The following is a 57,671-nucleotide window of genomic DNA, read 5'->3' on the forward strand; positions in this document are numbered from 1 at the left end:
TTTTAAAGGTTTTGCGTGGCTGTTTGGGTAAAAATAACCTAGTCTGTCAGACAGTAAAATTGCCCTTCAGGGTCGAATTTACCCTGCGCGCCATTTTGTTGATCCTGATCAACGCAAAGCTCACGCCTTGCTCTAGTCTAAAACACAATATCTAGTGTTTATTGTCTACAACTAACACCATATAGGCGATACGATGCGATTCAGTGCAAAAGACATTGTGTTTCAGGAAGTTCCCGGCGAAGTCGCGCTGGCCTATACCATCACCGGTTGCACCGTGGGTTGTAAGGGCTGTCATAGCGTCGACAGCTGGCCAGCTGATCGGGGTGAGCGATTAACCCGGCAGAGCTTCACGAATGAACTCGATCGCTACGCTGGACTCATCACTGCGGTGTTGTTCTTAGGCGGCGAGTGGCATCAGGACGCCTTAATAGAACTGTTAGATGTGGCAATTAGCAGGGGTCTCCGCACCTGCCTCTACACTGGATTAGACACCGTGCCTGCGCTTGTGCAACGGCGCCTAACTTATTTAAAAACCGGCCCGTGGCGGGCCGAACGTGGCGGCTTAGCAAGTGCCACAACGAATCAGAGGTTTTACGACCTGAGCTCGGGGAAAGTTCTCAATGCTTTATTCTGCCCCGACTTTATTGACTGTGAATTAGTGAACTAAAACAGAAGGACAACAACAATGCTGCGCTTACAACCTGAACAAATCGAGCACAAAATGAACTTCATCCAGGAGTATCTGCAAGCACAAAATGCGGCGGATGGATCGAAAATGGATGCTAATGCCAATGTCACGCAAAAGAACATTGCGACCCTGGAAGCTGAATTGATGAAAGACTTTTTTGTGCAAGTGAATCGCAAGCAAGTCAGTAGCAAAATTGCTGAGTTGTTTGATGAGCAACTCGCACAAGAGTACGTTCGACAAATTGAAGATCATGAGATCTACGTGCATGACGAAACCAGCTTGAAGCCCTACTGCGTGTCGGTGACCATGTATCCATTTTTACGAGACGGCCTCACTAAGTTGGGCGGCGAATCGCTGGCGCCCAAGCACCTGGAGAGCTTCTGTGGCTGTTTCGTGAATTTTGTTTTTGCTGTTAGCTCTCAGTTCGCCGGCGCTGTGGCGACCGTAGAGTTTTTAACCTACTTCGATTACTTTGCGCGCAAAGATTACGGTGATGATTACCTGAACACCCATCGCCATCAAATCCAAAATCATTTGCAACACGTGGTGTACGCGTTAAATCAACCGGCTGCTGCGCGTGGTTATCAGAGCGTATTCTGGAACATTTCCGTGTACGATAAATTTTATTTCGATAGCATGTTTGGTGAATTTGTTTTCCCTGACTTTAGTAAACCCGAGTGGGGATCGGTCAGCGCGTTACAGGACTTCTTCATGCACTGGTTCAATGAAGAGCGCAAAAAAACCATTCTCACCTTCCCGGTCGTCACTGTGGCCATGCTCACCGAGGACGGTAAGTGTAAAGATCAGGCATTTGCTGAGTCTATGGCAGGTGAACTTGCTGATGGCAACTCCTTTTTTGTCTATTTGTCAGACAATGCCGACTCGTTAGCCTCATGTTGTCGACTACGCAGCGAAATTAGCGACAACACCTTCTCCTACACCCTGGGTGCGGGAGGCGTTGCTACTGGCTCCATTAATGTCATTACCATCAACATGAACCGGCTGGTACAGGATGGCCGTGATCTGGCGACGGAAATCGAAAAAATTCAGAAATACCAGGTCGCTTACCGGCGTCTGATGGAAGAGTACAAAGCAGCTGGCTTGTTGACCGTGTATGACGCCGGCTTTATCTCACTGGATAAACAGTTTCTGACCATCGGCATCAACGGTATGGTTGAGGCGGCGGAATCACAGGGCATCGAGGCAAGCAATAATCCTGAATACATTGCCTTTGTCCGCGACCGGCTGAAAGTGATTTATGATGCAAATAAAGCCGCAAAAGCCGAATACGGCTGCATGTTCAACACAGAGTTTGTGCCGGCTGAAAACCTCGGCGTAAAAAATGCGAAATGGGATCGGGCAGACGGCTATTTCGTGCCACGGGATTGCTACAACTCCTACTTTTATGTTGTCGAAGATCAGCAATCGAATGCGCTGGATAAATTCGTCTTACATGGTGATGAGTTAATTCAGTACCTCGATGGTGGTTCGGCACTGCATTTAAACCTTGATGAAAAGCTTAACAAATCCGGCTACCTGGCATTGCTGAATACTGCAGCACAAACGGGCTGCAATTACTTTTGTATCAACGTAAAAATCACCATTTGTAATGCCTGTGAGCATATCGATAAGCGCACACTCAGCGCGTGCTCGTCCTGTGGTTCGGAAGATATTGATTACGGGACCCGGGTTATCGGATACCTGAAACGGGTTTCGGCCTTTAGTTCGGGGCGGCAACAAGAGCACAACCGCCGTTATTACGAACGCGCAGAATCGGGGCATGTTGAAGCCTCCGCACAGCGCGCCTGGCGTCAGGCCAGTTAAGCAAAAACTACTCCAAAAGAGGGAGCTCAGCTCCCTTTTTTGTTGTATGGGTAATACCGACCAAACACGTTATGATCCCAGGTTGAATCAACCCAACGAGATTGACGCTATGGTTATTGAAAGTTATTCCGACCTTATTCAAGCTGCACAACAGCAGGACGAACCGCAACGGTTACTGTTTGTATTGGCAAAAGCAGAACTCCCCGACGACGCGACGGAAAGCCAGAAATCGCGCTATGCTGAGCAACAGGGCGGCGCGCTGGATCCGGTCTTGTGTGTCGACAAGTTACCGCATGAAGTTGCGGATTTTTCGACTTTGCTGGCTGAATCAGAGCAAACCGGAGTGGATTGGGATATCGCATTTATCGCGAGCATGTCAGGACGTGCAGGTCAGGCGCCATCCAGTGACGAAGCTGATCAGCCGTTAACTTTGATGGTCAATAAAGTAAAAGCCGGCAGCATCGCCGACTTTGTCACGGTAAATAAACAAGGCGAACTGATTCAGCTGTTCGCCTGAGTAGTCTAGACCACTTTAGAGTAGCGAGGCGCAGTTGCCTCGCTATCCAGGTAGGCATCAAAGCAGGCACAAATACTGCGGACCCAGAGACGACCGCGCTCGGTTACCTGAATCACACCATCACTAATCACCACTAAACCATCTTCAATGAATGGCTGTAACTTGGCTTGTGCGGCCGCGAAATAGTGCCAGAAATCGTCGATCTGCCAGGTGTTACTAAAGCTTAGGCTGTCCAGCTCGAAATGGCAGATCAGCTGGGCAATCAGCGCTGCGCGCAGGCGATCATCTTCGCTCAGAACAAAGCCTTTAACGACCGGCAACTGTTCGGCTTCCAGCGCGCGATAGTAATCCGGTAGATCTTTACTGTTTTGCCACAGCACACCGTTGATTTGACTGATCGATGAAGCACCTAAACCCAGCATGCAATCCTGGCCTGCAGTGGTATAGCCCTGAAAGTTGCGCTGCAACCGGCCTTGTTGTTGAGCGATCGCCAGTTCATCGTCGACTTTGGCAAAATGGTCCATACCAATGAACTGATAACCTGCGGCACTGAAGCGGGTGATACCCAGTTGCAGCAGCTCCAGCTTTATCGGCGCTGAAGGCAACGAGCTATCCGGTATTTTACGCTGTCCGGCAAAACGCTGCGGCAGATGTGCGTAGCTAAATAATGAAACGCGATCAGGTGCCAGCTCAATGACCTGATCAATGGATGCGGCGAAACTGGTCGGTTGTTGATACGGCAGACCGTAGATCAAATCCAGGTTGATAGAACTAAAACCTAACTCCCGACTGAGTTGTACCTGATGCTTGATTAACTCCGTGTCCTGCACGCGGTTTATCGCAATCTGTACTTTCTCGTCGAAATCCTGGACACCGTAGCTGACACGATTAAAACCTAAGGTGCGTAAATGGCGAAGTTTTTCGTCACTGCAGCTGCGGGGATCGATTTCGATACTCAGTTCCGCGTCAGCGCTGATCAGGAAAAAGCGATTTAACAGCGTATGCAGGCGGGTCAGCTGGGTTTCGGTAAGGAATGTTGGTGTACCGCCGCCGAGGTGAATCTGGGTGATGACCCGATCACCAAGCATCTCGGAGTACATTGCCATTTCTTCGGCAAGCAGATCGAGGTAGCGATCGGCTTTGTGCTGATGACGGGTGATGACCTTGTTACAGCCGCAGTAGTAGCAAAGCTTGTGACAAAACGGCAGGTGTAAATACAAACTCAACTCACGCGGCGCATTGGCGAGCGTCTCGCGCACTTTTTCGTGCGGGAAGTTGGGCTGTAACGCCAGCGCAGTTGGGTACGATGTGTAACGTGGCCCGTTAATATTGTATTTGTCGATCAGTTCTTGATCCCAGGTTACCGCTGTCATTTTCTGCTCCAAAACCCGACTGCTTAGTGAGGGTTTGAATTTTACGTGATTTAGATCAGAAAATTGATACTCCTGAAGGGTTACTTATTTGATCCAGGTCAATGATTTTGCCGCGGCATTTTGCTTTTCGCTGGTCTGCGCGGTTGCTTCTGCGAATTTGGCTAACTGTTGATAGAGGTGACGGGGCAGCCGCTGCTCAAGCTCAATGGTATCCAGCAGATTTTTTACCTGTAAACCAAGTTCCGTATCACCGGTGAGTAACAGTTTGCGACGAAAAAATAAGGTATCGGGATCAACCTGTTGCGTACTCAACTGCAACAACGCAGACCAATCGACGCGCATGAATACAGCGGCGTGATCGCACTCAGGTGTGACTTTGAAGCGCATCCGCTGTGCTTCTGATTGGACCGAAATACAAAACTTCAGACCGAGATCCGTAACCTCGATGCGGACCCAGCGCTCAGCAAGAAAGTCGAAGGAACCAGCTTCAAGATCAGCTTTAAATATTTGTCCGAATAAACGCTCGATCACCCCGCATGCCAATGCCGGTGGTGCCAATGCCACCGCAGACTTTAACAACCTTGGTGTGAACTCTACTACTTTGGTGATAACCATTCATTGCCTCGTATTTGTGCCCCGTCAACGGTACCAGCCATTATAATACTCATTACTGATGTATGTTTACGGCAAGGATCAACAAAATGGAACTTCTCTGCCCCGCTGGCAGTATGCCGGCATTAAAAGCAGCTATCGAAAATGGCGCAGATGCTGTTTACGTAGGTTTTAAAGGCGAAACCAACGCGCGCCATTTCGCTGGTTTGAATCTTGATGCACAAAGCTTACGGGAAGCCGTGCGGCTGGTGCACAGCTACGGTAAAAAAATCCATGTCGCCATTAATACTTTTGCCCATGTAGGCACCTGGGATCATTGGCGGCAAGCAGTAGATGACGCCGCGGCCGCCGGTGTCGATGTACTTATTGTCGCTGATGTTGCTGTGCTGGCGTACGCCGCCGAACGTTATCCTAAATTAGAGTTGCATCTGAGTGTACAAGCGTCAGCAACAAATGCGGCGGCCATTGATTTTTATAAGCAATTCGGTGTTAAGCGCGTGGTCCTGCCACGTGTACTGTCTATGCAGCAAGTACGAGCTCTTGCCCGTACCACTGACGTTGATCTCGAAGTTTTTGCGTTTGGCAGCCTGTGCATTATGGCGGAAGGTCGCTGTTATTTAAGTTCTTATATGACCGGAGAGTCGCCAAATACTGCCGGTGCCTGTTCACCGGCCCAATTTGTACGTTGGGATGAGACCGGCGATGGTGGCCTGGAGTCGCGTCTTAACGGCATCCTGATTGATCGCTTTGCCCCTGATGAAACCGCTGGTTATCCCACCTTGTGCAAGGGCCGTTTCAAGGTCGGCGATGACACCTACCATGCGCTGGAGGAGCCAACCAGCTTAAATACGCTGGACTTACTACCGGAGCTTTATCGTGAAGGCATTGCCAGCCTGAAAATCGAAGGGCGGCAGCGCAGCCCCGCATACGTTGCGCAAATTACCCGGGTTTGGCGCCAGGCAATTGATCACATGATGACAGATCCCGAACACTTCGCTGTGCAAAGCGAGTGGAATGCGGTGTTGGCAAATCTTTCTGAAGGCAGCCAGACCACCCTTGGCGCCTACCACCGGAAATGGAAATAATTATGCAGTTTTCTTTTGGACCTATCCTTTATTTTTGGCCCCGCGCTCAGGTCGAGGCGTTCTATCGTGATGTCGCTGACTCAGATGTGGATTGTGTGTACCTGGGCGAGACCGTCTGCAGTAAGCGACGGGAGCTTAAGTTTGAAGATTACTTCCGCATTGCTCAGGAATTGCGCGAAGCGGGTAAGCAAGTGTGCTTATCGACCATGACCCTGTTGGAAGCGCCATCGGAGTTACGTGAATTACGCAAATACTGCGATAACGGCGATTTTATGGTGGAAGCCAACGATGTTGGCGCTATAAGTATGTTAACTGAGCATAAACTGCCTTTTGTCGGTGGTGCCGCACTACAAATTTATAATCAACATAGCTTACGCCGTTTTATTGGTATGGGGATGAAGCGCTGGGTAGTACCCGTTGAACTATCGCGGGACTGGCTGGCAGAACTCCTCGCCGAACCCATGATTGAAAGTGTTCGCGACTGCTTCGAAACGGAAGTACTGAGTTTTGGCCATTTACCTTTGGCCTGGTCCGGTCGTTGTTTTACTGCCCGTTCAGAAAATCGGCCAAAAGATCAGTGCGAGTTATGTTGCATCAAGTATCCGCAGGGGCGTACGGTAACCAGCCAGGACGGCACAGAAGTCTTTGTTCTTAACGGCATTCAAACGCAGTCAGGCGCCCGTTATAATTTGATCAATCAACTGCGGGGCATGCACGGTCTGGTGGATATGGTACGCTTAAGCCCAGAGCCACATGATAGTTTCACCTGGCTGCGACGGTTCCGCATGAATCAGGATGGTCAGCGCCCCTATCGGTTAGCGAAAAATGAAAGTAATGGTTACTGGCTTAAACTTGCTGGCATGACCATGGTAAATGAAAGGATGGAAGATGACTGCTAAAACTCCCGCACGCATTGGTATTCTGACGGTAAGTGACCGGGCCAGCGCAGGTATTTACGAGGACATCTCTGGCAAAGCCATTGAAAGTACTCTGGGTGAATACCTGAATTCGCCATGGCAGTCGGTGTACCGCCTGGTACCTGATGAACGGGATCAGATAGAGGCAGCCTTGATTGAGCTGGTCGACAAAGAACAGTGTTGTCTGGTGGTGACGACTGGCGGTACCGGACCAGCTAAACGCGATGTTACTCCTGAGGCCACTGAAGCCGTGTGCGATCGTATGATGCCGGGCTTCGGTGAATTAATGCGTATGGAGTCACTGAAGTATGTGCCGACCGCAATCTTATCGCGGCAAACGGCCGGTTTGCGCGGCAACAGCTTGATTATCAACCTGCCTGGCAAACCTAAGGCGATTCGACAATGTCTCGACGCCGTGTTTCCTGCCGTACCTTATTGCATTGACCTCATGGAAGGCCCCTTCCTCGAGTGCGACGAAACCGTCATCAAACCTTTCCGCCCCAAAAAGTAGCCCGTACTTCTAGTACGGGCCAAGCCTGAAAATTCCCAAATGTAAAAACCAATCAACCGAATCTTATCGACGGGCTACCGTCGTGTTTACCGTTGTCTGGTGGTTTAACCCGCACTAGAAGTGCGGGCTACAGTCGAGTACACCGTTGTCTGGTGGTTTAACCCGCACTAGAAGTGCGGGCTACCGGGTTCATCACTGTTAACAAGGGTTGGGTGCATTGCGGCGTGAGTAGAACCACCAGGTCATCAGCGTACACACTGCATAGAAGCCAATGAAAGCGTAGAGTGCACCCGATACACTGCCTGTCAGTGCGATTGAGGTTCCGTACGACTTCGGAATAAAGAAACCACCGTAAGCCGCAAATGCGGAGATAAAGCCAATCACTGCAGCAGATTCTTTATTACCTTCTTTAACCGCTACCTCGGTGTCGCCGTGTACACGTTTGCGTTGATTCAGGAAAATCACCGGAACCATGCGGAAGGTCGAGCCGTTGCCAATACCTGTGGCAATAAATAGCACCAGGAATGCGACAAAGAATCCGAAGAAGCTTCCAGCACTTTCGCCCAGTGGCAGGAAGTAGATAACGCCTAATACGCCGGCAATCATCAGCAGGAAGTTCCAGAATGTTACACGTGCGCCACCCAACTTATCAGCCAGTATTCCACCCACGGGGCGGGAGAGTGCACCGACTAATGGACCTAAGAATGCGTATTTGGTGGGGTCAACCTCAGGGAACAGCATGCCTGAAAGCAGCGGGAAACCCGCAGCAAAGCCGATAAAGCTGCCAAAGGTACCCAGATACAAGATACTCATGATCCAATTATGCGAGCGCTTGAAGATGACCGCCTGGTCACTGAATGACGCTTTTGCAGAAGAGATGTCATTCATGCCAAACCATGCGGCGATTGCTGCAATAGCAATGAACGGCACCCACAAGAAGGCAGCATTTTGCAGCCATATCTCGTTACCGGCCTGTGCACCTTGTTGCACGACTAACGGGTCGCCGCCGAAAGGACCAAAGACACTTGCGGCGATGACTAAGGGCGCAAGTAGCTGCATGCCCGAGACGCCGAGATTACCCAAACCGGCATTCATGCCAAGTGCCGCGCCTTTTTCCTTCTGTGGATAGAAGAAGCTGATATTGGCCATGGAGCTGGAGAAGTTGCCGCCACCGAAACCACACAACAAAGCGAGTATTAGCATGATTATATATGGCGTGTCGGTATTTTGTACGGCAAAGCCGATCCAGATACAGGGTATTAACAACGAGGCGGTCGAAATCGCCGTCCAGCGTCTGCCGCCAAATATTGGCACCATGAAGCTATAAAATATTCTTAAAGTAGCACCAGACAATGCCGGCAATGCAGCAAGCCAGAACAGTTGGTTCGAGGAGTAGGTGAAGCCGAGTTGTGGCATTTTCACCACTAAAATACTCCAGATGGTCCAGACAGCGAAAGCCAGGAACAGGTTGGGAATCGAGATCCACAAATTGCGGGTCGCAATCTTCTTACCTTTAGTTTCCCAGAACTCTTTGTCTTCCGGCCGCCAGTCATCGAGGGTGTAGTAATCTGGCGTAGAGAATTCAGGTAAATCCGTTTGCTCAATATCTCCGCGAATTTCGATACGTTCCGCGCGGCGAATCGAGAAGTGCATCCACAACAACGAAATGACAGTGATACCGAAGAGCAACATGAAGACGCTTTGCCAAACACCAATGACATCATTCAACATACCGAAGGTGAGTGGTAGCAAGAAGCCACCGAGGCCGCCGATCATACCGACCACACCACCCACTGCACCAACGCTGTTGGGATAGTAAACCGGGATGTGCTTGAACACCGCAGCTTTACCTAATGACATGAAGAAACCGAGAACAAAGGTTAACAACACGAAGGCAGCTAAGGTCACTTCAAACTGGAAGCGGATGTCACCGTGAACGCCTTCTACAATGTATTCAGTCGGCGGATAGCTCAACATAAATGTACAAATGGCAGATGCGATAAAGGTCCAGTACATGACCCGGCGGGCGCCGTATTTATCCGACATCCAGCCACCGAGAATACGGAAAAGTGACGCAGGAATAGTATAAAGGGCGGCAATGATGCCGGCTTCTTTAATACTAAGATCGTACACTTCCATCAGGTAGTGGGGTAGCCATAACGCGAGTGCCACAAAAGCGCCGAAGACGAAAAAGTAGTAGAAACTAAATCGCCACACGCGCAACTCGGCAAGCGGCGCCATTTGCTCCATAAAGGTTAACTTGGGTTGTTGCCGGCGCTGCTGCGTCAGGGGATCTTCTTTGGCCAGCAGAATAAACACGATACCCATAATACCTATCACGGTCGCGTAAACCTGCGCTGCACCTTGCCAACCCAGCGCAACCAATAAGAAAGGCGCACCAAAGTTAGTGACGGCAGAACCCACGTTACCCGCTCCAAAAATACCGAGCGCAGTACCCTGCTGTTTGCTCTCAAACCATGATGAGGTGTAGGTGACACCAACGATGAATGCACCGCCCGCTAAGCCCACGCCTAAGGCACCGACCAAAAGCATGGCGTAACTATTAGCAAAGGTTAACAGGTAAACGCAGAGTGCTGTGGTTAACATCAGCACACCAAACACCCAGCGACCACCAAGGCGGTCGGTCCAGATACCCAGGAATAAGCGACTAATCGAACCGGTCAGAATGGGCGTTGCCATCAGCAAGCCAAGCTGAGTATCCGTTAGCGAAAAGTCATCTTTAATCTGAATACCGATAATTGAAAAAATTGTCCACACTGCAAAGCACAGGGTGAACGCAAAAGTTGAGAGGCCGAGCGCGCGATAGCGATCGAATTTACTCACTTGTGATTGCGAGGTAGGCATAATCATGCTCCTTTGGCACGAGATTCATGTTCTGCCTTAAGTCTACTGAAATATTGCGCCACTCATAGCTGTCAAAGTGGCTTCCAAACAGTGGGTTACATGGCTGTTACCGCTTTTGGGATAGGCTCTGAGCTTCGCTCAAAACGAGTGGATCTGGCGCTGGCTACCTCCTAATCGGTAGTTGCGTTTTGGCTTAGGTGGGAACATTGTTTTAAAGAGGTATCTCCAGGAAATCTAGCTGGATTTTGGTCTTAGCTATGGTATAAACATAGATACAAAATGTATGTTTAAAAGGGTGCGCACATGCTGCAAATTACCGATCTCAAAGTAGAAGAAAAAATGTGGCCGCTACTGCGGCAGGCGTTTCGTCCAATGTTCTTATTAGGCGCCACCTTTAGTGCGGTAGCAATGATGTTATGGCTCTGGGTATTAAGTGGCACTGTGCAACTGCCGGTGTTTGCTGATGTGATGTTCTGGCATAGCCACGAAATGCTCTTTGGCTTTGTCGCTGCCATCATCGTCGGCTTTTTGCTGACAGCTGTACAAAACTGGACAGGCCTGCGGGCTACCCATGGTCGATCACTCGGTATACTAACAGCGGTATGGTTACTTGGTCGCATTAGCCTGCTATTTGGTGCCTACTTGCCGCCTATTGTTCCGATAACCCTTGATCTCCTGTTCCTTCCCCTGGCTGCCGTGTTACTGGCGATACCTTTAATTGCGGTGAAACAGCAGCGTAATCTGTTCTTTGTTCCGGTCCTGTTGCTGCTTACGTTATGTAACGCGTTGATGTATTACGGACGCATGACGGGCCGCTTTGATTTGCAGCAAGTTGGCAGTCAGAATGCGGTGATTTTAATCACACTCCTGATGGCTATCGTTGGCGGCCGTGTGCTACCTATGTTTACCGCCAATGGCACCATGACTGAGAAGGTGCAACCTATCGTCTGGCTTGACCGTTTGAGCTTAGGCAGTTTATGGCTTATTTTTGCTCTGCAAATCACCCAATTGAGTAGTTACCTGAACAGCACAATACTTGCGGTTTTATATGCTATTGCCGCGGTATTATTAGCGGTGCGGTGTGCGCGCTGGAAAATATGGATCACCCTACGGGTGCCCTTACTCTGGTCATTCCACGTCGCCTACTGGTTCCTTCCAATTGGGCTTGGCTTATTTGCCTGGCATCATGCCACCGGCGGAGTTAGCGTTAGTACCGCCACCCATGCGCTGACCGTAGGCGCCATGGGTAACATGATTTTAAGTATGCTGGCGCGGGTTTCCCTCGGCCACAGCGGACGGCCGCTGCAACCGAAGAAAATTATGTCGCTGGCGTTTTTGCTGGTGATTCTCGCAGCATTATTGCGCGTGTTCGCGGCTTGGTTCTGGCCTGAGGCGGCTTACCAGTGGTATCTGTATGCAGGCGCTGCCTGGGTGTTGGCGTACTTAATTTATGTGATCGTTTACCTGCCAATTCTTACTTTACCGCGGGCAGATGGCCGGCCGGGCTAAGGATTACAAAGCGTACACTGGGGATGGCGGCTGAGCTTAAATTTTTGCCAGTCGCCATGTAAACCGTCGTACAAGAGCACCTGTGCAGCGATGGGTTCACCGACCTGCGCTATCAGCTTTAGTGTCTCGACGGCCTGCATGGAGCCAATTACCCCAACCACCGGAGCAAGAATACCGGACTCCATACAGCTCAATTGCTGCTCACCGAAGAGCAGACTAAAACACTGATAGCAGGGTCCGTGGTGCTGGTTCAGAAACACACTGAGCTGGCCTTCATAGCGGATTGCCGCACCGGATACCAATGGCTTTTCAGCCTTCACACAGGCGGCATTAATCGCATTACGCGTCTCCAGGTTATCGCAACAATCAACCACGACATCGTGCTGCTGCACTAACGTCAGCAGTAATTCTGCATCAGCGCGCTGCGCTATGGTAATGATGTCTGTATCGGCATTTATGCTGCGCAAGCGCTGCTGGGCTGCATCAACCTTAGCGACACCGATGTCGTCATGTTGGTATAAAGTTTGCCGTGGCAGGTTGTGCCCGTCGACCACATCATCGTCCACCAAAGTCAGTTTACCTACGCCACTACCGACCAGATAGGGTGCCACCGCGCAGCCCAAACCGCCCATTCCGATCACCAGTACCTTACTGGCTAACAAACGTTCCTGACCGAGCAGATCAAAATTCGGCAGCATCACGTGCCGGCTGTAACGCAACAGTTGCGTACGTGTGAGTTCAGGAAGCGTCATCAGAGGGTGCCTCCTGCTTGTTGGTCACTATGACAGGTGGATGCTCCGGGCGGAGCGTCAGCCAGATTGCGACTATGAGCATGATGCCGATCACCGTCAGTTTGACGGCTAGCGGGGCGGGACTGAAACTAAGCATGATGGCGCTGCCTGTCATCATCACAATAGCGATAACTTTTGGTTGACGTTTCACCACGCCATAGCGGCGCCAGGCAATGATCTGGGGGCCATATTTCGGGTGCGCAAGCAGCTTGGCTTCGAGTACCGGCCAGCCCTTGCCGCCCGCCCATGCCGCGACCAGCAGGAAAGGCACGGTGGGCATTATCGGTAACAGCAGACCGATGAGGCCGAGCAGCAGCGCCAGAATCGCAACCGCCCGCCACAGCAGAATTCGCAGTATTACAGTCATCTGTGTCTCCTCGCGCGCTACTTCAATCCAAGCCGCTGCGCGAGCTTATGCAGGTTACTTGGGTCAACCTCCAGTATACGTGCCGCCTGCGTCCATTTATAGTCCGCTTGCGTTAAGGCGCGTTCAATTAACTGTGTCTGCAGTTGCTGCACTGCATCGCGCAGGTTCATGCTGGTGGTGGTGAGCGCTTCACTGTCGACCTTCAGGCTGGCCGCCGGGGCGTTTGGTAAGTCGAGCAATTCCGGCGCAATGCTGACAATATCGTTCCGCGCCGCACCCTGACTCAAGGCTTTGATAGCAGCGCGGCTAACGGTATGTTCGAGCTCCCGCACATTGCCCGGCCAATCGTACTGCACCAGCGCATGTTCAGCGGCCGAGTTTAAGCGCAAGGCCCTTAGTCCAAGGCGGGCACGATTCAGCTCAAGAAAATGGCCAACCAGTAAGGAGATATCTTCCCGTCGTTCCCGTAACGGTGGTATGGGTAACGGATAAACACTCAGGCGGTGATACAAGTCAGCACGGAAGTCACCGGTTTTAACCTGTTGCTTCAGATCTCGATTGGTTGCGGCGACGATCCGCACGTCGACTTTGTGGCATTTATCACTGCCAAGGCGCTGTATCTCACCGTTTTGCAGGGTACGTAACAACTTCGCCTGAATGGATGCCGGCAGTTCACCGACTTCGTCCAGAAACAGGGTGCCGCCGTCAGCACTATCAAACTTGCCGGCACGCTCGGTAGCCGCGCCCGAGAATGCGCCGCGCGTATGGCCAAAAAGTTCACTTTCCGCCAGAGACTCAGGAAGCGCGGCACAATTGACATAAACCAGAGGCTGTTTGCTGCGCGACGACCAACGGTGCAGTTGGCGTGCGAACAATTCTTTACCGACCCCGGTTTCGCCGAGTAACAATACCGGCAGGTCAGCACTGGCAACGACTTCTAGTTCCTGCAACACCTGCTGCAATGCGGCGCTATGCCCGATAATTTCCGATCCGGTGGTGGTCTGATGCTGCAACGGCGTCTCACCGTCGCGCCGATTGTTGCGTAGTGCTCGAATATTTTGTTCAAGCTGGCCCATGCGGATGGCGGCCTCAACCAGTAAGCTGGCGCGCTGCAACTCGCGCATAGCGTAGGCATCGAAGGTGCCCGGTTGCAATGCATCTAACGTGAGCGCACCCCAGCACTTACCTTCTACATATAAGGCAATCCCCATGCAGTCGTGCACCGCAAGACGTTCGTCCGGACAGTCCTCAATCAAACCATCGTAGGGATCGGGAAGCTGGCTGTCGGGTTCAAAGCGCACCGTATCCCGGGCCGTTAGGATCGCTGCAAGCCGAGGGTGTTGCTCAGTGATAAAGCGCCGACCTAAGGCTTCACGCACCAACCCGATGCTGGCAATGGGTCGCAGCACCTGCTGTTCTTGCTGCAGCAGCACCACAGCGCCACAGTTGAAGTGACGGCGCAAAGTGGCGACGAGTTTTTGCAGACGAACAACCGCCGGTAATTCAGTGACGAGGTCAGCGACCAGCGTCTCAAGTAGAGATGTATCTTGCATGGTTAAATCAACCCATTCAGGCGGGATGAACCCGTAAAAATATGGGTGTAATTTACCATCGGCAAACAAATTTCTATATAAATCAAAGTGGGTAGATCTGGCATTTAAATTGCACCGATCAAGAAGGTAACGAGAGAGAAATCAATTCATTTTTGCTTTGAGGATGTCGATATGCACCAACAACTGACCGACCAATGGCGCGATGCGCCAACCCAGGACCTAATCCAATTTGTGTTAACCAACTTTCATGAAAAGCACCGTCAGCAATTTCCTGAGCTCATCCAACTGGCGCGAAAAATTGAAAGTGTGCACAACGACCATCAGGAGTGCCCGGTAGGCCTGGCTGATTTACTTACCGAAATGAGCAATGAACTCGAAAGCCACATGATGAAAGAAGAGCAGATCCTGTTTCCCATGCTTGCCGGAGGCATTTATCCAAGCGGGCCTATCGCAGTTATGGAAGAAGAGCACGGTGAACATGACGTCATGCTTGCCAAGTTGGCGCAGCTGACGCGTGACGGCAAGGCTCCGCACGGTGCCTGTGGTAGTTGGATCATGCTGTACGAGGGAACACAGGAATTGATCCACGATCTGCAACAGCATATCGCGTTAGAAAACGAAGTTTTATTTCGCGAGCCACAAGCAGTACCGCAGCACGGTAAAGATTTCTGCTGCGGTTCCTGTCAGTAGCGTTAGATTAACCGGCCAGGGCGCGTAAGCGCTCTGGTGCAGTTATTGCTATGAGTTTATTTTGTACCGCAACCACGCCGTCATTCTGCAGTTGCGTCAAAATACGGCTGATGGTTTCCACTGACAAACCTAAGTAATTACCAATATCAGCACGGGTCATGCTCAAGCGAAATTCGCGGCTTGAAAGGCCACGTTGCTGGAAGCGAGATGACAATGTTACGAGAAAATTCGCCAGGCGCTGCTGCGCAGTATGATGGTTCAGAGTACCGAGCAACGTCTTGCTGGCAAAGAGTTCGCCGCTCATTACCCGAAGTAGCTGTTTGCGCAGCCCCGGCAATTCCGCCGACAATTGATCCAGTGATTGAATCGGAATCTCACACAGCATGGTGGTTTCCAGAGCTTGAGTGTAGCTCCGATGTTGGCCATCGATAAGACCATCGAAGCCAATTAAGTCTCCGGGTAAATGGAAGTCGATAATTTGCTCGCCGCCCTGGCTATCTAGTGTGTACGACTTCAACGAACCGGAGCGCACGGCATACAGATAGTTCAGCGGTTCGCCGCTATTGATCAGCAGGTCGCGTTTCTGTAGCGGGCGATGACGCTGAATAACGGTATCCAGCTTTTCCGTTTGCTCGGGACTTAGCTGGTAGGGCAGACATAAGGTCGCCATACTGCAATTTTGACAATGAATGTGTGAGGTCATTGTTTTCACCACTGATGCTTGATTTGCGTCAATAACGCTTGGTGTTTTGCAGTATACGTCAGATGCTAAAAAAGTGAACGCATCATGAAGGAGTAGTGCTGAGTTTACTATTTAGGGGTAGATGAAGCTGATTAAAGAAACTGGGGCGCAGAGTAAAAAAACTCTGACACCCCGATAGCAGATTTACTCGTCGGTTTTTTTCGGCTGTAAGTTGCTTACAACTTCTGAAGCATCGTAACTGTATCTGGCGTCAGGCTGCTCACCATGACCCATTTTAATGTCGAGGGTAACGGCGATATCACTATCGCTGCGACCGCCAACGTGGATCCCGGCAGTATAAGCACTACGTGGGTAATAGCGAGTTTCGCAACGGATGGCGTTACAGTAGGTAATCATATCGCCCGAGGTTGGGTAGGCAAAATCTGCATCACGGACAGTTTCTTTGTCTACTTCGGTTTCCCGGTGAGTGATGGTGAACCAGTCGTAGTCGTTCGCTAAGGTCACCTCTGCTGCGCGCAGCAAGGCGTAGTTATTGGCTGCGCCTTTATCCGTGCCGCGTGCTTTGAACTGCACTTGATATTGGGTATCAGTGATTTGCGTTTCAGTGTAGCCGTAACCACCATCTTCAGCAGCACGATAATCCGGTTTGCTCGAGCATGCAGCAAGCACCAGCGTAAAACTAACCATCATTAGTCGCATGTAGTTCATCATTTTCTCCTCCTTTAGAAGACACTTAGTAAGTGTAGTCGAGCTCTCAGTTTTTGCTTTCCGGCAAAGTGATAAGTTTCGGTAAACTAAGATTACTTTTGGCCGGCCCTTGCTTCGCTAAGCGGTAGTTCGATACAATGCGGGCCGTCTTAGGGGAGTAGTCGACTTTGCTGTCATCACAACGATGGTAAAGAGAATGCGTCAACATAATTGAACCCGCATTGGTTCATGGTGTATTCGTTCCGGGCCACCGGAACTGGCAAGACCTAAGGTAAAGAGCAACCGCTAAATGGCGGGGGTTGCTGTTTGCCTTAGTGAAATCGACCCGCCGGAGTTCACCATGGAAGCTTTTGTTACCTCTACCTTAACTGTCGCTCTGGCAGAGATTGGTGATAAGACTCAGTTACTGAGTTTATTGCTGGTGGCGCGCTACCGGCAAAAGTGGCCGATCATCATCGGTATTCTTGCCGCAACCCTTATCAATCACTTTATTTCCGCATGGTTCGGGCAGTGGTCTGCGTCCTGGATCCCTGCCGATTACGCAGGCATAGTTATTGGTGTTAGTTTCATTGCCATTGGTTTATGGGTTCTGGTGCCTGATAAGCTCGATGATGAAGATACCCGCTGCTCTTGTTATGGTGCTTTGTGCGCAACCTTTGTACTCTTTTTCCTCGCTGAAATAGGCGATAAAACTCAGGTTGCGACCATGGTTCTGGGTGCTCAGTACGCAAGCATCGTTTGGGTGACCCTCGGCACCACTTTAGGAATGCTTCTTGCCAACGTGCCGGTAGTGCTGCTGGGTGAGAAGCTAATGCGGCGGGTGCCGTTAAATCTGGTTCGTTACATCGCCGCCGCAGCTTTTATGATGCTGGGACTGGCAACGCTGTGGTGGAGCCTATGACAGAAGTTTTTGCAACAGAACGCTTAGTGCTGCGTGAGTTAGAAGATGCAGACGCAAACTTTATTCATCAACTCTACACCGGCAGTGACTTTCGTCGGGCGATTGGTGATCGCGGTATTAGCAGTCTGGCTGACGCCGCGGATTACCTGAAAAAGGTGCTGCAAAACAGTTACCGTGAGCATGGCTTTGGCTTGTGGCTAATGGAATTTGAGGGACAGGGGGTCGGTGTCTGTGGCTTGGTCAAGCGTGACTATTTACCTGTGCCCGACTTAGGGTTTGCGTTAGTACCGGAAGCTTATGGTCAGGGGTTTGCGCGCGAAGCAGCTGCTGCGTGTTTAAGTTACGCCCGGGCTGAGTTAGGTTTACCAGAGCTGCTGGCGATTGCCAGTATGGACAATGAGGCGAGCCATAAGCTGTTGCAGGCTGTAGGTTTCAAGCCGAATGGAATGATCATTGAACCGCGTAGCAAAGAGTCCCTTTGCTGTTTTCGCTGGACTGCTCGCTGGACTGAAGAGGGGGCTTAATGCCAACTAAATTGCATGGTTACGATTGGTTATTGTTTGACGCCGATGAGACATTATTTTCGTTCAATGCGTTAGCTGGCTTGCAGGAATTGTTTCGTGGCTATGGGGTTAGCTTTACTGATGCGGACTACAGCGACTATCAGGCTTTGAATAAACCGCTATGGCAAAAGTATCAGGCGGGAGAAATAGACGCCAGGACGTTACAACGCCGGCGTTTTGCCAGTTGGGCTGGCAAATTGCAGGTCAGCGCCGATGAACTGAACTCCGCGTTCTTAAGCGCTATGGCGGGCATTTGTCAGCCGCTGGAGGGCGCCCGGGAGCTGCTTGAACGCGCCCGCGAATCGACAAAAATTGGTATTATCACCAATGGCTTTACCGAACTTCAGGAAGCCCGGCTGGCACAAACCGGACTGGGTGAATTAGTTGACCTGGTGGTGATTTCCGAGCAATTCGGCGTAGCCAAACCTGACCCGGCGATCTTCACTCATGCACTCGAGCTGATGCAACAAAAAGACCGCGCTCGTGTGCTTATGACTGGCGACAACCCGCATTCAGATGTACTTGGTGCGCAGCTTAGCGGACTGCATTCCTGTTGGCTCAACGTCGAAGACGCAGCCTGTCCGTTACCGACGCCACCACATTACACGGTACGTTCGTTACCTGAGCTGGATCGCTTGTTAGCTGAGTCCATGTAATTTTTTAGCTTCTTTAACCAGCCAGCGGAATAATCGCAACTCACTGGGGATATAGAATAAATACTCAGGATGCCACTGCACACCCACTATCGGGTGATGCCCGGAACTTTCAATCGCTTGCGGTATTTCATCAAGATCATGGGCAACAATGCGTAAATTTTCGCCGACATCATGCACCGCCTGATGGTGCAGACTATTTACCCGCAGCTTGCGTTTTTTTACAATCTTCGCAAGGTCGCTATCACCACGCACGAAAACTTGTTTCGTGGGCAGTAGTCCAGCTCGATTGTAGGTCTTCTTGCGCAACTGCCGGATATCATCGTAGAGGTTCCCCTCATGCACGACGTTGATTAGCTGTGCACCGCGGCAAATACCGAGCATTGGAATATCATCGCGTAAGGCCTTGTTGATCCAGCGAATTTCCAGTTCGTCACGATCCGGGTCGTGTTTGACCTTTCCACTTAAAGTGCCGCCATAGTGTTCAGGCGAAATGTCGCTGCCACCGCCAATGACGATGCCATGTAGTGGCAGGCCAGAAGGACGGTGCCACACACTAATGCGTTCAACTTCAGCGCCACATAACCAAAGTGCGATGCGGGTGGTCCACCATGATGGAGACCATTTTTTTCCGGCGCCGGTTACGCCGATCCGAGGTTTTCTTTTAGCCATTCGTCTACGTGCTCAATCCATGGTTGTCGGGCAACACCGAGCATGGGTCTATCGGCGTCAAGGAAATCAGCTGCCAGCTCTGCAAGAGCTTTCGGCCGATTAGCTAAGCGTTCAACATTGCACCAGAGGTTCCACTCCCTGGCAAGGGTCCAGCTGGCCTCATTAATGCGACAGTTGGGTAACCGGTAATGCAAAGTCGGTCGCGCTTTGATTTTGTCGTCGGTTAGCTCTGCTTTGACCCGCTCACTGTCAAGGTGGCTAAAAAGTGGCAACATATCGAGTGCCCGGTTGCGCGTCGGGTTAGCTTTAAGGTAGTCATCAATAAGTTCGTTGATGGACACCGAATCGTACTTAAGCAAATTGCGCACATAAGCTTCCGGATAGAGGTCCACATAAGGGCTTAGCTTACGAGTAGGATTTACGTGATGCTGATCAACCAGCCACCACTGCAACAACGCATAAGCTTGCATATAGCGACAAATGGTTTCGCTATCGGTGTCAGGAAGTTCAGGGTTGATATGGGTGCCATAAGCCGCGATCATCGACTCGTCCGTGCCTTTAGCTCCTGCATCGCGTAACTCGTCAACCATACCCGTGAGAGCATCGAGCTCATCACAAGCAATCGGAGGGCAAACAACTTCCACCGGCACGACCAGTCCCGCCGCCTGACTTAATGACTCGAGCAAAGAATCCGTGTTGGCATGCTCGCCTTTTTCCGCGGCGAGTTTTTGTAGGAAGTTCCAGTCGATTTCGACTCTGAACTCGCCCAGAGGCCCTTCGACGCGCCATTGTGCGGAGCTCTTTGCGTAAGGCGAACCACCCAGCGCGCGAGCAACGGCTTCGGCACTGGTAGCTACATCGATTCCGGAAAATTCCAGCTCGAAGCCCACCCGGCGGATATCACCCTCTGCGGTTTTCAGCTTTTGTGGCTGTACAAACTTAACCATGATGCGTTTTCCTGCCTGCTAGCTACGGTGTAAGTATAATCGAGAGTAGCAAGCTGAAAAATTATTACAACTTTCCCGGAAAATAGTTAAGGTAGTTGTTGGCAACTGATAATTATAAAAAAAGGAGTTTAGGATGCGTAATACAGGATTAAAACTAGCCATGCTTTTGGCGATTTTTTCAGCATCATCTCAGGCACAGGTTGGTGGTACTGATGCTGAAGAAAATTACGATAAACGGGTAAAAATCGCGTTACAGGAAACCGATTTTAATTACGAAATCGATGAAGATGGCGATTTTAAACTGGTCATGGAATTTGATGATGCGCGGTCACAGGTGGTTTACGTAAGTACCCGAACCTACCGGCTTGAACATCTCGAAATCCGGGAAGTGTGGTCTATCGGGCATGTCAGTGATACGCAGTTGAGTGCAGAACTAGCGAATCAATTCCTAAGTGAAAGCTCAGACATGATTCTTGGTGGCTGGGAACAACAAACCTGGGGCGATCAGCAAGTGGTTATTTTCCGGGCTAAAATGTCAGCAAACGCCTCGGGCGAAACCTTAGCGTCGGCGATCGGCGCAGTTTCACAAACCGCCGATGATATCGAGAAGGAACTGGTAGGTACCGACGAGCTGTAAGCGTCGGTCACCTGCAAGCTCAGGCGCTGCTGTCCCGGCAAATATCATTCGGGTATTCCAGTTCAATGGTGGTATGGCTGAGTTGATAATCAGCCAGTGCAGCATCGATGCGTTCCTTCAGTTCGCAGCGTTCGTCGTCTGTGGGATTGCGGGCTAAGACTAAGTGGGCGGTGAGGACGTGAGATTCGCCATCCAGGGACCAGAAATGCAGGTGGTGGACACTGGCGATATTCGGCAGCTCCTGCAGAGACTCGGCCACCGCCTGATAGGTTTCCTGATCCGGTGAAGCTTGCACAAACAGCTTAAGTGTTGCCCACAGGTTGCGGAAAACATTCAGCAGAATGAACAGCGTAAAAGCAATCGAAAGAATAGGGTCGAGAATTGGCCAGTCGACAAACAACAGCACAATACCGACAATCAGCACGGCGACCCAGCCCAAAACGTCTTCCAGTAAATGCCAGTTGATGACCCGTTCGTTGAGGGTCTTGCCTTGCGACAACTTATAAGCAGCAAAACCGTTGACTGCAATACCCAGCACAGCCAGCGCAATCATGCCGTCGGCAACAGGCATTTGCGGCTCCCACAAGCGCGGAATCGCAGTCATTACGATCCAGACGGAACCAGCAATAAGCACCACAGCATTAAGGAATGCGCCAACCAGGTTGAGTCGTTTGTAGCCGTAGGTGAAGCTGTGATTGGCTTCTTTGTTACCAAGTTTATTCAATACCCAGGCCAATCCGAGCGACATACTGTCACCCAAATCGTGCACAGCATCAGCTAAAATAGCGGTACTGTTGGTGAGTATGCCGCCGATAAACTCAATAATAGTGAAAACGAAATTAAGTAAAAACGCCCAGCCTAAGCGTGATGAAGGCATATCTTTTGAATGATCGTGGCCATGGTGATGTCCCATCAAAGCTCCTTCGGTTGCGCGCTGATGATGTCAGCTTATTGGTTGGTGGACGTCAACGCTTCGGCACAGGCATGTGCGCTGGCCCAGGCCCACTGGAAATTATAGCCGCCTAACCAGCCGGTAACATCGACCACCTCACCGATAAAGTATAGGCCGCTCTGGTGCTTGCTGGCCATAGTTTTGGAGCTGAGCTGGTCAGTATCAACCCCGCCGAGGGTAACTTCGGCAGTGCGGTAACCTTCGGTGCCGTTGGGTTTGACCGGCCAGGCGTGAAGCTTAGTGGCGACGCTTTCAAGTAGTGCATTGCTGCAGTCTGCCAGGTTTTTGTCTGGCCATTGCTGTTGCTCAGCGAAGGTTTGCGCGAAGCGTTTCGGAAACCATTGCTGCAACACACTGCGCAGACCCAGCTTTGGCCGTTCAGCGCGCAGTCGTTGTAATTCGGCAAGGCTATCAAGCTGTGGCAGCAGGTCGACAGTGAAAGTTTCGCCCGGCAACCAATAGGATGAGATTTGCAGCATCGCCGGACCGCTGAGGCCACGATGGGTGAATAACATCGCCTCTTTGAAACTGGCGCGATCATTCTGCGCAGTTACATCAAGAGCCAGTCCGGAGAGCTCACTGTATGCCTCTTTGTCGCGCTCGTGCAGGGTGAAAGGGACTAGTCCGGCGCGCACCGGCAGTACAGTATGGCCGAATTGCTCCGCCAGCTGATAGCCCAGCGGCGTTGCCCCGAGTTTTGGCATGGATAATCCGCCACAGGCGACCACTAACTGTGGCGCAGAGTACTCACCCTGGGACGTACTTACTGTATAGCGCTGGTCCTGCCACACCACCTTGGTGATCTCTGTACGCAGTTGCACCCTGGCACCGTAAGCTGCACATTCATCAAGCAACATGCGCACAATGGCTTTGGCTGAGTCATCACAAAACAGTTGGCCGAGGGTTTTTTCGTGGTACGCAATGCCATGCTTTTCGACTAGCGCGATAAAATCCCATTGGGTGTAGCGACTGAGGGCTGACTTACAAAAGTGCGGATTTTCCGACAGGTAATTTTCCGGACTTGCGTACAAGTTGGTAAAATTACAGCGGCCACCGCCAGAGATTAAGATCTTTTTCCCTGCTTGCTTGGCATGGTCGAGCAATAACACCCGCAGACCCCGGGCAGCCGCTTGCCAGGCACAATGCAAACCGGCAGCGCCGGCACCAATCATAATCACATCGTAGTTAGTATTCATGCTGAGCTTTGGTCCGCAGTTTTGCTTAGATAAATATCGAAGCGGTGCTTCTTACTGACCACTTGCCCATCGGGCTTTGTATCAGCCAGATAAGCCGCATGTTGCGGACGCTTTACCACCACTCTGCGACGGGCTATTTGGCGCGCCGGAGCCAGCAGCTGATCAGCATCGGTATCGGCGCCGACCAACTGTTGAAACATCTGCATATCTTTTTTCACTGCCGCCTTTTGCTTACGGTCACTTTTGGGATACATGGGGTCGAGGTAAACCACGTCAAAACTCGCGGGTTGAGCGTCAGCTAAGCTGGCAAAGGGCGCTAAAAAAAACTGCTCGCGGTAGTCCGGTTGCTCTGCGTACAGCCGCTCGAGCGCATCAGCTAGCAGCGCATAGACTTTAGGCTGGCGCTCGAGCATAGCAACAGTCGCACCAAGGTTCACCAACACCCAGGCATCGCGCCCCAGCCCGGCAGTGGCATCGAGAATACTGCTGTCAGGATGCTTGGCCAGCCCACAGGCACGCGCAATAGCTTCATCTTTGGTGGTTGCTAACTGGGCACGGCGCGCTTGCTTGCCAGCGAGAAAATCAATGACCAGCGGCTTCATTTCCTCGTGCTCGTGCCAGACCAGGCCTAAACCTGAAGCTGTATTAAGCAGTGAAAATGACTCGACCGAAGTCACGGTGCGCGTTCCATATCAACATGAGGAATGCCGTCTTCAAGGTACTCGGCACCGATCTCACGAAATTCAAAACTGTGATAGAACGCACGCAGATACACCTGCGCACCGAGGCGGATCGGGGCATCGGGGTAATGCTCGTGACACCAGTCGATGGCGCGCCGCATAAGCTCACGGCCAAGGCCTTGCCGGCGCACGGTGCCGGCGCTGATCACCCGACCAATGCGTGCATAAGGGGTTTTGCTGCTGGCGCCAAACAAGCGTGCGTACGCAACCATGACGCCGGCCGCATCGAGAGCGTACAGATGAAAAGCCTGATCGTCGAGGCCGTCAGCGTCTAGGTAAGGACAGGTCTGTTCGACCACAAAAACGTCCTGCCGCAATTGCAGTAACTGATAGAGTTCTTTGGTAGTTAATTCGGCAAAGGATTTAACTACCCAGGTAAGTTGGTCGTTCATCGTGCAACCTTGCGTTTGGCTTGTGCTAATGAAATGACATTGGCCGCCCGGGGCTTTGCCGTATACAAGGCCAATAACTCAGCAACTTTGGTTCTGCCATCGGCTTTGGGGCTAATAAAGCGTGCCACCTGCAGGCTTTGTAAATCGGCATCGGCATACAGCAACCGGGTTAAATCGGTATCGTGATTACTAATCACTACCGGGATGCCACGTTTGTGCGCAGTATGAGCGGCACGGCGCGCCAGTTCATGCTGCTGATCCAGACTAAATCCGCTAGTGGCATAGGCGGTAAAATTTGCGGTCGCAGTCAATGGCGCGTAAGGCGGATCGCAATAGACCACGTCGCCTTTACGGGCGCGGCGGAAAACTTTCTCGAAACTCAGACAAGTAAACACCGCGCGCTGTGCCTTAGCGGCAAAAAATTCGATTTCCTGTTCCGGGAAATAGGGCTTACGGTAGCTGCCAAAAGGCACATTAAACTGTCCGGAGCGATTGTACCGGCAAAGCCCATTGTAGCCATGACGGTTGAGGTACAAAAACAGCAATGAGCGTTGGTAACTATCTACGGTGGCGTTAAATTCACGACGCAGGGCGTAGTAGGCGTCATCACTGTTGTTGCCTGCAGTAAATAATTTACGGGCATCATGAATAAATGTTTGCGGGCGGCGCTTGATGGTTTTAAACAGCGCAATTAAATCAGGATTGACGTCGTTAAGAACATAGCGTGGATAGTCGGTGTTGAGGAATACGGATCCCGCTCCGACAAAAGGTTCAACTAACTTATTACCCTCTGGCAGCAAGGCAGTGATGGGCTCAATCAGATTGTATTTACCGCCTGCCCATTTAAGAAAGGCACGATTTTTCTTAGTCACGACTGTTGGTCCACACTTAACGAGTTGTTTCGGTGACGGCGCGAATGGCTTGCCAAACGCCTGGCCAGTCGGTGACGGTGCGTAGTTCAGCGTGGCCAATACGAGTGGGCAAGATAAACCTTAACCGCCCTGCCTGTACTTTTTTATCACGTTGCATGCGCTGTTGCCACTTTGCTTCAGTTAGTTGCGGGGCGCGCACAGGCAGGCCAAAGGTTTGCAGCAGCGCGAGGATGCGCTGGTAGTCAGCGCTGGTTAACTCGTCATGTTGCAGCATATACTGCGCGGCCACCACGGTGCCTGCCGCCACAGCTTCACCGTGATGCCAGCTGGTGTAATATTCAGCCTCGATAGCGTGGCCAAAGGTATGGCCAAGGTTGAGCAGCGCCCGCTGGCCTTGTTCCCGCTCGTCCGCGGCAACAATCTCGGCCTTAATCTCGCACGAGCGGCAGATAGCGTAGGCCAGAGCTTCAGGTTCGCGGGCATTCAGCGCTGCGGCATTTTGTTCCAGCCAGGCAAAGAACTGCGCATCATAAATAATGCCGTATTTGACTACCTCGGCGAGGCCGCAGGCATAATCGCGGGTGGTGAGTGTGGTTAAGCAATCGGTGCTGATCACCACGGCACGCGGTTGGTAAAAGGCACCAATGAGATTTTTACCGCCGGGATGGTTAATAGCATTTTTTCCGCCCACTGACGAGTCGACCTGTGCGAGTAACGTTGTCGGCAACTGATAAAAATCGACCCCACGCTGAAAGGTAGCGGCAACAAAACCCGCTAAATCACCGACCACACCGCCGCCGAGAGCCAGAATTGCGCAATCACGATTAAAGCTTGCCGCGATTAATGCATCCATGATTTCGCCGTAGGATGAGATGCTTTTGGCATGCTCGCCATCGGCGATTTCGTGCACGATAACCGTCGCTGATTCAGGCAAAGCGGCTTGCAGAGGTTTTAAATAGTGAGCGGCGATAGTTGCATTGGTGATAATGCAAAGCTGTCCGGGCAAATCGGTGAGCAGTGTCGGCAAGCTTGTAAACAGCTGCCGACCAATATGAATAGGATAACTACGTTCAGCAAGTCCGACGTCGATGCGATGTATCAAAGTCTGAGAGTCGGCTTGCATGCGTTGCTCCGTAGCTGGGGCTATAACCCCACTTGTTCAATTATTTTGTCGACCACAAACTTAGCACTTTGCTCATCGGTGCGCACTACCACGTCAGCAATTTCCTCATACAAAGGATTGCGTTGTGAGGCGAGGTCTTCGAGCACGGCACGCGGGTCTTCAGCTTCAGCAATCAGGGGCCGACGCTTGTCACGCTGGGTGCGGGCAAGTTGCTTTTCAATGGGCGTTTGCAGGTAAACCACGATGCCACGAGCGGAAAGCCGGTTGCGACTCTCTTTACTGAGGATAGAACCACCGCCGGTTGCCAGAACAATACCGGTTGCTTCAGTCAGTTCTTCAATAACTTTTTCTTCGCGCGCGCGGAAACCTTCCTCACCTTCCAGTTCGAAGACCCACGCGATATCGGCACCAGTGCGGCGCTCGATTTCAGAATCAGAGTCGAAGAATTCAAGGTGAAGTTGCCGAGCCAGTTGTCGGCCAATCGTGCTTTTACCAGCCCCCATGGGGCCTACCAAGAAAATGTTACGTTTTTCAGCCATATCTTTGCTTTACATCACTCGTTTAATAGCTGTGACTCACGGAATCCGGAGTGTCTGTCTGACCTTCCTTTACCCAATCCAAAAGAGGCGGGATTATCGCAAGTCACAGCCATTTAAGCAAGGATTACGGCGTCGACATTACAATTCGTGGTGTCACAAAGATCAGCAGTTCACGCTTTTCGTGAATCTGACTATCGCTGCGGAACAGCACACCAACGTAAGGGATGTCGCCCAATAATGGTACCTTGGTAATATCGTTCAGGATTTGCTGCTGATAAATCCCCCCGAGAACGATGGTTTCGCCATTGCCAACTAATACTTGGGTACCAATTTCTTGGGTATCAATGGATACCGCAGGTCCTGTCGGTGTTGAAACTGTCTCACCACGAGTATTCTGGGTAATTACCAGATCCATAATGACTCGATTATCCGGGGTGATTTGCGGTGTCACCTCAAGACCTAAAACTGCTTTCTTAAACTGTACTGAAGTGGCACCTGATGAAGCACTCTCGACGTAAGGGATCTCGGTACCTTGTTCGATGTATGCTTTTTTCTGGTTTGCCGTTGTGATGCGTGGACTCGCAATGATCTCGCCCTTGTTCTCGCGTTCCAATGCGGACAGTCTAGATCAAGCAATCGGCCATCTGCTAGTTTTGCAACTTGGAAGCCAATAGTTGCGGCCGGATTGCTAACCGGGAGATTCACATTAAAGTCGCCTGATGTCTCAGTTCCCGAACCCCAAATATCCGGACCACTTGCATCAGGATTGGTAAAGCCCCAGACGATGCCGAGTTCATCACTAATATTATCACGTACAGTGACCATGCGTGCTTCGATGACTACCTGCTTAACAGCGACGTCAAGCACTTTAACCATATCTTCAACTTCTTCGATCTGCCGTGGCGTATCCCTCACTAGTAGAGTATTAGTGCGCTCATCGACAGTTACCGCGCCACGTTCAGACAGCAAGTCTGAACTTTCTGTACGTAATATGGCTGCAATATCAACAGCTTTAGCATAATTAATTTGAATGTATGTGCTCTCCAGTGGGGCTAACTGAGACAGGCGCTGTCTAGCTTCAAGTTCTTGAGCTTCACGTTCGGCAAGCTCATCAGCAGGGGCAACGATAAGAATGTTGCTGTCCATGCGGCTGGATAAGCCTTTAACCCGCAGGATGGTGTTCAGGGCGCGCTGCCATGGCACATTCTCCAGCCGTAACGTGATGTTACCGGTCACAGACTCACTGGCCACGAGGTTAAGGTCATTTTCATTTGCCAGGATCTGCAACAACTGGCGTACCGGAACATTCTGGAAGTTAAGCGATATAGGACGTTGTGAACCATCGTTCTCGACCACTTCAATTGGTTTGCTGAACTTCAGATTCAGCGAGCCATCGATTTGCTCGAGTTGGTGACGGAAGTCATCCTTACCGGTAATGGTCACAACTGCGTCATCACCATCACGGAAGGTTTCAATGTGTGCTATTGGAGTTGCAAACTGACTCACATCTAAAACGTAAAGCAAATCATCACTGATTTCGGTATCGTACAGCGTAAGTTCAAGACGGTTACCGCGTATCCGGGCTTCATGCTCAATATTTTCTTCGCTCAGCTGTAGACGCAGGAGTGCAATATCGTCTGGTAAGCGGGTGAAATCGATATCGGTGACGCTGGGCAGGTCAGGGTCAGGCGAAGATGCTGCTGTAACCACAGCAGGCTGTTCAGGTGCCGGACGGCGCTCAGGAGCGGGTTCAGTTGCGGCAACTGGTTCTGGCTCTGCGCTGACACTTTCAGGCTCAGTGGTGGTGATCGCGGCTGTTTGACCTGCATCACCTGGCTCGTCGGATTCAACAAAGACCAACACCATCACGTCTTCATAACGGCTCAGTAAGTGGTCTAATGGTTGTTTAGTGGTGACCCGTAACAGGGTATCTTCGCGTTGCTGCTCCAGACTAACGTCTTCTAACAGCGGGTGGTCTGCAAGCTGTTGTAAACCAGAAGCAAGTTCATTGTCGGTCCCCAGCAATAGGAATTCGTGAACCAGGGGGTTCTCACTACGTCGAACAACCGGTGCTTGCACCGCATTAGTGAAATGCACCTCAAGATTGAAGCGGTCATTCGCTAATGGAATTTGTTCGATACGTACTAGCTCGTTGGCACCAACCGCAGCTGGTAACAACATCATGAGCATCATGAAACGGATAACGTACGTCATAGATCAGAACTCCCTTGTGAACCCGGTAAGCGCAGTGCGGTGTTGCGTTGTTGCCAACAACCATCACCGGCTGGAACCCATTCAGATATCATAATGTAATTTGGAGTGATTTCGGTAACTTGCCCCAAATTAAGGCCTAAATAATCTCCCATCGAAACTCGATAGAGACGGCTTTGATTGGTACTAATTAGTGCTACTTGGCCTTCGGCATTGGTACGCATAGTGCCAACCAAAGTAAACTGGTCAAGACCCAACGATTCCAGTTCTTCACGCTCGCGATCGAGGTTGGGTTGCGGGCAACCTGGTGTGTTCGCGTTCTGCTCCGGTGCATTGAGTGGAGCCGGTTCAAACGGATTACGAAATGCGCGTCCAGTGTAGTCGATGCGCACTAATTCAGGCATTTTCGGAACCGGATCGGCACTAGGTACCGAGCTGGAGCGTACCTGTTCAGTGTAGGCGACTAAATCTTGATGGCCACCTTGGCTGCAAGCGCCAAGCAGTAGACTCGTTAAAGCAACTAAGGTCAAGCGCTTACTCATGGTTGCGCCCTCAAAGTTTGCTGGCGATAGGTTTCGGCAGTTACATTAAGACGCAATTCTTCGCTTAAATCTGAGCGTTGCAGAGTGAAATCCTTCACGCTGATAATTCGGTGCAGGCCCGCAATCTGACCAATAAAATCGCCAATTTGATGGTAGCCACCTTGTAAATCAAAACGCATCGGAAGTGCGGTATAAAACTCTCTTGGTTGTGCCGCTAACCACTCGATTCGGTCAAAATCCAGACCACTACGTGTGCCTACCAGAGTAATATCGTCGAGCAATCTGGCAGTCTCATCGTCGTCAGGAAGCATGTCTAATAAAACTTCGAGATCTTTATTCAGCTGAGTCAACTGCTCCTGATAGACTGGTAAGTTAACCGCAGTCTGATATTTCAATTCATAATCTTGTTTAAGCTGATTCTCTCTGGCTTGCTCTTTTTGATAGGCGCTCCACTCATCGGATAAGAGAAAGTGGTAGGCCAGGCCTAAACAAATAATCACCAACAATAGCAATGCACCGAACCTAAATGGCGCAGGCCAGAATGGCATTTCATTGATATCAAGTTCGCGCAAATTCATTAGCGACCTCCCTGATTGACGGAAGGGGTAGTACCCTCTTTTGCGAGGGAGACACTAAGGGAAAAAGCACTGTACCGGGTTGGACCATCGCCCCCCTCAGCATCGGTTGAAATTTCTCTTAATTCCGGATTGTTGAAGACGTCAGAGTCACTCATCTCACGTAAAAACTCAGAAACACGGTTGTTGGAAACACTACGACCTCTCAGGCTCAGTCGGTCACCGCGTTTTTCTAAACTCAAAATATGTACTCCGTCGGGAGTTCGCTCGGACAGTTCATTCAGCATTTGAATTGCTGTATTGCGATCACGGTGTAAGGACTGGATCAACTCCATGCGATTGACGATTAAATCTTTTTTCTTATTAATCTCCTGTATTTCAGCAATCTGCTGATCAAGGATGGCAATCTGTGCAGTTAAAAACTGGTTTCGTGCCTGTTGTTGTTGCTTATAGTCCTGGATAACACTATAGGCGATAAATACAATGCCAGCGGCAATCAGAAGCGCAATAAAGGCTTGGATGCCAAATTTTTGTTTCGCGCGTTGGCGCGCTATTTCGCGCCAGGGGAGCAGGTTTACGTGTGCCATGGGGTAAAGCTCCGTAACGCTAATCCCAATGCCTCAACAAAGCGTGGGCCATGAGATTGTAAGTGTTGATATTTACTCGGTAGCGGGAAGTGCTCGAATGGATTAAGGCTAATGACCGGGTACTCCACCTGTTCGCGGATGTTATCGACGATCATCGGTAGCATCGCGCCGCTGTTGATCAACAAAATACCAGCGAAATCTTTCTTGGTCGCATTGCTGCGGTAAATTTGCATGCCGCGGCTGATTTGCGCCCAGAGGTTGCCTAAGAAGTCCTGCAGGATGATCGGTGAAATATCGTCGGTTTCGCCGGCGCGTAATTTAGCAAATATTTGGCCATGGTCCACTTCGCCGTCGTTATCCAGCGCTTTAAAAAGTTGGGTGAGACCGCCACTCTGATAACGCGTGAACATCACTTCGCCATGCCCAATGACAATCGTCTGCACCGCCGCGCTACTAATATCGAGAACCATTAGCGGTAATTTGTTGTCATAGAGATCGGGATGCAAATGGGGCATCACATGATCGCAGGCGCGGAGTATAGCCTGGTTATCCACATCCATGATGCGGACTTTATAGCCGGCTTCTTCCAACGCTTGCACGCGGGTGTCGACGCTCACGGTGCGGGTCGCGGTTACAATGACACGTTGCTGGCCGGGCATGGTTGGATGCTCGCCAAGACTTTCGAAGTCATACCGGACTTCGGCGATGGGGAAAGGTATAAGAGCTTCAGCTTCAGTCTCGATTTTTTCAGCAATAGCTTCGTCGTCAAGATCGAGCGACATAGCCAGCTGCTTTGAAATCGCCTGATTGCCTGATACGGCGCCAACGACATCAATAGCTCGCGTGCCTAAGCTTTTTTTATTTTGCTTGAGCGCTTTGGAAAGCTTTTCTATGTCCGTAATTTCATCGTCGGTGATAAGATTCTTAGCTAATTGCGTCTCAGCAACACGCACAATTTCATAGGTGTCGCCTTGTGATACAATTTCCACAGCCTTAATCGCATCTGTTCCGATATCGATGCCTAGACCAGGTTTTTTACCTAGACCAAACAGCCCCATAATGTTCTCCCGATGGGATGTGTAAATGGCTTATAATTCATTGTTATGTAAGTTGCCATTCGCTGCGCACGACAGAAATGTAAGATCCACGCAAAGAGCATAGCAGTTTTTTAGTGTCGCGTAGGAATCTCTGCTTATCTTTCTATAATATGCAGTTAAAGATAGCAACAAAAACACTGTTTCTTTACAAGATAGCACTAGATCCAAAAAAGGATAAATTTTGTGAAAGTTTTAAAATGGATACTGTATGGCGCATTGATTGCTTTTGTTTTAGGCAGTCTCAGCGTTGGTGGTATGTACTTATACTACAAAGACGAGCTGCCAAGTGTTGCGGAACTTCGTGAAGTTCGCCTACAGACACCTATGCAAGTTTATTCCTCCGATGGTGAGATGATCGCGCAATTTGGCGAGATTCGCCGTATCCCGGTGCGTCTGGAAGATGTGCCGCAGACCATGATTGACGCCTTCCTGGCGACCGAAGACCAGCGTTTTTATGAGCACGTCGGCATTGACCCGATTGGCGTCGCCCGTGCTTTTTTCCAGCTGCTGGCGAGCGGTGAAATTCAAGGTGGCGGTAGTACAATCACCCAACAGCTTGCGCGGAACTTCTACTTAACCTTTGAGCAAACGTGGACGCGAAAAATAAAAGAAGCTTTTATCGCACTGCATATTGAGAATCAGCTGGAAAAAAATGAGATTCTTGAACTTTATCTAAATAAAATCACATTCGGCCACCGCGCGCATGGTGTTGGCGCGGCTGCGCAAGTCTATTACGGCAAAGACCTGGACCAACTGACTTTAGCTGAAATGGCGATGATTGCCGGTTTGCCAAAAGCCCCTTCGACGATGAATCCCATTTCCAACCCGGAACGTGCACGCGATCGGCGGGCGGTGGTGCTGGGTCGGATGCTAGCGGAGGATAAAATCACTGAAGCCGAGTATCAGTCGGCATTGGCGGCTCCCATCAAAACCCGTGTACATAGCGCCGAAGTAACCATGAATGCACCTTATCTGGCGGAAATGGTTCGCGCTGAAATGGTTGCCCGCTACGGCGAAGATATCGCCTACAACAGCGGGCTGAAAGTGTACACGACCGCGAGCGCGAAACAGCAGCGCGCAGCGCAGCGCGCGGTACAACACAATTTGCATGCTTATGATGAACGTCACGGCTATCGTGGCGTCGAAGCCCAGCTCTGGTCGGCGAAAGAAGATGAAGAACCATTACCAGTTGCTACTGTGGTTGAGCGATTAGATGAATTCCGGCCGATAGGCCTGACCCGTCCCGCAGCTGTGCTCGAGATCAACGAAGCCAGCCGGGCAGCGACCATTGTTTTCGCTGATGGTGAACAGGCGCAGCTGGCCTGGGCAAACGTGGCGTGGGCACGTCCCTTTATTAACCGTGAGCGTCAGGGACAAGCTCCTGAAACCATCAATGATGTGATTAGCCCGGGCGCAGTCATTCGGGTGCGCGCGACGGAAAGCGGTTGGCGACTGGCGCAAGTGCCTGAACCCAGTGCAGCGATTGTCGCGCTGCGCCCCGGTGATGGCGGTATTGCCGCGGCCGTTGGTGGTTATAGCTTTGCCAACAGCCAATACAACCGCGCGGTACAGGCTGAGCGACAGGTAGGTTCGAATATCAAACCTTTCATCTACTCTGCGGCATTGGCGAACGGTTTTACCCTGGCAACGCTGGTCAATGATGCACCGATTAACCAATGGAATCCGGGCAGCGGTATTGCCTGGCGACCACGCAATTCGCCGGACGTGTACGAAGGCCCTATCCGTGTGCGTCAAGCGCTGGCAAAATCGAAAAACGTTGTATCCGTGCGCCTACTGCGGGCGATGGGCGTCGAGACCGTGGTCAACTATTTAACTAATTTTGGTTTTGAGTACGACGAGCTGCCGCGCAACGAATCCCTGTCGCTGGGCTCGGCGTCAATGACACCACTGGAAGTCGCACGTGGTTATGCGGTATTTGCTAATGGTGGCTACCTCATCGAACCTTATTTTATTGAACGCATCGTTGATAATCAGGAACAAGTGATTTTCACAGCGCGGCCAAAAGTTGCCTGTGTAGAATGCCAGCCAGCAGAACGTGACGTGTTACCAGCACCGCAGGTAATCACCGAGCAAAACGCATTTCTGGTGACCCAGGCGATGAATTCTGCTGTCTGGGGTGGTGGTAGCTGGGCGCATAAAACCGGCTGGAATGGTACCGCATGGCGGATTCAGCGATCGGACGCTATTACTAAGCATGCCGGTCGTAACGTCGCAGGTAAAACGGGTACCACCAACGACGTGAAAGACACCTGGTTCTCTGGCTTTGTTAGTGGTTTGGTTACCACCGGCTGGGTCGGTTTTGATAATCTGGAAAACGCCCTTGGCAGCACCACCATGAACAGTAACCTCGATGCGGCCGAGCAACCGATTTCAGGTACTGAAGCGGGCGCAAAAACGGCGCTGCCGATGTGGATCGACTTTATGGAAACAGCGGTGGAAGATGTTGCAGCTGAACCTTTCGATGTACCGCCTGGATTGGTTTCGGCGCGGATTGATCTGGCGACGGGCAAGCTAAGCCGCGCCAGTGATTACACGACCCGCTTTGAGTACTTTATTCCGGGCACAGCACCGACGGAGTATGTTGATAACTCGTCGTCACCAACGGTGTTCGGTGACGACGATTCGATCTTCTAATCCACTCAGGATTTCTTGGCCAGGCGGCTGAGCAACTGATTTAAATCAGATTGCACGCCGCCTGCGGTGACTTCTTTACCAGCACCCGGGCCACTGATGACCAATGGCATCTCATGGTACCAGTCGGTGTAAATCACAAAAATATTCTCGCCCGGAATCAGATTGGCCAGCATATCGCCTTCGGGAATGTATTCAATCCCAACCCGGGCGCGTACGCGGTCGTCCTGCACCGCAAAACTCGCCAGTAAGCGCGGTACCTTGCCCGTCTGCTGGGCGTCCTGATAAAGATCCTGCATGCCGTCGTCGAGTTCCGGCAGACGCTGCATGAACTCATCTAACGGAATGTCTTCCAGGTGTTCGGGTAACAGACTTTCGACATCAATGTCCTGCCAGTCCAGCCGCAGGCCAATTTCGCGCGCCAGAATCAGTAGTTTACGGACAATATCCTGACAGGATAAATCTTCCCGCGGATCCGGTTCACTCAGACCACGTTCTTTCGCTTCGCGCACCAGGTCACTGAATTTGACGTCGGCATTGAAGTTCTCGAATAACCACGACATGGTGCCCGAGAAAATCCCGGAAATACTCTGAATGGTATCGCCGGAGTTACGCAAATCATTCAGTGCATAATTCAGTGGCAGGCCAGCGCCCACGGTGGTGTTGTAATACCATTCCCGCTGATATTCCTGCTGAATGGTACGAATTTCGCTGTACTGACTGTCAGTCGATGCGCCAGCGCGTTTGTTAGCACTGATGATGTGCATACCGTTGGCAAAAAAGCTCGGGTACAACTGCGCGACAGAAGTGGCATCGGTTAAATCCATCATGACCAGTTCATCATAAGGTGCGTTCGGCAGCTCTGGAATGAGTTGACTCATTTCATAGGGGCGCGCCAGTCGTTCAAAATTATCCTGCCAGTCAGTCAGGTCGAGGCCGTTGTAGTCGAGCCACATGCGGGTCGAGTTCAATACGCCGATGATGCGCACGTCCATTTGTTCGTTGATGCGCTCGCGTAAGCGGCGGTAAAGACTAAGCCAGGCACTACCGATATTTCCGCGGCCAACCACCAGCACACCGAGGCTGCGGCGGTGATTAAACAACTGACTATGGATACGGTTAAGTAGGCGGTTATCGAGTTTTTGCTCAAGAATCGCCACCACCGCGTTGTTATCCGGGGTGAGGGCCAGCCGCCGAAGCGCCTGCTCGCCTGCTTCCTGTTTGAACACCGAGTATTGTTCGGTTTCCTGTATTCGGTTGCCAACCAGAGCCAGCATGGCATAGCCGGTCAGCTTACTGGCGCTGTGCTTGGTGTCAGTCGCGGCTAACCATTGTTCCATGTAATCGAGGTGGTTCTGGTGGTAGGCATAATAAGCCTGATGCTGATCCACTTCGTTCCAGCTGGTTAGTGGTGTCAGTTCGAGGTCTTCGATGGCCTGAATCAGCTTGGCATCGCGCAGGTCGACCCGAAACAACACTACTTCGGAGAGCGCGGTCAGTACTTTGCCAGCAGGTTCAGTGTCTTCGTACTGACCAATGCGGGTTTGTTGATTCTCGACTTTCAGGCTGGAGCGCACAGCGATTACCATGCGTTCGCGGTTGACCGGCTGGAAGGTACGCGGATGCAAAACCGGGCTGCCAAGGCGGGCCAGCTCTTCTGCTTCACGCCAGTCCAGAATCGGTAAACTCACCACCCGCTCAACTTTGCGCGGATCCGCCGAGTAGACCCCGGCAACATCTTTCCAGATGGTGACCTGTTTGGAGTCGATTAAACTGCCGACTAAGGTTGCGGAGTAGTCACTGCCGTTACGGCCAAGTATCAGTGAACGACCTTCCGGATCTGCACAGATAAAGCCAGTTACAATGAAGCGGGTCCCAGCATGGGCAGCAATCCGGTTTAATAAACCAGCACGGGAAACTTCGACGCGGATCAGCGGTTCTGGTGCGTCGTCAGCGACGAGGAAAGTGCGGGCATCAATGTAATCGGCCTGGGTGCCTTGCTGCTTGAGAAGGGCAGCCAATAGTCGCGCCGACCAGAGTTCGCCGTAGGATAACAGCTCCGGACGATTCTCGATGGTTTCCTCGCCACTTAGCCAGTTCCACCAGCGACTGAAGTCTTTTTGCGAAGCAGCCAGCAGGCGTTGTTGATGCTCACCGCTCAACAATTCACTGATCAGACCCTGCTGATATTTTTCCAGCTGTTTCAGCAAGACTTCCGCCATGCCGTAGTCGCCGTCGGCATCGCCTTCTTGTTTGGCATCAATGATGGCAAGAATGCGGTTGGTGGTGTCCCCTGCGGCAGATACCACCACCAGATCACTGGCGCCGGCATATTCTGTGACAATGCGGGCAACACGGCGATAGCAATAAGCATCGGCGAGACTGCTGCCCCCAAACTTGTGAACCTGAACCTGCTCTGCAACGGTATGAATTTGTGCGTCCGAAACCTCAACCTTCATGATGCGTATGCGTTCTCCGGAAAGTGTCAAAAAAATCGATTATACGGTGGCGTTGCTTCGCAATAAAGCCATGTAAGTTAAGCTTAATGCAAATAAGCCGTATAGACAGCTAAGCGTATAAAGTTGACTGTACCGCAGACCATTGTACAATTCACCCCATTGTGTGGGGTTATTCAGCAGAAGGTGCAGTATGGAGTGGGACGGCGAGTATATTTATCCGTATGTGGAACATGGCAAGAAAAGCGAGCAGGTGAAGAAGATCACCGTGTCGATTCCTACCCGGGTACTGAAAGTGTTAACCGACGAGCGCACCCGTCGGCAAATTAAAAACCTCCGACATGCGACCAACAGTGAATTGTTGTGTGAGGCATTTTTGCATGCCTTCACCGGTCAGCCCCTGCCGACCGATGACGACTTACGTAAAGACAACCCGCACAAAATCCCGGCTGAAGTGCGCGCCGAACTCGAGCGCCGCGGCCTGCCCATTCCCGAGGATGAAGAGCTCAGCGACGACGAACTCGAGTAAAGCATTACCCGGGCGCTCTTAAAGCAGGTACTCCAGCGCGGTTTCGTCGCAGTTATGTTTGCGCGGACAAAGTTCGCAGTCTTTCATGACTTTCTCCGGCAGCTTATCTTTTACCGTCAGGCGAAAGTTGAGCCGGCCAAAGAATTCCGGCACCCGGGTCAGCACTATGGTCCGGCTGATGCCCAGTTCCCGCGCTTTCCACAGTAAAAATGCCACTAATTCCGCACCCAGTCCTTTGCCCTGCGCTTTAGGGAACAGGCCAAGGCTACGGATTTCCGCTAAGCCGGTGCTGTAGACATAAAGTGCCGCACAACCGACTACCTCATCGTCAATTTCAGCCACCGCAAAACTTTGGATTGCCTGTAAAATATCTGCTTTATCCCGCGGCAGGTTTTCACCCTGTTCGGCCCAGTAGGCAATGAGCTCGCAAATCTTGTCGGCATCGCTGAGCCGCGCCTGACGCACATGCTTACTTGCTGCTTCAGCCGCATGCAGCCAGTCGTTGGCATGTTTGATCCCCAGCCGCACCGCACTTGGCGCTGTGCCGCCGAGCGCGCTGCGCTGCTGCACGCCGTAATTAAGTTCAAGCACCGGGTAGACATCTTCACCGATGGTGTCGGAAAACTCATGAAACTCGGCTAACGATAACTTTTCCAGGGGCTGCGCCTGCTGTTGGGCATAAAGCACCACAGCACCAGTAATATGGTGGGCATCGCGAAAGGGAATGCCCTTGCTCACCAGATAATCCGCAAGTTCAGTGGCATTACTGTAGCCGAGCGCCGCCTGCTGCGCCGCATGAGCTTCGTTAACACTTAACTCGGGCACCGCAAAGGTCAGCATCTGCAAACACTGCAGGTAGGTGTGCAGGGCATCGAATAGCCCTTCTTTGTCTTCCTGCATGTCTTTGTTATAGGCCAGCGGTAAGCCTTTCAGGGTGGTTTGCAGCGCATGCTGATGACCAAACACCCGTCCTGTTTTGCCGCGCAACAGCTCAAACAGATCGGGGTTTTTCTTCTGCGGCATTAACGAGGACCCGCTGCTGATACGATCGCTCATGGCAAAACAACCGGACTCACCGGAGCAATAGAAGATCACATCCTCCGCTAAACGCGACAAATGCAGCATACCGGTGCTGGCGCTATGCAGTAAGTCCAGCGCAAAATCGCGATCGGACACGCCGTCCAGGCTGTTTTCACAGGCGTAGCGAAAGCCCAGACTGTGCGCCAGTGCTTCACGGTCAAGTGGAGCTGTAGTGCCGGCCAGCGCACCGCTGCCAAGAGGACACACATCCAGCCGCTTTTGGGTTTCTTTCAACCGGCTGACATCGCGCTGCAACATTTGTACGTAAGCCAATGCCCAATGTCCTGCCATGATCGGCTGCGCCCGTTGTAAATGGGTGTAGCCCGGCAAAGCAGCAGCCTGATAGCGCTCGGCAAACTTAATCAGCGCCTGAACTGCGGCGAGGTTCGCCGTGATCAGCTCGGCACATACAGCTTTGCAAAACAGTCGCAAATCGGTGGCGACCAGATCGTTACGGCTGCGACCCGTATGCAGCTTCTTGGCGGTGGCGCCGATTTTTTCGATCAGCTGGGCTTCCACCCAGCTGTGAATGTCTTCTTCGTCACTTTGCAACGGCAGGCGCGGGTCCGCAGCAACAGCCTGTTGCAGCTCCTGCAACGCCTGTTGTAATTGGGCATTTTCGTCCGCCGTCAGCAGCTTGGCCTGCGCTAAAGCATCCGCCCAGGCCTGGGACGCCTGCAAATCGTAGCCCGCCAACTGATAGTCGAACCGCAACGAGTCGTTAAATTGTTTGAATTCAGCGGCGCTGGGCTCACTGAACCGTCCTCCCCATAAACTCATGACGTTGCCTCTTCTCCATCGGTGACTGCCGTGGTCTGGTGCAAAGCACGGATGCGTGACGCCAGACTGTACAGGCGAATAAAGCCTTCGGCATGCTGTTGATTATAGACTTCATCTTCATCGAAGGTGGCGAAGGCATTCGAGTACAGGCTGTTGGGTGAACGCTTCTGCGTGACATTGACCTGGCCTTTGTAGAGTTTGACCACGATATCGCCAGTTAAAGGTTCAGCCAGTTTGTTCGCTGCCGCCAGCATGACATCACGCAATGGCGTGAACCAACGTCCATCGTAGAGCAGTTGGGCAAATTCGTTGCCCATGCGAATCCGATAATCTTGCGTGGTGCGATCCAGCACCAGACTTTCGAGGCCTTGCAGCGCAGCGTAAAGTACAGCACCAGCAGGGGTTTCGTAGCAGCCACGGGATTTCATGCCAACCAGGCGGTTCTCCACCATATCGAGGCGACCCACGCCATGGGCACCAGCAACATGATTAAGCTGAGTGATGGCGCTGACCGGGTCGATAGCCTCGCCGTTGAGTGCAACCCACTCGCCATGAAGAAACGACAAGGTCAGGTATTCCGGCACATCAGGTGCCTGCAGTGGCTCAGTGGTCCAGCTCCAGACTTGTGCAGTAGGTGCATTCCAGGGATCTTCGAGCTCACCACCTTCAGTTGAAATATGCCAGAGGTTGGCGTCGCGACTGTAGATTTTAGTTGCTGACGCACTGCAGGGAATATTACGTTCAGCAAGATACGCCAGCAGTTGCGGACGGCTACGCATGGCCCACTCACGCCAGGGAGCAATCACGTGTAAATCAGGCGCTAGTGCGGCAAATGCAGATTCGAAACGCACTTGATCGTTACCTTTACCGGTGCAGCCATGCGCGAGGGCATCGGCACCTACTTTCCGGGCAAGTTCAACTTGCGCCGCAGCAATAATCGGCCGGGCCAGCGCGGTACCGAGCAGGTACTGACCTTCGTAAATCGCACCGGTTTTCAGGGTTGGGAATATCACCTCATTGACCAGCTGTTGTTTCAGGTCCACCACATGGCAACTGCTGGCGCCGGAGGCGATAGCTTTTTCTTCCACCCCAGCAAGCTCTTCATCACCCTGACCTACGTCAGCAACAAAGGCGACCACCTCACAGTCATAATTTTCTTTCAGCCACGGCACTATGGCAGAGGTATCCAGACCGCCTGAATACGCTAAAACGACCTTTTCCACTGACTTTTTCATGCCTGAGCTCCTGTGAGTAATTCAACTAAAATTGCGTTCTGTGCGTGTAAACGGTTCTCCGCCTGGTGCAGCACCAGCGACTGCGGGCCATCAATCACCTCAGCGGTAACTTCACGGCCACGGTAGGCGGGCAGGCAGTGCATAAAATAGCTGGCGCCCAGTTGCTGCATCAGATCCATGTTGACCTGAAAGGGGGCAAAGTCATGCATCACGGCGTTGCTGTCGCGCTCTTGTCCCATCGAGAACCAGGTGTCGGTATAAATAGCATCGGTTCGTTGCAGGTCGTTGAAATCATGATGCAGGGTGACGCTGCCCCCATTAGTGGTGGCAACGCTCTGTGCGTGCGCCAGCGCTTCTGCATCGGGTTCATAGCCTTTCGGTGTAACGATCTGGAAGGTCATGCCCACGAGTGCAGCGCCGGACATCAGACCCTGACAGACGTTGTTGCCATCGCCAAGGTAAGTAAGCGTAACCTTGCTCAGATCGCCCAGTTGCTCGGTTAAGGTAAGTAAGTCAGCCATTGCCTGACAGGGATGACAAATGTCGCTCAAAGCATTGATCACGGGCTTATCTGATGCCTGCGCCAGCTCGTCCAGAGTCGCCTGGGAAAACACCCGGGCGACGATAGCATCGTGCCAGAGCGCCAGGTTGGCACCGACATCGGCAGCCGGTTCACGACTGCCCATCAGATTTGCTGCATCCAGGTAAATGCTATGACCGCCGAGCCGGTGAATACCCGCGGCAAAACTGGCGCGGGTGCGCAGCGATGGCTTCTCGAACAACAAGGCAATACTTTTGCCCTGTAAATGGTTTTGCCAGGCCCCCGGGTCTTGCTTAATGGTTTGCGCGAGGTCCAGTAAATGCGTCACTTTGGCGCTTGATAAATCGCGCAGTGCTAATAAATCTTGCATGATAATTCCAACTAATAAATGAATCTGCGATACGGAAAATAAACGGCAACCTAGTAACGAATGCGGGTTCCGGCCGCCTCACCCTTTGCCAGTCGGGTCAGTGCGTTGGCGTCTTGCCAGCCAGCCACCGCGATACTTCGTCGCGAATGTTGTGCGGCTTGCAAAGCGGCGTTTAATTTCACCACCATGCCGTCGCGTACCACACCGTCACTGATAAGCTGCGGTGCCTGCGTGGCATTAATGGAGTCGATGAGGAGGCCGTCGCGGTCGAGAATGCCGGCCACGTCGGTAAGTAGAATAAGGTCGGCATGCAACACCTGTGCTACCGCAGCGGCAGCAAGATCAGCGTTAACATTGAGCCGTTGGCCATCGGCACTGACGCCGATAGAACTCAAAATCGGCAGATAGTCACTGTCGATGAGCAGTTGCAACAGCTTACTGCTGTTTGGCGTGGGAATGCCCACAGCGCCGCGACTGGTATCAACAGCACAGATTAGAGTTTCGCCCGCTTGCAGGGTAAGCCCCACGCTCTTAAGGCCATGCTGTTGCGCCACTGCGCAGAGTTGCGAATTAACATCACCGGCGAGTACGCCAGCCACAATCGGCATATGCCCAGCCGGGGTCACCCGCTGACCGGCAGTTTTAGTCGAGACTTCGCCCAACCGCTGCAACAGGTCCTGTACCTGATCACCACCGCCGTGCACCAACACCAGTGGCCGTAGCGCAGCCAGTTTATGCACAGTGCTAAAGAGCGCATTTAATGCAGCGGCATCGGTAAGCACCCGACCGCCTAATTTGATCACCAGTGGCGTTGTCATACCACGGCTCCAGGGTTCATTAAGCCGGCGCTTGGCGGTAACCGAAAATACTGGTTGGCAAGCTGCACCGCTTGTGCCGCTGCGCCTTTTAACAAGTTATCGATGGCGACACTGAAAATCAGTTGCTGACCGTGCATTTTGCAGTAAATATCGCAATAGGGCGTACCTACCACTTGTTGCAGTTTTGGTGGTGTGTTGACGATACGCACCAGTGGTTTATCGGCGTAGCAAGCTTGCAGGGTGTCCTCAATGGTGGCAGCTGAAATGCCGGACTGTACCTGGGCATAAATGGTCGCCAGAATGCCGCGTTTGAAATTACCTAAATGGGGCACAAACAGGATATCGCGGCCGATGCTTGCTGCCATTTCCGGTTGGTGACGATGCTCGGCGACCGCGTAGGCCTGTAAGCTGACTTCACAGAAACTGGTGTGCAGCTGGGCTTTGCGGCCGGCACCGGTAACACCGCTTACAGCGTTGACGATAGGCACAGAGTCGTGGGTGAGCAAATGACTTACCGGACGTAATGCCAGCGCTGCTGCGGTCGGGTAACAACCGGGCACGGCAATTAAAGGCTCATCGCCTTGCAACTGGGTGAATTCGGCCAAACCATAAGGTACGGCAGCATCAAGCTTAGGTTGCTTAAAGCCATACGCCTGCAGATGTTGTTGCGCGTCGATTAGGCGGAAAGCACCGGACAGGTCAAATACCACCAGCCCAGCGGCAATTAGCTGTGGCGCGAGTTCAGCACTGGCTTCATGGGGAAGCGCTAAAAAAACCACCCGAACCTGTTGCGCCAATTGCGGCAACAGATCCGAGTGCCAAGGTTGCAGAATCAGCTCGCACCGACCACTTAACTGCGGATACAAAGTGGAAATGGGCTCTGCTTCACGTGCGCTTGAGGAAAAAGCAAACTTAACCGAAAATTGTGGATGGTTATGCAACAGCCAGACAAGCTCAATGCCAGTGTAACCACTGGCACCAAGCACGGCGCATTGAATAGGTTCTTGTTTCATCATCCACAGGTATACTTTAGGCAATAGATGGCCCAAGTATAGTGAATAGAAATTCACAAAACAAGCATAAGTATTACATTTTTTGTGTTCTCAGCAGAAGCCGCGCGGTTATTCCACCATGTAATTCTTCGGTAGATCGATGCGCGAAGCACCGGATGCTACTGCGGCTTCTGCGACCGCACGCGCAACCCGGGTTTTCAAACGCGGATCTATGGGTTTGGGAATGATGTAGTCCACGCCGAACTCAAGTTTATCAACGCCAGCGGCTTTTAATACGCTTTCGGGCACAGGCTCTTTGGCCAGACTGCGAATGGCCTCAACGGCGGCGAGCTTCATTTCATCGTTGATGGCGCGGGCGCGGACATCGAGGGCGCCACGGAACATAAACGGAAAGCAAAGTACGTTATTGACCTGATTGGGGTAGTCAGAACGACCCGTCGCCATGATTAAATCATCGCGAACCTTGTGGGCCAGTTCTGGCTTAATTTCCGGATCAGGATTGGAGCAGGCAAAAATAATGGGTTTTTCCGCCATTAATTTGAGCGCATCGGGACTCAATAGGTCGGGCCCGGAAACACCGACAAAGACATCAGCTTCGCTAATTACTTCTTCTAATGTACGTTTATCCGTGTTGTTGGCGAACAAGGCTTTGTACTGATTCAGATCTTCACGGCGGGTGTGAATCACTCCTTTCGAGTCCAGCATGTAGATGTGCTCTCGCTGGGCACCACATTTGATCAGCAGTTCCATACAAGCGATGGCGGCCGCGCCTGCGCCCAAACAGACAATTTGTGCCTTGCGCAGTTCTTTGCCCTGAATCTCCAGCGCATTTAACAGGCCGGCGGCGGTAACAATGGCTGTACCGTGCTGGTCGTCATGAAAAATTGGCACATCACAGCGCTCAATCAGTGCTTCTTCAATTTCAAAACATTCCGGCGCTTTAATATCTTCCAGGTTAACGCCACCAAAACTGTCGGCGATATTCGCGACGGTATTGATAAAGTCCTGGGTGGTGCGGTGGGTGACTTCAATGTCGATCGAATCAAGTCCAGCGAAGCGCTTAAACAATAAGGCTTTACCTTCCATAACGGGCTTAGATGCCATCGGACCTAAGTTACCTAAACCGAGAATCGCTGTGCCGTTGGAGATCACCGCTACCATGTTGCCTTTCGCTGTGTAGCGGTAAACATCGTCGGGATTTTCCGCGATGGCGCGCACCGGCTCGGCCACGCCGGGACTATAGGCAAGAGCCAGATCTTTACTGGTTTCCGCCGGCTTGGTCAGCTCAATACTAATTTTGCCTGGCGTAGGTAATGCATGGTAATCGAGCGCTTGTTTGCGAAAGTCGGACATTGCGTAGCGTACCTTTTAAGCAACAACGATGACTGGCACCGTCAGGGGTTAACTGAATTAAGGTCATTGTAGAGGCTTGGCAGGGAATAACAAATCTTACCTGATGCGGATAAGCCTGGTTGAGGCCCCTAGATTTTCAGGTTGTTTAAAAAGGAACCATAGGAATAGTCAGCATTTATAGCGCCTGGCGGCGATACAGCTATAAAAAAAGGCGCCTTTTGGCGCCTTTTCCTGAATTCTGTGCAGAAGCTTGTCTTTTACGACGACTTCTTGCCACCCAACACGCTGAAACGCTTGTTGAATTTGTCGATACGACCACCGGTATCCATAATACGCTGCTTACCAGTGTAGAACGGGTGGCACTCTGAACATACGTCAAGGTGCAAATCACCACCACGCGTAGAGTGAGTTACGAAAGTATTGCCGCACGAGCAGCTGACTTTCAAGTCTTCGTACTTAGGATGAATACCTGCTTTCATAGGGGTTACCTCAATTGGGCCGCATCGCCATCCGATCTGTTGCCGGACACCATACGTGGTTAATGTTATGGTTTATACCAAGGATACTTGTACCAACGATATTAGGGCGCGAATTCTACCTGAAGGTCAAACAATGATCAAGCACAGGATCACGCTTGCGCCAATGCTCACAGCACCGCACAATAGCCGGTATGAACGCCGCATCCGCAAATCCAGAATCCGCTACCAGCAACGTCATTCAAGTGGCTGTGCCCGTGCCCCTTGGGCGCTTGTTTGATTACGACTGCAGCACGGTGCCCGCCGTGGGTGCCCGGGTGCAGGTGCCTTTTGGCTCGCGGCAGCTGGTGGGTTTCTGTATGGGGTCCATTACTCCTGAGGCTAGTGAATACAAGCGCAAAGCTGTTAGCAAAATTATCGACCAGCAGGCGGTGCTGAGCGAGCCGGTGTGGCAACTACTGCAATGGGCCGCTGAGTACTATCACCACCCGCTTGGCGAAGTACTGGCCCATGGCCTGCCGGTACTGTTGCGGCAGGGCGAAGCGGCCAGCTATCAAACTACCCAGGCGTATCGGGCAACCGCTGCGGGACAGGCGCTCGAACTGAATGACTTACGCAACGCCCGGCAACAGCAACGCTTACTTGCCGCTTTGCGGGCCGGACCATTGTTACGCCGCGATATTGTCGCGCAGGAATTCTCATTATCGGCGTTGAAAGCGTTACAGGACAAAGCCCTGATTGAAGTCTTTCAGCACCAACCGAGCGCGGAGCGTGACTGGACCTTCGCTATCGGCAGTGAGCCGTTGCAGCTCAATCCCGAACAAGCACTGGCGGTGGCGGCAATCGGCGCAGCGCAGCGACCGCAACCCTACCTGCTGGAAGGGGTTACCGGCAGTGGCAAAACCGAAGTGTACCTGCAGGCGATGGCCGAGGTGTTACGTAAAGGCAAACAGGTACTGGTGATCGTGCCGGAGATCGGCCTTACGCCACAGACCCTCAGACGTTTCCAGAAACGCTTTGCGGTGCCTATTGTGATGTTGCATTCAGCGCTGAGCGATCGGGAACGGCTGGACGCCTGGCTGGATGCCAGAGATGGCGCAGCAGCGATAGTGATCGGCACACGTTCGGCGATTTTCACTCCATTTTCGCAGCTGGGTATGATCATCATTGATGAAGAGCACGATAGCTCCCTCAAGCAACAAGAGGGCTTTCGCTACCATGCTCGTGACCTCGCCATTGTCCGCGGCCAGAAAGAGCAGGTACCGGTAATTTTAGGCTCGGCAACGCCGTCGCTGGAAAGCATCAATAACGTGGCGCAGAAGCGTTATGCCCACTTGCAGTTAACGCAGCGGGCCGGCGCAGCGCGACCGACCCGACATATGGTGGTGGACATCAAACAGATGCCGCTTAAGGCAGGGTTATCCGTACCTTTGATTGAGCGCATGCGTGAGGAGCTCGCCCGCGGACAGCAGGTGTTGGTGTTTATCAACCGGCGTGGATTTGCGCCCGCGCTGTTGTGTCATGAATGTGGCTGGCTGGCCCAGTGCCGCCGCTGCGACGCCTATTACACAGTGCATCAACGGCAACAGCAGTTGCAGTGCCATCATTGCGGCGATCAGCAACGGTTACCGGTGCAATGTCACGATTGTGGCTCAACCCAGCTGGTGGGCCGCGGGGTCGGTACGGAACAACTGGAGCAGACCCTGACCGAGTTATTTCCTGACTACCCGGTGCTGCGCATCGACCGCGACAGTACCCGGCGCAAAGGCAGTCTGCAAAAACATCTCGCCGATGCCACCGAGAACAAATTCCCGATCCTGGTCGGCACCCAGATGATTGCCAAAGGCCATCATTTCCCGCATGTGACCCTGGTGGCCATGCTCGATATTGATGGCGCGCTCTACAGCTCGGATTTTCGTGCCGCCGAACGCCTCGGCCAACTGATTACCCAGGTTGCCGGACGGGCCGGTCGCGCCAGTGCGCTGGGGACGGTGGTGTTGCAAACCCATCACCCGGAACATGATTTGCTGCAGGATCTGATTCACAACGGCTACGCAGCGTTTGCCCGTTCTTTGCTGCAAGAGCGCCAGCTCACGCAACTGCCGCCGTTTGGCCAGCTCGCCTTATTTCGGGCTGAAGCACACGAGGCGCAGCACGCCCAGGCGGCCTTGCAAGCCATCGCGGATCAGCTGCCGCATCATCCCGAACTTATGGTGCTGGGTCCCATGCCGGCGGTGATGGAGCGACGTGCCGGGCGCTATCGTTACCAGTTACTGCTACAATGCCAACAACGCGGCCTGCGTCAGCAATTGTTGCAGCATAGTCTGCCGAAACTTCAGCAGCTGCCAGAGCTGCGTCGGGTACGCTGGTCACTGGATGTCGATCCGCAAGATTTTAGCTAGGTAGGAAAGGTTTTTTTTCTGCGGCGAAGCAAGTAAAATGCCGCTTCCCGAAATTCATAAGGTTGGATGCAATGAAAGAGCAGTTGGAGCAGTTATTAGCGGCCGCGGTGGCCACCCTGAAAGAGCAAGGTACTCTACCGGCTGACCTTAGCCCACGCATCCAGCTTGACCGCCCACGTGATAAAAGCCATGGCGACTTTGCCACCAACCTGGCGCTGATGCTGGCGAAACCGGCGGGCATGAACCCGCGGGCGCTTGCCGAAGCACTACTGGCAGCTCTGCCGGAAAATGATCTGATTGCTGATGCCAACCTTGCCGGTCCCGGTTTTATCAACTTTGTGGTGAGCCAGAAACAGTTAATCGAGCAGCTTGAACATGCGTATCACGACCCGAAAGTGGGCGTGCAGCCAGCAGAGCAAAGCAAGCGCATCGTTATTGATTACTCATCGCCTAATCTGGCGAAAGAAATGCACGTGGGCCACCTGCGCTCAGCTATCATTGGCGATGCCGTAGCTCGCGTGGAAGAATTTTTAGGCCACACAGTGATACGGCAGAACCATGTGGGCGACTGGGGCACGCAATTTGGCATGCTGCTGGCGCACATGGAAGAGCTCGAAGGTGAAGAGCTGGCGATGGAGCTGAGCAATCTGGAAACCTTCTACAAAGCCGCCAAACGGCGCTTTGATGAGAGCCCTGAATTTGCTGACCGGGCGCGCGAGCTGGTGGTTGCACTGCAGTCAGGTGATAGTAAGTGCCGTGCGCTGTGGCAGCTGTTTATCGACGTTTCCTTAAGTCACTGTCAGGAAGTTTACGACCGTTTAGGGGTAAAACTGACCCGTGACGATGTGATGGCTGAAAGTGCCTACAACGACGACTTACCGAAAGTGGTTGAAGAGTTGCGGGCGCAGGGCTTGCTGGTTGAGGATCAGGGCGCTCAGTGCGTATTCCTTGAGGAATTTAAGAATAAAGAAGGTGAGCCGTTACCGGTTATCGTGCAGAAATCAGGTGGTGGCTACTTGTATGCGACCACGGATTTAGCGGCGGTACGCTATCGCCAGGACGTGCTGCGCGGCGATCACCTGATGTATTTCGTCGATCAACGTCAGGGCCTGCATTTCCAGCAGATCTTTACCTTAGCGAAGAAAGCCGGATTTGCACGGGAAGACCTGCAAATGGACCATTACGGCTTCGGTACCGTGATGGGCAAAGACGGCCGTCCGTATAAGAGTCGCGATGGCGGTGTCACCAAATTGGCCGACTTGCTGGATCAGGCAGAAGCGCGGGCGCTGGCCTTGTTACAAGAGAAAAACTCAGAGTTAAGCGCTACTGAACAAACGCAGGTCGCTAAAGTCGTGGGCATCAGCTCGGTGAAATATGCCGACTTGTCGAAAAACCGTACCAGCGATTACATTTTCGACTGGGACACCATGCTGAGCTTTGAAGGCAACACCGCGCCTTACCTGTTGTATGCCTACACCCGGGTCACCAGCGTGTTTGCCAAAGCTGGTGTGGCACCGGACAGCCTGAGTGGCGAAATTATTTTGCAGGATGAGCGGGAACAGGCGTTGGCCAATACCTTGGTGCGCTTCAACGAGGTGGTGCATTCGGTTGCCAACAAAGCCATGCCGCATTTCCTGTGTGGCTACCTGTTCGACTTGGCGGGTGCTTTTTCCAGCTTCTACGAAGCCTGCCCGATTTTGCAGGCGGAAGACGCAGCAATGAAACAAAGCCGGCTAAAATTAGCCGCGCTTACCGCAAAAACTCTGGAGCAGGGGCTGCACCTGCTTGGAATTGACACTTTGGAAAGAATGTAAGCATGGATTACGCGAACCGTAAACGTCCCCCTAAGCGCAAGCCAACCTCAGGTAAACGCGGCGCCAAGGCACAGCCACAACGGCAGGTGCCCTGGGCTATAGTGATCCTTGCCGTGGTATTGGTGGTCGCTCTGGTCGGCGGTTTGCGCTTTATTGCCGGCGGCAAAGACGCTGCCGATACCCAGTTGCCCAACGAGGTGATAACTGAGACGCCCAGCATAAGCTCCGGGCCGACGCTGGAACCTATGCCGGAAAAGCCCGAGGAACGCTGGCAGTACATTGAGGAACTGGAAAATCTTGAAGTGGAAGTGGATGTCCCCGAACGCGAGGTGGGTCCACCGAAGTTGATGCAATGTGGTTCCTTCCGTAAGCGATCTGATGCGGAACGGCTGCGTGCATCCATTGCGCTACAAGGTCTGGAAAGCCAGATCTACCCATCTAACAACAACACCTGGTTCCGGGTAGTGCTCGGGCCCTACGAAACCAAGCGTGATGCCGAAGCCGAGCGACACATTTTACAACGTGCGCGTATCCATGGTTGCCAGATCTGGAACTGGAACCTTTAACTGCCAGTTACTGCACTAACCAATTGTCGCCGCACCATTGAAATCAGCGAATTCGCCCTCATAACTGCATGCATAGCGCAACAAAGAGGACGTATTTGTGACCACAATAGTTTCTGTCCGCCGCGGTGATAAAGTTGTCATCGGCGGCGATGGCCAGGTTTCCCTTGGTAATACCGTAATGAAAGGCAACGCACGCAAGGTGCGCCGGTTGTACAATGATCAGGTACTGGCGGGTTTTGCCGGCGGTACTGCCGATGCCTTTACCTTATTTGAACGTTTCGAAGCAAAACTCGAGCAGCATCAGGGCAACCTGATGCGTGCCGCAGTAGAGCTGGCAAAAGATTGGCGAACGGATCGTGCACTGCGCCGGCTGGAAGCGTTATTGGCTGTTGCCGATAAGCACACCTCGCTGATTATCACCGGCAACGGTGATGTAGTGCAGCCCGAGAATGACCTGATTGCCATTGGCTCTGGTGGCCCTTACGCGCAAGCCGCAGCAACCGCAATGCTCCAGACCACTGATTTAAGTGCCCGCGAGATCGTTGAACGCGCGCTCACCATCGCCGGCGACATTTGTGTTTACACCAATACCTTCCACACCATCGAAGAACAGGAGTCTGTGGCCAATGTCTGATATGACCCCACGTGAAATAGTCGATGAACTGAATCGTCACATCATTGGCCAGGATAATGCCAAGAAAGCCGTTGCCGTTGCCCTGCGTAATCGCTGGCGCCGGATGCAGTTAGGAGACGAGTTGCGGCAGGAAGTGACGCCGAAAAATATTCTGATGATCGGTCCTACTGGTGTGGGTAAAACCGAAATTGCCCGCCGTCTGGCGAAACTTGCGAACGCTCCTTTTATCAAGGTTGAAGCGACCAAATTCACCGAAGTTGGCTATGTTGGTAAGGAAATTGAGTCCATCATACGCGATCTGACCGATACCGCAGTAAAGCAAACCCGCGAACAGATGATGAAAAAAGTCCGTTTCCGCGCCGAAGAAGCTGCAGAAGATCGGATCCTGGATGCCTTGTTACCGCCAGCCAAGGGCTGGGCCGATGAAGATAAAACTGAGCACGAGCAGAGCAATACCCGTCAGGTATTCCGCAAAAAGTTGCGTGAAGGCAAGCTCGATGACAAAGAAATAGAGATTGATCTGGCAATGCCCCAAATGGGTGTCGAAATCATGGCACCTCCTGGTATGGAAGAAATGACATCGCAGTTGCAGAACATGTTCCAGAGCCTCGGCAAGGACAAGAGCAAACCGCGCAAACTGAAAATCAAAGATGCCTTCAAGCAACTGGTTGAAGAAGAAGCGGCGAAAATGCTTAATCCGGAAGAAGTGAAAGAGCAGGCGCTGCACTCCGTTGAACAAAACGGCATCGTGTTTCTCGACGAAGTCGACAAAATTTGCAAACGCGCCGACAGCGGTGGCCCGGATGTTTCCCGCGAAGGCGTACAACGCGACCTGTTGCCGCTGGTGGAAGGTACGACCGTTTCAACCAAGCACGGTATGGTGAAAACCGACCATATTCTGTTTATCGCTTCAGGCGCGTTCCAGATGACCAAACCGTCGGATTTGATTCCGGAGTTACAGGGTCGCTTACCGATACGGGTCGAACTCGATGCCCTGACCAGCGGTGATTTTGTCCGCATTTTAACTGAACCCAATGCGTCACTGACAACTCAGTACATCGCTTTGATGGCCACTGAGGGTGTTGAAATCGAATTTACCAAAGATGGCATCCAGCGGATTGCCGAAACGGCATTCCATGTGAATGAAACTACCGAGAACATCGGTGCTCGTCGTTTACATACGGTGTTAGAGCGCCTGATGGAGGAAGTTTCCTTTGGTGCCAGTGACTTGCATGGTCAGAAGATAAGTATTGATGGCAGCTATGTTGATGAACATATTGGCCAGCTGGCACAAGACGAAGACCTCAGCCGCTTCATTTTATAGCGGCTGATGATGGTCTTTCCTTTTGTTCCTTTTGCGCAGGCCAATAAGGGGCTATACTGTCGCTGAAACAATCCTTCTCATATCAATGACGTAATTCAGCAGGGGAATAGCAATGGAATACAATACTTCGGAGCTTTGCGATCTTTACCCCGACATGGTCGATGTGGTTGAGCCGATGTTTATCCACTACGGCGGCCGGGTGTCGTTTGGTGGTCAACTCGTGACCGTGAAGTGCTTTGAAGACAAGGGCGTCATCGAAGAAGTCGTGCAGCAACCAGGAGCTGGCAAAGTACTGTTAATTGATGGTGGCGGTTCCAGCCGTCGTGCCTTGATTGACGTTGCCGTTGCTGAGTTAGCACTAGACAACGATTGGGAAGGGATTATCTGTTACGGCGCGGTGCGCGATGTCGATGCCATTGATGAATTAGATATCGGTATCATGGCGCTGGCATCGATTCCTGTCGGTGCACCTGCCGATGGTGTTGGTGATGTTGACGTGCCGGTGAACTTTGGTGGTGTTACCTTTCTGCCGGAAGATCATATTTACGCTGACAACACCGGCGTGATTTTGTCACCTGAGCCGCTCGATATCGAATAAGCTTATGTACCTAGCAAGTTGTGACCCCAGCGCGTGGTGTACGCCACGCCAGGGCGAATCCAGGCTCGGGCAGACCATGCAGGTGTTGCCCGCAATCACTGACCCGAACTCCTATCGTGATGCCCTCGATACTGCTTATCAGCAGGGCGCACGTATTGCTATCCTTGGCGTTCCTGAAAGTATCGGACCGCGCGCTAATCTGGGTCGCGGTGGTGCAGAAACCGCCTGGCCGGCCGCATTGAAGGGTTTGTGTAATCTGCAGGCAACGCCATTTATTGCCAGCCAGGAGCTGCTGCTGGTGGGTCAGGTGCAGTGTGAAGATCTGCAGCAACAGGCCGCAGCTTTGCGCACCAATGAGCCGAGTCAGCTCAATGCGTTACGTGATCTTTGCGGGCAACTCGATCAGCGGGTAATGCAAGCCTTGCTACCCCTGTTCAGCGCTGGCTTTGAAGTCATTTTAATTGGTGGTGGACACAATAACGCCTACCCCTTGTTACGCAGCCTGAGCGAAGCGACCGACACCCAGGTGGCGGCGATGAACCTTGACCCCCATGCGGATTTTCGCGCACGTGAAGGCCGCCATAGCGGCAATGGCTTCAGCTATGCCTGTACCGACGGCTTTTTAGCGAACTATCATGTGGTGGGCTTGCACGAAGGTAAAAACAACGCCGAAAGTTTGCGACAACTTAGTGATACTGGCTTTACCTATACCAGCATTCATCAACTCTATCAGGGTAACTGGACCGAGCAACTGGCCGCTTTGCGTGCCCAGGCGGTGGTCTGGAATCGTCCGCTGGGAATCGAAGTCGATGTTGATGCGCTACAGGGGGTGCCCGCCAGTGCCATCAATTTTAACGGCTTAAACATCGCGCAGGCATATACTTTTGTTGCCGAGCTGGCAGCGGTGCCGAAAACGCGTTATTTACACCTGGCTGAAGCTGCGCCGAGTCTGCACCCGGCGGGTCGTGAAGCGGGCGACACGGCGATCGCCCAGCTATTAAGTGAGTTAGTGCTTGCTTACCTGCATGGCTATCAACGCCGTAAGCCCTGATGCCAGCAAGCGGCCAGTCGTTCAGTGCCAAACTGATAGGTAAGTTCGGCTGGGTCGCTACATTTCCACAAACACAAATCTGCCCGCAAGCCGGTTTTTACCAGGCCACGATCGTTAAGGCCGAGAGCTTTTGCGGCGTTGCAGGTCACACCCCGTAAACATTCTTCCGGCGTCATGCGGAAAAAAGTTGCGCCCATTTGTAACATCAGCTGCAAGCTGAGAATAGGTGAGGTGCCGGGATTGGCATCGGTAGCCAGGGCAATCGGCACCCCGTGTTCGCGCAGCATTGCCATGGGGGGTAGCTTAGATTCACGCAGAAAATAGAAAGCGCCGGGCAAGACCACTGCCACTGTGCCACTGGCGGCCATGGCTTTTACCCCAGCTTCATCCAGATGCTCTAAATGATCGCATGACAACGCCTGATAACTTGCCGCAAGCGCACTGCCATGCTGGTTACTTAACTGCTCAGCGTGCAGTTTAACCGGCAAACCAAGCTCTTGTGCTTTGGCAAACACCCGCTCGGTTTGCGCAGGGCTAAAACCAACGGATTCACAGAACGCATCAACGGCGTCGGCAAGTCCTTCTGCTGCCAGGGTTGGCAGGATCTCGTCGACCACGGAGTCGATATAGTCATCACCTCGGTCTTTAAACTCCGGCGGTAAGGCATGCGCGGCTAATAATGTGGTCTGCACACTAACCGGATGCGTCTCAGCCAGCGTGCGGGCAGCACGTAATTGCTTGCGCTCGTGCTCAAGCGACAGGCCATATCCGGATTTGATTTCCACGGTGGTCACACCTTCGGCCATGAGTGCGCGCAAACGCGGCTCGGTGAGTGCCACCAGTTGCGCTTCACTTGCCTCGCGGGTTGCGCGCACGGTGGCAGCGATGCCGCCGCCCTGTGCGGCGATGTCAGCGTAGCTTGCACCATGCAACCGGCGGGCAAATTCGTCGGCGCGGGAACCGGCCCAGACCAGATGTGTGTGACAGTCGATCAAACCGGGGGTTAACAGCTGTCCCGTACCATCAATTACCTCGTCATTTGCGGCGGGCGCCGGAGCGTCTTTGGCATTGCCGACATAGCTTATTTCATCACCTTTGATGCCAACCACAGCATCATGCAACAGTCCATAGCCCGGGCCTTCCAGGGTGGCGACTGTGACATTTTTGATCCAGGTTTGTGACGAAGTCATACAACTTTCTCCCTAAATTTGCTTGTATATACAAATGCAGTTGCCTACACTCTAGCACATCATTGCCATAACCACATAAGGGTGAGCATTCTGATGGCTAAATTTTCTGCAATCAAACAGCATATTTACAGCAAAATTGCTTCCGGCGAATGGCCTGAGCACCATCCGGTAAGCTCTGAGAATGCGCTGGCTCAGCAATTCAAAGTCAGTCGCATGACCGCGCGCCGTGCCCTGCAGGAATTGTCTGACGAAGGTTTAGTGATTCGCACCAAAGGCTCTGGCACTTTTGTTGCACCGATCAAATCACAGACCTCGTTTATGGCGATTCGTAATATCGCTGATGAAATCCGCGCCCGGCAACATGACTACCACTCGCAAGTGCATGTGCTGCGCAAAGAAGCCGCCTCAGATCTGGTTGCCGAAATGCTCAAGCTCACCCCTGGGGCTACCGTTTATCATTCGGTGATCAGCCACTATGAAAATGAACTGCCAGTGCAGGTTGAAGAGCGTTACGTAAACCCTGCTATGGCCAGTGCCTATTTACAACAAGACTACCAACAACTTACGCCGCATGAATACTTGTGCGAAGTGTCACCGTTAACGGAAGCGAGCCATGAGATCGAAGCGGTCTCTCCCAGCCCGCAAATTTGTCAGTGGTTAAAGCTGACTCGACCTGAACCCTGTTTACGTATTCATCGCCGCACCTGGAGTGCGGACGGTGTGGTGACCTACGCCATTTTGACGCACCCGGGCTCACGTTTCAGCCTGGGCGGACATTTGCAGTTTGGTGCTGTACCAGCTGTGCCGCAAGAATCTGAATTATAAAAAAGGAACTTATCATGAGCTTTACCCGACTCGATCAAAGCCGTTCGATTCGCGCTCCGCGTGGCAGCGAACTAACGACCTGTAACTGGCAGGTCGAAGCCGCAAAACGTATGTTAATGAATAATCTTGATGCTGAAGTAGCTGAGCATCCGCACGCTTTAGTGGTTTACGGTGGTATCGGCCGTGCCGCCCGTAGCTGGGAAAGCTACGACAAGATTGTTGAAGTTTTAGATCGGTTAAAGCCGACCGAAACGCTGCTGGTGCAGTCGGGCAAACCAGTAGGTGTGTTTCCGACCCATGAAGATGCACCGCGGGTGTTGATTGCGAATTCAAATCTGGTGCCTGAATGGGCAACCTGGGAGCACTTCAACGAACTCGATAAGCAAGGCCTGATGATGTACGGCCAAATGACAGCCGGCTCGTGGATCTACATTGGTTCGCAGGGCATCGTACAAGGCACCTATGAGACCTTTGTGTCGGTGGCAAAACAACATTTCAACGGTGACACCAGCGGCCGCTGGATTATCACCGGCGGACTCGGCGGTATGGGTGGCGCGCAGCCACTGGCTGCAACCATGGCGGGCTACAGTATGCTGGCGGTTGAAGTTGACGAGTCACGCATCGATTTCCGCTTGCGCACCCGCTACCTTGACCATAAGGCCACCTCGCTGGACGATGCTTTAGAATTACTCGAGCAGGCGAAGCAGGAAGGCAAAGCGATATCCGTCGGGCTGCTCGCCAATGCCGCTGATGTTTATGCTGAGCTGGTTGAGCGCAATATTACCCCGGATGTGGTGACAGACCAGACCTCTGCACATGATCCGCTGCACGGTTATTTACCCCAGGGCTGGACTCTTGAAGAGTATCTGGCGAAACAGGAAAGCGCAGCCGAAGCCACCGTACAAGCTGCAAAGCAGTCGATGGCCGTGCAAGTACGCGCCATGCTGACATTGCAGGAGCGCGGCGCGGCGACCCTGGACTATGGTAATAACATCCGCCAAATGGCCAAAGACGTTGGTGTCGACAATGCGTTTGATTTCCCGGGCTTTGTGCCGGCGTACATCCGCCCATTATTCTGTGAAGGCATCGGGCCGTTCCGTTGGGTCGCACTTTCTGGCGATCCGGAAGATATTTATAAAACCGATGCTAAAGTCAAAGAGCTTATTCCGGACGACCCGCATTTGCACAACTGGCTGGATATGGCGCGCGAGCGCATCAGCTTCCAGGGCTTACCCGCACGTATTTGCTGGATCGGCCTGAAAGATCGCGCGCGTATCGCTAAAGCGTTTAACGAAATGGTGAAAACCGGCGAGTTAAAAGCACCCGTAGTTATTGGTCGGGATCACCTGGATTCAGGCTCAGTAGCCAGCCCTAACCGCGAAACAGAAAGCATGCTGGACGGTTCCGATGCAGTGTCTGACTGGCCTTTGCTTAACGCTTTGTTAAACACAGCGGGCGGCGCGACCTGGGTCAGTTTACACCACGGTGGCGGAGTCGGCATGGGCTATTCCCAGCACGCTGGGGTAGTCATTGTGGCTGATGGCACCGATGCAGCAGCTGCGCGCATTGGCCGCGTACTTTGGAATGATCCGGGTACCGGCGTGATGCGTCATGCCGATGCCGGTTACGACATCGCAATTCAGTGTGCAAAAGAGCAAGGTCTTGATTTACCGATGGTGGAGGACAAGTAATGGCAGTATTTACCCTACAACCTGGCACGCTTACGCGCAGTCAGTTACGGCAATGGTGGCAGTCACCACAGCAGCTGGCGCTGCATGATGACGCCAAAGTTGCCATCGAACGTTCCTCAGACACGGTGTCAGAAGTGCTGGCCAAAGGTAAGGTGGTGTACGGTATCAACACCGGTTTTGGCTTGTTGGCCAACACCCGTATCCCGCCGGAAAAACTGGAAGACCTGCAACGTCGCATCGTGCTCTCGCATGCTGCCGGTACCGGCGAACTGATGGACGATACCGTTGTGCGGCTGATGCTGTTATTGAAAATCAACTCATTGAGTCGCGGCTATTCGGGTATTCGTCAGGTGGTGATCGA

54 protein-coding genes, 2 pseudogenes and 1 riboswitch (1 of these 57 running past the window's edge) are annotated in these 57,671 nt (G+C 52.3%); of the genes and pseudogenes, 24 read left to right on the plus strand and 32 right to left on the minus strand.

Annotated features, from left to right (window positions below):
* The first annotated feature begins 193 nt into the window (after positions 1-193).
* The 3 genes from nrdG (at position 194) to CWI69_RS09400 (ending at position 3,029) form a co-directional block, all read left to right on the plus strand.
* Positions 194-667: an anaerobic ribonucleoside-triphosphate reductase activating protein gene (gene nrdG, locus CWI69_RS09390; protein ID WP_126763960.1), complete on the plus strand. Its 474-nt coding sequence runs from the start codon at positions 194-196 to the stop codon at positions 665-667.
* 18 nt (positions 668-685) lie between these two features.
* Entirely contained in the window at positions 686-2,512 is a 1,827-nt protein-coding gene (nrdD, locus tag CWI69_RS09395; protein ID WP_126763961.1) for an anaerobic ribonucleoside-triphosphate reductase, read from the plus strand.
* Between the two features lie 109 nt (positions 2,513-2,621).
* Complete coding sequence (locus tag CWI69_RS09400) at positions 2,622-3,029, plus strand: ribonucleotide reductase subunit alpha (RefSeq protein ID WP_126763962.1); 408 nt, start codon at positions 2,622-2,624, stop codon at positions 3,027-3,029.
* A gap of 5 nt (positions 3,030-3,034) precedes the next feature.
* Here CWI69_RS09400 and hemN read toward each other — a convergent pair whose 3' ends face one another.
* Together hemN and ubiT are read right to left on the minus strand one after the other, a co-directional pair.
* Positions 3,035-4,402, minus strand: coding sequence for an oxygen-independent coproporphyrinogen III oxidase (hemN, locus tag CWI69_RS09405; protein WP_126763963.1), 1,368 nt, complete (start codon positions 4,400-4,402; stop codon positions 3,035-3,037).
* A gap of 84 nt (positions 4,403-4,486) precedes the next feature.
* A complete protein-coding gene (gene ubiT / locus CWI69_RS09410; RefSeq protein ID WP_126763964.1) occupies positions 4,487-5,017 on the minus strand; it encodes a ubiquinone anaerobic biosynthesis accessory factor UbiT in 531 nt (176 codons plus the stop codon).
* 86 nt (positions 5,018-5,103) lie between these two features.
* Between ubiT and ubiU the strand changes: the two genes are divergently transcribed.
* The 3 genes from ubiU to mog are packed head-to-tail and all read left to right on the plus strand — an operon-like array spanning position 5,104 to position 7,527.
* Positions 5,104-6,099 (plus strand): ubiquinone anaerobic biosynthesis protein UbiU, encoded by a 996-nt coding sequence (gene ubiU, locus CWI69_RS09415; RefSeq protein WP_126763965.1) that lies wholly within the window; start codon positions 5,104-5,106, stop codon positions 6,097-6,099.
* Positions 6,100-6,101: 2 nt separating this feature from the next.
* Positions 6,102-6,998, plus strand: coding sequence for a U32 family peptidase (locus tag CWI69_RS09420; protein ID WP_126763966.1), 897 nt, complete (start codon positions 6,102-6,104; stop codon positions 6,996-6,998).
* On the plus strand, positions 6,988-7,527 hold the full coding sequence (mog, locus tag CWI69_RS09425; protein WP_126763967.1) for a molybdopterin adenylyltransferase: 540 nt from the start codon (positions 6,988-6,990) through the stop codon (positions 7,525-7,527). The genes CWI69_RS09420 and mog overlap by 11 nt, the downstream gene beginning before the upstream one ends.
* A 198-nt stretch (positions 7,528-7,725) precedes the next feature.
* On the opposite strand, the gene CWI69_RS09430 is transcribed toward mog, so the two are convergent.
* Positions 7,726-10,392, minus strand: coding sequence for a nitrate/nitrite transporter (locus CWI69_RS09430; protein WP_126763968.1), 2,667 nt, complete (start codon positions 10,390-10,392; stop codon positions 7,726-7,728).
* A gap of 303 nt (positions 10,393-10,695) precedes the next feature.
* Here CWI69_RS09430 and CWI69_RS09435 point away from each other — a divergent pair, with 303 nt between their 5' ends.
* Positions 10,696-11,901, plus strand: a complete 1,206-nt coding sequence (locus CWI69_RS09435; protein WP_198678936.1) for an NnrS family protein — start codon at positions 10,696-10,698, stop codon at positions 11,899-11,901.
* Here the strand turns inward: CWI69_RS09435 and CWI69_RS09440 are convergent.
* The 3 genes from CWI69_RS09440 to norR are packed head-to-tail and all read right to left on the minus strand — an operon-like array spanning position 11,898 to position 14,612.
* Positions 11,898-12,653, minus strand: coding sequence for a HesA/MoeB/ThiF family protein (locus CWI69_RS09440; RefSeq protein WP_126763969.1), 756 nt, complete (start codon positions 12,651-12,653; stop codon positions 11,898-11,900). The two genes, CWI69_RS09435 and CWI69_RS09440, sit on opposite strands and share 4 nt — an antisense overlap.
* Positions 12,640-13,059: a YbaN family protein gene (locus tag CWI69_RS09445; protein ID WP_198678937.1), complete on the minus strand. Its 420-nt coding sequence runs from the start codon at positions 13,057-13,059 to the stop codon at positions 12,640-12,642. Before CWI69_RS09445 ends, CWI69_RS09440 begins: the two co-directional genes overlap by 14 nt.
* A 17-nt stretch (positions 13,060-13,076) precedes the next feature.
* Entirely contained in the window at positions 13,077-14,612 is a 1,536-nt protein-coding gene (gene norR / locus CWI69_RS09450; protein ID WP_126763970.1) for a nitric oxide reductase transcriptional regulator NorR, read from the minus strand.
* A gap of 171 nt (positions 14,613-14,783) precedes the next feature.
* Between norR and CWI69_RS09455 the strand changes: the two genes are divergently transcribed.
* Positions 14,784-15,302 carry a hemerythrin domain-containing protein gene (locus tag CWI69_RS09455; protein WP_126763971.1) on the plus strand — a complete coding sequence of 173 codons (519 nt, stop codon included), beginning with the start codon at positions 14,784-14,786 and terminating at the stop codon, positions 15,300-15,302.
* A gap of 7 nt (positions 15,303-15,309) precedes the next feature.
* On the opposite strand, the gene fnr is transcribed toward CWI69_RS09455, so the two are convergent.
* A complete protein-coding gene (fnr, locus tag CWI69_RS09460; protein ID WP_338051948.1) occupies positions 15,310-16,116 on the minus strand; it encodes a fumarate/nitrate reduction transcriptional regulator Fnr in 807 nt (268 codons plus the stop codon).
* 72 nt (positions 16,117-16,188) lie between these two features.
* Entirely contained in the window at positions 16,189-16,716 is a 528-nt protein-coding gene (locus CWI69_RS09465; protein ID WP_241971084.1) for a CC0125/CC1285 family lipoprotein, read from the minus strand.
* Between the two features lie 137 nt (positions 16,717-16,853).
* A riboswitch (yybP-ykoY riboswitch) is annotated at positions 16,854-17,049 on the plus strand.
* Positions 17,050-17,053: 4 nt separating this feature from the next.
* Between CWI69_RS09465 and CWI69_RS09470 the strand changes: the two genes are divergently transcribed.
* Genes CWI69_RS09470 through yjjG form a run of 3 tightly spaced genes read left to right on the plus strand, consistent with a single transcriptional unit; the run spans position 17,054 to position 18,833 of the window.
* The gene (locus CWI69_RS09470; RefSeq protein WP_126764241.1) at positions 17,054-17,614 is read left to right on the plus strand and encodes a TMEM165/GDT1 family protein; all 561 of its coding nucleotides are present in this window, start codon (positions 17,054-17,056) and stop codon (positions 17,612-17,614) included.
* Positions 17,611-18,138 carry a GNAT family N-acetyltransferase gene (locus CWI69_RS09475; RefSeq protein WP_126763973.1) on the plus strand — a complete coding sequence of 176 codons (528 nt, stop codon included), beginning with the start codon at positions 17,611-17,613 and terminating at the stop codon, positions 18,136-18,138. The genes CWI69_RS09470 and CWI69_RS09475 overlap by 4 nt, the downstream gene beginning before the upstream one ends.
* Positions 18,138-18,833, plus strand: a complete 696-nt coding sequence (gene yjjG / locus CWI69_RS09480) for a pyrimidine 5'-nucleotidase (RefSeq protein ID WP_126763974.1) — start codon at positions 18,138-18,140, stop codon at positions 18,831-18,833. Before CWI69_RS09475 ends, yjjG begins: the two co-directional genes overlap by 1 nt.
* On the opposite strand, the gene CWI69_RS09485 is transcribed toward yjjG, so the two are convergent.
* Both CWI69_RS09485 and CWI69_RS09490 read right to left on the minus strand, forming a co-directional pair.
* Positions 18,816-19,502 (minus strand): gamma-glutamyl-gamma-aminobutyrate hydrolase family protein, encoded by a 687-nt coding sequence (locus CWI69_RS09485; protein WP_126763975.1) that lies wholly within the window; start codon positions 19,500-19,502, stop codon positions 18,816-18,818. The genes yjjG and CWI69_RS09485 overlap by 18 nt on opposite strands.
* A complete protein-coding gene (locus tag CWI69_RS09490) occupies positions 19,472-20,449 on the minus strand; it encodes an amidoligase family protein (protein ID WP_126763976.1) in 978 nt (325 codons plus the stop codon). Before CWI69_RS09490 ends, CWI69_RS09485 begins: the two co-directional genes overlap by 31 nt.
* Before the next feature lie 133 nt (positions 20,450-20,582).
* Between CWI69_RS09490 and CWI69_RS09495 the strand changes: the two genes are divergently transcribed.
* A complete protein-coding gene (locus CWI69_RS09495) occupies positions 20,583-21,086 on the plus strand; it encodes a hypothetical protein (RefSeq protein WP_126763977.1) in 504 nt (167 codons plus the stop codon).
* A gap of 19 nt (positions 21,087-21,105) precedes the next feature.
* On the opposite strand, the gene CWI69_RS09500 is transcribed toward CWI69_RS09495, so the two are convergent.
* From CWI69_RS09500 to pilM, 13 genes and pseudogenes are all read right to left on the minus strand, one after another.
* Positions 21,106-21,999: a cation diffusion facilitator family transporter gene (locus CWI69_RS09500; protein WP_126763978.1), complete on the minus strand. Its 894-nt coding sequence runs from the start codon at positions 21,997-21,999 to the stop codon at positions 21,106-21,108.
* A 35-nt stretch (positions 22,000-22,034) separates the two neighbouring features.
* The gene (locus CWI69_RS09505) at positions 22,035-23,234 is read right to left on the minus strand and encodes a BaiN/RdsA family NAD(P)/FAD-dependent oxidoreductase (protein ID WP_126763979.1); all 1,200 of its coding nucleotides are present in this window, start codon (positions 23,232-23,234) and stop codon (positions 22,035-22,037) included.
* A complete protein-coding gene (locus CWI69_RS09510; RefSeq protein ID WP_126763980.1) occupies positions 23,231-23,911 on the minus strand; it encodes a class I SAM-dependent methyltransferase in 681 nt (226 codons plus the stop codon). Before CWI69_RS09510 ends, CWI69_RS09505 begins: the two co-directional genes overlap by 4 nt.
* Positions 23,908-24,366, minus strand: coding sequence for a GNAT family N-acetyltransferase (locus tag CWI69_RS09515; RefSeq protein WP_126763981.1), 459 nt, complete (start codon positions 24,364-24,366; stop codon positions 23,908-23,910). Before CWI69_RS09515 ends, CWI69_RS09510 begins: the two co-directional genes overlap by 4 nt.
* Positions 24,363-25,238, minus strand: a complete 876-nt coding sequence (locus CWI69_RS09520; protein ID WP_126763982.1) for a Dam family site-specific DNA-(adenine-N6)-methyltransferase — start codon at positions 25,236-25,238, stop codon at positions 24,363-24,365. The genes CWI69_RS09515 and CWI69_RS09520 overlap by 4 nt, the downstream gene beginning before the upstream one ends.
* Before the next feature lie 16 nt (positions 25,239-25,254).
* Complete coding sequence (aroB, locus tag CWI69_RS09525; RefSeq protein ID WP_126764243.1) at positions 25,255-26,337, minus strand: 3-dehydroquinate synthase; 1,083 nt, start codon at positions 26,335-26,337, stop codon at positions 25,255-25,257.
* Positions 26,338-26,381: 44 nt separating this feature from the next.
* Positions 26,382-26,900, minus strand: a complete 519-nt coding sequence (gene aroK / locus CWI69_RS09530; protein WP_126763983.1) for a shikimate kinase AroK — start codon at positions 26,898-26,900, stop codon at positions 26,382-26,384.
* A gap of 124 nt (positions 26,901-27,024) precedes the next feature.
* Positions 27,025-28,232, minus strand: a pseudogene (locus CWI69_RS12415) (type IV pilus secretin PilQ); the annotation flags it as partial.
* 72 nt (positions 28,233-28,304) lie between these two features.
* Positions 28,305-29,114 (minus strand): annotated as a pseudogene (locus CWI69_RS12420) (AMIN domain-containing protein); the annotation flags it as partial.
* Entirely contained in the window at positions 29,111-29,653 is a 543-nt protein-coding gene (locus CWI69_RS09540) for a pilus assembly protein PilP (protein ID WP_126763984.1), read from the minus strand. The pseudogene CWI69_RS12420 and the gene CWI69_RS09540, both read right to left, overlap by 4 nt.
* Positions 29,650-30,231 carry a type IV pilus inner membrane component PilO gene (locus CWI69_RS09545; protein WP_126763985.1) on the minus strand — a complete coding sequence of 194 codons (582 nt, stop codon included), beginning with the start codon at positions 30,229-30,231 and terminating at the stop codon, positions 29,650-29,652. The genes CWI69_RS09540 and CWI69_RS09545 overlap by 4 nt, the downstream gene beginning before the upstream one ends.
* Entirely contained in the window at positions 30,231-30,815 is a 585-nt protein-coding gene (locus tag CWI69_RS09550; protein WP_126763986.1) for a PilN domain-containing protein, read from the minus strand. Before CWI69_RS09550 ends, CWI69_RS09545 begins: the two co-directional genes overlap by 1 nt.
* Positions 30,803-31,873, minus strand: coding sequence for a type IV pilus biogenesis protein PilM (gene pilM / locus CWI69_RS09555; protein ID WP_126763987.1), 1,071 nt, complete (start codon positions 31,871-31,873; stop codon positions 30,803-30,805). The genes CWI69_RS09550 and pilM overlap by 13 nt, the downstream gene beginning before the upstream one ends.
* 222 nt (positions 31,874-32,095) lie before the next feature.
* On the opposite strand from pilM, the gene CWI69_RS09560 reads away from it, so the two are divergent.
* Complete coding sequence (locus CWI69_RS09560) at positions 32,096-34,567, plus strand: penicillin-binding protein 1A (protein ID WP_126763988.1); 2,472 nt, start codon at positions 32,096-32,098, stop codon at positions 34,565-34,567.
* Positions 34,568-34,572: 5 nt separating this feature from the next.
* Here the strand turns inward: CWI69_RS09560 and metL are convergent, their stop codons facing one another.
* Positions 34,573-37,023 (minus strand): bifunctional aspartate kinase/homoserine dehydrogenase II, encoded by a 2,451-nt coding sequence (gene metL, locus CWI69_RS09565; RefSeq protein WP_126763989.1) that lies wholly within the window; start codon positions 37,021-37,023, stop codon positions 34,573-34,575.
* Positions 37,024-37,213: 190 nt separating this feature from the next.
* On the opposite strand from metL, the gene metJ reads away from it, so the two are divergent.
* The gene (gene metJ / locus CWI69_RS09570) at positions 37,214-37,549 is read left to right on the plus strand and encodes a met regulon transcriptional regulator MetJ (RefSeq protein ID WP_126763990.1); all 336 of its coding nucleotides are present in this window, start codon (positions 37,214-37,216) and stop codon (positions 37,547-37,549) included.
* A gap of 18 nt (positions 37,550-37,567) precedes the next feature.
* Here metJ and argH read toward each other — a convergent pair whose 3' ends face one another.
* The 7 genes from argH to rpmE all read right to left on the minus strand — a co-directional run bounded on the left by argH (position 37,568) and on the right by rpmE (position 45,218).
* The gene (gene argH, locus CWI69_RS09575) at positions 37,568-39,409 is read right to left on the minus strand and encodes an argininosuccinate lyase (RefSeq protein WP_126763991.1); all 1,842 of its coding nucleotides are present in this window, start codon (positions 39,407-39,409) and stop codon (positions 37,568-37,570) included.
* A complete protein-coding gene (locus tag CWI69_RS09580) occupies positions 39,406-40,644 on the minus strand; it encodes an argininosuccinate synthase (protein WP_126763992.1) in 1,239 nt (412 codons plus the stop codon). The genes argH and CWI69_RS09580 overlap by 4 nt, the downstream gene beginning before the upstream one ends.
* Positions 40,641-41,555: an ornithine carbamoyltransferase gene (gene argF, locus CWI69_RS09585; protein ID WP_126763993.1), complete on the minus strand. Its 915-nt coding sequence runs from the start codon at positions 41,553-41,555 to the stop codon at positions 40,641-40,643. Before argF ends, CWI69_RS09580 begins: the two co-directional genes overlap by 4 nt.
* 50 nt (positions 41,556-41,605) lie before the next feature.
* Entirely contained in the window at positions 41,606-42,373 is a 768-nt protein-coding gene (argB, locus tag CWI69_RS09590; protein WP_126763994.1) for an acetylglutamate kinase, read from the minus strand.
* Positions 42,370-43,389, minus strand: a complete 1,020-nt coding sequence (argC, locus tag CWI69_RS09595; protein WP_241971085.1) for an N-acetyl-gamma-glutamyl-phosphate reductase — start codon at positions 43,387-43,389, stop codon at positions 42,370-42,372. The genes argB and argC overlap by 4 nt, the downstream gene beginning before the upstream one ends.
* Before the next feature lie 105 nt (positions 43,390-43,494).
* Entirely contained in the window at positions 43,495-44,739 is a 1,245-nt protein-coding gene (locus CWI69_RS09600) for a malic enzyme-like NAD(P)-binding protein (RefSeq protein WP_126763995.1), read from the minus strand.
* Between the two features lie 257 nt (positions 44,740-44,996).
* On the minus strand, positions 44,997-45,218 hold the full coding sequence (rpmE, locus tag CWI69_RS09605; protein WP_126763996.1) for a 50S ribosomal protein L31: 222 nt from the start codon (positions 45,216-45,218) through the stop codon (positions 44,997-44,999).
* Positions 45,219-45,409: 191 nt separating this feature from the next.
* Here rpmE and priA point away from each other — a divergent pair, with 191 nt between their 5' ends.
* The 7 genes from priA (at position 45,410) to CWI69_RS09640 (ending at position 53,604) form a co-directional block, all read left to right on the plus strand.
* Complete coding sequence (priA, locus tag CWI69_RS09610; RefSeq protein ID WP_126763997.1) at positions 45,410-47,617, plus strand: primosomal protein N'; 2,208 nt, start codon at positions 45,410-45,412, stop codon at positions 47,615-47,617.
* Between the two features lie 71 nt (positions 47,618-47,688).
* Positions 47,689-49,431, plus strand: a complete 1,743-nt coding sequence (gene argS / locus CWI69_RS09615; RefSeq protein WP_126763998.1) for an arginine--tRNA ligase — start codon at positions 47,689-47,691, stop codon at positions 49,429-49,431.
* A 2-nt stretch (positions 49,432-49,433) separates the two neighbouring features.
* Entirely contained in the window at positions 49,434-49,997 is a 564-nt protein-coding gene (locus tag CWI69_RS09620) for an SPOR domain-containing protein (RefSeq protein WP_126763999.1), read from the plus strand.
* Between the two features lie 97 nt (positions 49,998-50,094).
* Positions 50,095-50,631, plus strand: a complete 537-nt coding sequence (hslV, locus tag CWI69_RS09625; protein WP_126764000.1) for an ATP-dependent protease subunit HslV — start codon at positions 50,095-50,097, stop codon at positions 50,629-50,631.
* Positions 50,624-51,955 (plus strand): HslU--HslV peptidase ATPase subunit, encoded by a 1,332-nt coding sequence (hslU, locus tag CWI69_RS09630; RefSeq protein WP_126764001.1) that lies wholly within the window; start codon positions 50,624-50,626, stop codon positions 51,953-51,955. The genes hslV and hslU overlap by 8 nt, the downstream gene beginning before the upstream one ends.
* 112 nt (positions 51,956-52,067) lie before the next feature.
* Entirely contained in the window at positions 52,068-52,553 is a 486-nt protein-coding gene (gene rraA / locus CWI69_RS09635) for a ribonuclease E activity regulator RraA (protein ID WP_126764002.1), read from the plus strand.
* Between the two features lie 4 nt (positions 52,554-52,557).
* Positions 52,558-53,604, plus strand: a complete 1,047-nt coding sequence (locus tag CWI69_RS09640) for a formimidoylglutamase (RefSeq protein ID WP_126764003.1) — start codon at positions 52,558-52,560, stop codon at positions 53,602-53,604.
* Here the strand turns inward: CWI69_RS09640 and hutI are convergent.
* A complete protein-coding gene (gene hutI, locus CWI69_RS09645; RefSeq protein WP_126764004.1) occupies positions 53,586-54,794 on the minus strand; it encodes an imidazolonepropionase in 1,209 nt (402 codons plus the stop codon). The two genes, CWI69_RS09640 and hutI, sit on opposite strands and share 19 nt — an antisense overlap.
* A 93-nt stretch (positions 54,795-54,887) precedes the next feature.
* Here hutI and hutC point away from each other — a divergent pair, with 93 nt between their 5' ends.
* The 3 genes in view from hutC to hutH are tightly spaced (at most 14 nt apart) and all read left to right on the plus strand, a layout consistent with a single transcriptional unit that may run on beyond the window.
* Positions 54,888-55,619: a histidine utilization repressor gene (gene hutC / locus CWI69_RS09650; protein WP_126764005.1), complete on the plus strand. Its 732-nt coding sequence runs from the start codon at positions 54,888-54,890 to the stop codon at positions 55,617-55,619.
* Between the two features lie 14 nt (positions 55,620-55,633).
* A complete protein-coding gene (gene hutU / locus CWI69_RS09655; RefSeq protein ID WP_126764006.1) occupies positions 55,634-57,310 on the plus strand; it encodes a urocanate hydratase in 1,677 nt (558 codons plus the stop codon).
* Positions 57,310-57,671, plus strand: partial view of a histidine ammonia-lyase gene (gene hutH / locus CWI69_RS09660; protein WP_126764007.1) — the 5' end (the start) only. The gene runs 1,174 nt beyond the window's last position; the window shows 362 of its 1,536 coding nt (coding positions 1-362); the start codon lies at positions 57,310-57,312; the stop codon falls past the right edge of the window. Before hutU ends, hutH begins: the two co-directional genes overlap by 1 nt.

This window comes from Pseudidiomarina halophila (assembly GCF_003987215.1).
In the GTDB taxonomy this organism is placed as follows: Bacteria; Pseudomonadota; Gammaproteobacteria; order Enterobacterales; family Alteromonadaceae; genus Pseudidiomarina; species Pseudidiomarina halophila.

Excerpts from the sequence above, each read along its gene's own strand:
- nrdG (WP_126763960.1), top strand. The coding sequence starts at position 194 with ATGCGATTCAGTGCAAAAGACATTGTGTTTCAGGAAGTTCCCGGCGAA.
- nrdD (WP_126763961.1), top strand. The coding sequence starts at position 686 with ATGCTGCGCTTACAACCTGAACAAATCGAGCACAAAATGAACTTCATC.
- CWI69_RS09400 (WP_126763962.1), top strand. The coding sequence starts at position 2,622 with ATGGTTATTGAAAGTTATTCCGACCTTATTCAAGCTGCACAACAGCAG.
- hemN (WP_126763963.1), bottom strand. The coding sequence starts at position 4,402 with ATGACAGCGGTAACCTGGGATCAAGAACTGATCGACAAATACAATATT.
- ubiT (WP_126763964.1), bottom strand. The coding sequence starts at position 5,017 with ATGGTTATCACCAAAGTAGTAGAGTTCACACCAAGGTTGTTAAAGTCT.
- ubiU (WP_126763965.1), top strand. The coding sequence starts at position 5,104 with ATGGAACTTCTCTGCCCCGCTGGCAGTATGCCGGCATTAAAAGCAGCT.
- CWI69_RS09420 (WP_126763966.1), top strand. The coding sequence starts at position 6,102 with ATGCAGTTTTCTTTTGGACCTATCCTTTATTTTTGGCCCCGCGCTCAG.
- mog (WP_126763967.1), top strand. The coding sequence starts at position 6,988 with ATGACTGCTAAAACTCCCGCACGCATTGGTATTCTGACGGTAAGTGAC.
- CWI69_RS09430 (WP_126763968.1), bottom strand. The coding sequence starts at position 10,392 with ATGCCTACCTCGCAATCACAAGTGAGTAAATTCGATCGCTATCGCGCG.
- CWI69_RS09435 (WP_198678936.1), top strand. The coding sequence starts at position 10,696 with ATGCTGCAAATTACCGATCTCAAAGTAGAAGAAAAAATGTGGCCGCTA.
- CWI69_RS09440 (WP_126763969.1), bottom strand. The coding sequence starts at position 12,653 with ATGACGCTTCCTGAACTCACACGTACGCAACTGTTGCGTTACAGCCGG.
- CWI69_RS09445 (WP_198678937.1), bottom strand. The coding sequence starts at position 13,059 with ATGACTGTAATACTGCGAATTCTGCTGTGGCGGGCGGTTGCGATTCTG.
- norR (WP_126763970.1), bottom strand. The coding sequence starts at position 14,612 with ATGCAAGATACATCTCTACTTGAGACGCTGGTCGCTGACCTCGTCACT.
- CWI69_RS09455 (WP_126763971.1), top strand. The coding sequence starts at position 14,784 with ATGCACCAACAACTGACCGACCAATGGCGCGATGCGCCAACCCAGGAC.
- CWI69_RS09465 (WP_241971084.1), bottom strand. The coding sequence starts at position 16,716 with ATGATGAACTACATGCGACTAATGATGGTTAGTTTTACGCTGGTGCTT.
- CWI69_RS09470 (WP_126764241.1), top strand. The coding sequence starts at position 17,054 with ATGGAAGCTTTTGTTACCTCTACCTTAACTGTCGCTCTGGCAGAGATT.
- CWI69_RS09475 (WP_126763973.1), top strand. The coding sequence starts at position 17,611 with ATGACAGAAGTTTTTGCAACAGAACGCTTAGTGCTGCGTGAGTTAGAA.
- yjjG (WP_126763974.1), top strand. The coding sequence starts at position 18,138 with ATGCCAACTAAATTGCATGGTTACGATTGGTTATTGTTTGACGCCGAT.
- CWI69_RS09485 (WP_126763975.1), bottom strand. The coding sequence starts at position 19,502 with ATGGCTAAAAGAAAACCTCGGATCGGCGTAACCGGCGCCGGAAAAAAA.
- CWI69_RS09490 (WP_126763976.1), bottom strand. The coding sequence starts at position 20,449 with ATGGTTAAGTTTGTACAGCCACAAAAGCTGAAAACCGCAGAGGGTGAT.
- CWI69_RS09495 (WP_126763977.1), top strand. The coding sequence starts at position 20,583 with ATGCGTAATACAGGATTAAAACTAGCCATGCTTTTGGCGATTTTTTCA.
- CWI69_RS09500 (WP_126763978.1), bottom strand. The coding sequence starts at position 21,999 with ATGGGACATCACCATGGCCACGATCATTCAAAAGATATGCCTTCATCA.
- CWI69_RS09505 (WP_126763979.1), bottom strand. The coding sequence starts at position 23,234 with ATGAATACTAACTACGATGTGATTATGATTGGTGCCGGCGCTGCCGGT.
- CWI69_RS09515 (WP_126763981.1), bottom strand. The coding sequence starts at position 24,366 with ATGAACGACCAACTTACCTGGGTAGTTAAATCCTTTGCCGAATTAACT.
- aroK (WP_126763983.1), bottom strand. The coding sequence starts at position 26,900 with ATGGCTGAAAAACGTAACATTTTCTTGGTAGGCCCCATGGGGGCTGGT.
- CWI69_RS09540 (WP_126763984.1), bottom strand. The coding sequence starts at position 29,653 with ATGAGTAAGCGCTTGACCTTAGTTGCTTTAACGAGTCTACTGCTTGGC.
- CWI69_RS09545 (WP_126763985.1), bottom strand. The coding sequence starts at position 30,231 with ATGAATTTGCGCGAACTTGATATCAATGAAATGCCATTCTGGCCTGCG.
- CWI69_RS09550 (WP_126763986.1), bottom strand. The coding sequence starts at position 30,815 with ATGGCACACGTAAACCTGCTCCCCTGGCGCGAAATAGCGCGCCAACGC.
- pilM (WP_126763987.1), bottom strand. The coding sequence starts at position 31,873 with ATGGGGCTGTTTGGTCTAGGTAAAAAACCTGGTCTAGGCATCGATATC.
- metL (WP_126763989.1), bottom strand. The coding sequence starts at position 37,023 with ATGAAGGTTGAGGTTTCGGACGCACAAATTCATACCGTTGCAGAGCAG.
- metJ (WP_126763990.1), top strand. The coding sequence starts at position 37,214 with ATGGAGTGGGACGGCGAGTATATTTATCCGTATGTGGAACATGGCAAG.
- argH (WP_126763991.1), bottom strand. The coding sequence starts at position 39,409 with ATGAGTTTATGGGGAGGACGGTTCAGTGAGCCCAGCGCCGCTGAATTC.
- CWI69_RS09580 (WP_126763992.1), bottom strand. The coding sequence starts at position 40,644 with ATGAAAAAGTCAGTGGAAAAGGTCGTTTTAGCGTATTCAGGCGGTCTG.
- argF (WP_126763993.1), bottom strand. The coding sequence starts at position 41,555 with ATGCAAGATTTATTAGCACTGCGCGATTTATCAAGCGCCAAAGTGACG.
- argB (WP_126763994.1), bottom strand. The coding sequence starts at position 42,373 with ATGACAACGCCACTGGTGATCAAATTAGGCGGTCGGGTGCTTACCGAT.
- argC (WP_241971085.1), bottom strand. The coding sequence starts at position 43,389 with ATGATGAAACAAGAACCTATTCAATGCGCCGTGCTTGGTGCCAGTGGT.
- CWI69_RS09600 (WP_126763995.1), bottom strand. The coding sequence starts at position 44,739 with ATGTCCGACTTTCGCAAACAAGCGCTCGATTACCATGCATTACCTACG.
- rpmE (WP_126763996.1), bottom strand. The coding sequence starts at position 45,218 with ATGAAAGCAGGTATTCATCCTAAGTACGAAGACTTGAAAGTCAGCTGC.
- priA (WP_126763997.1), top strand. The coding sequence starts at position 45,410 with ATGAACGCCGCATCCGCAAATCCAGAATCCGCTACCAGCAACGTCATT.
- argS (WP_126763998.1), top strand. The coding sequence starts at position 47,689 with ATGAAAGAGCAGTTGGAGCAGTTATTAGCGGCCGCGGTGGCCACCCTG.
- CWI69_RS09620 (WP_126763999.1), top strand. The coding sequence starts at position 49,434 with ATGGATTACGCGAACCGTAAACGTCCCCCTAAGCGCAAGCCAACCTCA.
- hslU (WP_126764001.1), top strand. The coding sequence starts at position 50,624 with ATGTCTGATATGACCCCACGTGAAATAGTCGATGAACTGAATCGTCAC.
- rraA (WP_126764002.1), top strand. The coding sequence starts at position 52,068 with ATGGAATACAATACTTCGGAGCTTTGCGATCTTTACCCCGACATGGTC.
- CWI69_RS09640 (WP_126764003.1), top strand. The coding sequence starts at position 52,558 with ATGTACCTAGCAAGTTGTGACCCCAGCGCGTGGTGTACGCCACGCCAG.
- hutI (WP_126764004.1), bottom strand. The coding sequence starts at position 54,794 with ATGACTTCGTCACAAACCTGGATCAAAAATGTCACAGTCGCCACCCTG.
- hutC (WP_126764005.1), top strand. The coding sequence starts at position 54,888 with ATGGCTAAATTTTCTGCAATCAAACAGCATATTTACAGCAAAATTGCT.
- hutU (WP_126764006.1), top strand. The coding sequence starts at position 55,634 with ATGAGCTTTACCCGACTCGATCAAAGCCGTTCGATTCGCGCTCCGCGT.